This is a genomic window from Kitasatospora sp. NPDC085895, assembly GCF_040702125.1.
Classification (GTDB): domain Bacteria; phylum Actinomycetota; class Actinomycetes; order Streptomycetales; family Streptomycetaceae; genus Kitasatospora; species Kitasatospora arboriphila.
This window is the reverse complement of record NZ_JBFBJY010000052.1, coordinates 1-54,754: the sequence shown is the minus strand read 5'-3', so window position 1 is coordinate 54,754 and position 54,754 is coordinate 1. Positions and strand designations below refer to the sequence as shown.

Annotated in this window: 59 protein-coding genes, 1 tRNA gene and 6 pseudogenes; 33 read left to right on the top strand and 33 right to left on the bottom strand. The window is 72.4% G+C overall.

Annotated features, from left to right (window positions below; translation table 11 throughout):
* Window positions 1–328: 328 nt before the first annotated feature.
* From AB0442_RS27575 to AB0442_RS27550, 6 genes are all read left to right on the top strand, one after another.
* Window positions 329–736 carry a hypothetical protein gene (locus AB0442_RS27575; protein ID WP_366166125.1) on the top strand — a complete coding sequence of 136 codons (408 nt, stop codon included), beginning with the start codon at window positions 329–331 and terminating at the stop codon, window positions 734–736.
* Window positions 736–2,109 (top strand): lanthionine synthetase C family protein, encoded by a 1,374-nt coding sequence (locus AB0442_RS27570; protein ID WP_366166124.1) that lies wholly within the window; start codon window positions 736–738, stop codon window positions 2,107–2,109. The genes AB0442_RS27575 and AB0442_RS27570 overlap by 1 nt, the downstream gene beginning before the upstream one ends.
* A gap of 36 nt (window positions 2,110–2,145) precedes the next feature.
* On the top strand, window positions 2,146–5,298 hold the full coding sequence (locus AB0442_RS27565; RefSeq protein WP_366166122.1) for a lantibiotic dehydratase: 3,153 nt from the start codon (window positions 2,146–2,148) through the stop codon (window positions 5,296–5,298).
* Between the two features lie 89 nt (window positions 5,299–5,387).
* A complete protein-coding gene (locus AB0442_RS27560; protein WP_366166120.1) occupies window positions 5,388–5,744 on the top strand; it encodes a hypothetical protein in 357 nt (118 codons plus the stop codon).
* 373 nt (window positions 5,745–6,117) lie between these two features.
* A complete protein-coding gene (locus AB0442_RS27555) occupies window positions 6,118–8,586 on the top strand; it encodes a hypothetical protein (RefSeq protein WP_366166118.1) in 2,469 nt (822 codons plus the stop codon).
* 392 nt (window positions 8,587–8,978) lie between these two features.
* Complete coding sequence (locus AB0442_RS27550; protein WP_366166117.1) at window positions 8,979–9,266, top strand: hypothetical protein; 288 nt, start codon at window positions 8,979–8,981, stop codon at window positions 9,264–9,266.
* 1,251 nt (window positions 9,267–10,517) lie between these two features.
* Here AB0442_RS27550 and AB0442_RS27545 read toward each other — a convergent pair.
* Both AB0442_RS27545 and AB0442_RS27540 read right to left on the bottom strand, forming a co-directional pair.
* Window positions 10,518–11,417 (bottom strand): SDR family oxidoreductase, encoded by a 900-nt coding sequence (locus tag AB0442_RS27545; protein ID WP_366166115.1) that lies wholly within the window; start codon window positions 11,415–11,417, stop codon window positions 10,518–10,520.
* On the bottom strand, window positions 11,417–11,812 hold the full coding sequence (locus tag AB0442_RS27540) for a hypothetical protein (RefSeq protein ID WP_366166113.1): 396 nt from the start codon (window positions 11,810–11,812) through the stop codon (window positions 11,417–11,419). Before AB0442_RS27540 ends, AB0442_RS27545 begins: the two co-directional genes overlap by 1 nt.
* 490 nt (window positions 11,813–12,302) lie before the next feature.
* Here AB0442_RS27540 and AB0442_RS27535 point away from each other — a divergent pair, with 490 nt between their 5' ends.
* From AB0442_RS27535 to AB0442_RS27525, 3 genes and pseudogenes are all read left to right on the top strand, one after another.
* The gene (locus tag AB0442_RS27535) at window positions 12,303–13,487 is read left to right on the top strand and encodes a zinc-dependent alcohol dehydrogenase (RefSeq protein WP_366166112.1); all 1,185 of its coding nucleotides are present in this window, start codon (window positions 12,303–12,305) and stop codon (window positions 13,485–13,487) included.
* Between the two features lie 83 nt (window positions 13,488–13,570).
* Window positions 13,571–13,777 carry an SDR family NAD(P)-dependent oxidoreductase gene (locus tag AB0442_RS27530; protein WP_366166137.1) on the top strand — a complete coding sequence of 69 codons (207 nt, stop codon included), beginning with the start codon at window positions 13,571–13,573 and terminating at the stop codon, window positions 13,775–13,777.
* Window positions 13,778–14,171: 394 nt separating this feature from the next.
* Window positions 14,172–14,228, top strand: a pseudogene (locus AB0442_RS27525) (hypothetical protein); the annotation flags it as partial.
* 29 nt (window positions 14,229–14,257) lie between these two features.
* On the opposite strand, the gene AB0442_RS27520 reads toward AB0442_RS27525, so the two are convergent.
* A complete protein-coding gene (locus tag AB0442_RS27520; protein WP_366166110.1) occupies window positions 14,258–14,605 on the bottom strand; it encodes a hypothetical protein in 348 nt (115 codons plus the stop codon).
* A gap of 131 nt (window positions 14,606–14,736) precedes the next feature.
* Entirely contained in the window at window positions 14,737–15,129 is a 393-nt protein-coding gene (locus AB0442_RS27515) for a hypothetical protein (protein ID WP_366166109.1), read from the bottom strand.
* A gap of 283 nt (window positions 15,130–15,412) precedes the next feature.
* Here AB0442_RS27515 and AB0442_RS27510 point away from each other — a divergent pair, with 283 nt between their 5' ends.
* Window positions 15,413–15,736, top strand: a complete 324-nt coding sequence (locus AB0442_RS27510) for a plasmid stabilization protein (RefSeq protein WP_366166107.1) — start codon at window positions 15,413–15,415, stop codon at window positions 15,734–15,736.
* A gap of 210 nt (window positions 15,737–15,946) precedes the next feature.
* Here the strand turns inward: AB0442_RS27510 and AB0442_RS27505 are convergent, their stop codons facing one another.
* Both AB0442_RS27505 and AB0442_RS27500 read right to left on the bottom strand, forming a co-directional pair.
* Window positions 15,947–16,972 (bottom strand): PHP domain-containing protein, encoded by a 1,026-nt coding sequence (locus tag AB0442_RS27505; RefSeq protein ID WP_366166106.1) that lies wholly within the window; start codon window positions 16,970–16,972, stop codon window positions 15,947–15,949.
* Between the two features lie 242 nt (window positions 16,973–17,214).
* Entirely contained in the window at window positions 17,215–17,364 is a 150-nt protein-coding gene (locus AB0442_RS27500; RefSeq protein ID WP_366166104.1) for a hypothetical protein, read from the bottom strand.
* Window positions 17,365–17,475: 111 nt separating this feature from the next.
* Here AB0442_RS27500 and AB0442_RS27495 point away from each other — a divergent pair, with 111 nt between their 5' ends.
* The 4 genes from AB0442_RS27495 to AB0442_RS27480 all read left to right on the top strand — a co-directional run bounded on the left by AB0442_RS27495 (window position 17,476) and on the right by AB0442_RS27480 (window position 23,205).
* Entirely contained in the window at window positions 17,476–17,961 is a 486-nt protein-coding gene (locus AB0442_RS27495) for a DUF6328 family protein (RefSeq protein ID WP_366166103.1), read from the top strand.
* A 208-nt stretch (window positions 17,962–18,169) separates the two neighbouring features.
* Window positions 18,170–18,730, top strand: a complete 561-nt coding sequence (locus AB0442_RS27490; RefSeq protein WP_366166101.1) for a hemerythrin domain-containing protein — start codon at window positions 18,170–18,172, stop codon at window positions 18,728–18,730.
* Window positions 18,731–19,928: 1,198 nt separating this feature from the next.
* Window positions 19,929–21,452, top strand: a complete 1,524-nt coding sequence (locus AB0442_RS27485; RefSeq protein ID WP_366166135.1) for an amino acid permease — start codon at window positions 19,929–19,931, stop codon at window positions 21,450–21,452.
* Window positions 21,453–21,585: 133 nt separating this feature from the next.
* Entirely contained in the window at window positions 21,586–23,205 is a 1,620-nt protein-coding gene (locus AB0442_RS27480; protein WP_366166100.1) for a phospholipase D family protein, read from the top strand.
* A 255-nt stretch (window positions 23,206–23,460) separates the two neighbouring features.
* Here AB0442_RS27480 and AB0442_RS27475 read toward each other — a convergent pair.
* Window positions 23,461–23,909: pseudogene (locus AB0442_RS27475) on the bottom strand (YhjD/YihY/BrkB family envelope integrity protein); the annotation flags it as partial.
* A 334-nt stretch (window positions 23,910–24,243) separates the two neighbouring features.
* Window positions 24,244–25,194, bottom strand: a complete 951-nt coding sequence (locus AB0442_RS27470; RefSeq protein ID WP_366166099.1) for a PRC and DUF2382 domain-containing protein — start codon at window positions 25,192–25,194, stop codon at window positions 24,244–24,246.
* 285 nt (window positions 25,195–25,479) lie between these two features.
* On the opposite strand from AB0442_RS27470, the gene AB0442_RS27465 reads away from it, so the two are divergent.
* Complete coding sequence (locus AB0442_RS27465) at window positions 25,480–25,635, top strand: DUF6131 family protein (protein WP_363546473.1); 156 nt, start codon at window positions 25,480–25,482, stop codon at window positions 25,633–25,635.
* Window positions 25,636–25,904: 269 nt separating this feature from the next.
* Here the strand turns inward: AB0442_RS27465 and AB0442_RS27460 are convergent, their stop codons facing one another.
* Window positions 25,905–26,282 carry a hypothetical protein gene (locus AB0442_RS27460; RefSeq protein WP_366166097.1) on the bottom strand — a complete coding sequence of 126 codons (378 nt, stop codon included), beginning with the start codon at window positions 26,280–26,282 and terminating at the stop codon, window positions 25,905–25,907.
* Window positions 26,283–26,714: 432 nt separating this feature from the next.
* On the opposite strand from AB0442_RS27460, the gene AB0442_RS27455 reads away from it, so the two are divergent.
* Window positions 26,715–26,879: a hydrophobic protein gene (locus AB0442_RS27455; RefSeq protein WP_366166133.1), complete on the top strand. Its 165-nt coding sequence runs from the start codon at window positions 26,715–26,717 to the stop codon at window positions 26,877–26,879.
* Between the two features lie 295 nt (window positions 26,880–27,174).
* Here the strand turns inward: AB0442_RS27455 and AB0442_RS27450 are convergent.
* Window positions 27,175–27,563 (bottom strand): annotated as a pseudogene (locus tag AB0442_RS27450) (translationally-controlled tumor protein).
* Window positions 27,564–27,697: 134 nt separating this feature from the next.
* Window positions 27,698–28,012 carry a hypothetical protein gene (locus tag AB0442_RS27445; protein WP_366166095.1) on the bottom strand — a complete coding sequence of 105 codons (315 nt, stop codon included), beginning with the start codon at window positions 28,010–28,012 and terminating at the stop codon, window positions 27,698–27,700.
* A 1,602-nt stretch (window positions 28,013–29,614) separates the two neighbouring features.
* Here AB0442_RS27445 and AB0442_RS27440 point away from each other — a divergent pair.
* A complete protein-coding gene (locus AB0442_RS27440; RefSeq protein ID WP_366166093.1) occupies window positions 29,615–29,770 on the top strand; it encodes a DUF6131 family protein in 156 nt (51 codons plus the stop codon).
* Window positions 29,771–30,543: 773 nt separating this feature from the next.
* On the opposite strand, the gene AB0442_RS27435 is transcribed toward AB0442_RS27440, so the two are convergent.
* The 5 genes from AB0442_RS27435 to AB0442_RS27415 form a co-directional block, all read right to left on the bottom strand.
* The gene (locus AB0442_RS27435) at window positions 30,544–30,903 is read right to left on the bottom strand and encodes a hypothetical protein (RefSeq protein WP_366166091.1); all 360 of its coding nucleotides are present in this window, start codon (window positions 30,901–30,903) and stop codon (window positions 30,544–30,546) included.
* A gap of 105 nt (window positions 30,904–31,008) precedes the next feature.
* Window positions 31,009–31,383 (bottom strand): avidin/streptavidin family protein, encoded by a 375-nt coding sequence (locus AB0442_RS27430; protein ID WP_366166089.1) that lies wholly within the window; start codon window positions 31,381–31,383, stop codon window positions 31,009–31,011.
* 115 nt (window positions 31,384–31,498) lie between these two features.
* Complete coding sequence (locus AB0442_RS27425; protein WP_366166088.1) at window positions 31,499–31,864, bottom strand: hypothetical protein; 366 nt, start codon at window positions 31,862–31,864, stop codon at window positions 31,499–31,501.
* On the bottom strand, window positions 31,864–32,061 hold the full coding sequence (locus AB0442_RS27420; protein ID WP_366166086.1) for a hypothetical protein: 198 nt from the start codon (window positions 32,059–32,061) through the stop codon (window positions 31,864–31,866). Before AB0442_RS27420 ends, AB0442_RS27425 begins: the two co-directional genes overlap by 1 nt.
* A 28-nt stretch (window positions 32,062–32,089) precedes the next feature.
* Window positions 32,090–32,260, bottom strand: a complete 171-nt coding sequence (locus AB0442_RS27415) for a hypothetical protein (RefSeq protein ID WP_366166084.1) — start codon at window positions 32,258–32,260, stop codon at window positions 32,090–32,092.
* 711 nt (window positions 32,261–32,971) lie between these two features.
* On the opposite strand from AB0442_RS27415, the gene AB0442_RS27410 reads away from it, so the two are divergent.
* The 3 genes from AB0442_RS27410 to AB0442_RS27400 all read left to right on the top strand — a co-directional run bounded on the left by AB0442_RS27410 (window position 32,972) and on the right by AB0442_RS27400 (window position 34,349).
* Window positions 32,972–33,100 (top strand): hypothetical protein, encoded by a 129-nt coding sequence (locus AB0442_RS27410; RefSeq protein WP_366166082.1) that lies wholly within the window; start codon window positions 32,972–32,974, stop codon window positions 33,098–33,100.
* A 91-nt stretch (window positions 33,101–33,191) separates the two neighbouring features.
* Window positions 33,192–33,674 carry an ATP-binding protein gene (locus AB0442_RS27405; RefSeq protein WP_366166081.1) on the top strand — a complete coding sequence of 161 codons (483 nt, stop codon included), beginning with the start codon at window positions 33,192–33,194 and terminating at the stop codon, window positions 33,672–33,674.
* A gap of 225 nt (window positions 33,675–33,899) precedes the next feature.
* Window positions 33,900–34,349, top strand: coding sequence for a hypothetical protein (locus AB0442_RS27400; RefSeq protein WP_366166079.1), 450 nt, complete (start codon window positions 33,900–33,902; stop codon window positions 34,347–34,349).
* Between the two features lie 78 nt (window positions 34,350–34,427).
* Here the strand turns inward: AB0442_RS27400 and AB0442_RS27395 are convergent, their stop codons facing one another.
* The 5 genes from AB0442_RS27395 to AB0442_RS27375 form a co-directional block, all read right to left on the bottom strand.
* On the bottom strand, window positions 34,428–34,772 hold the full coding sequence (locus AB0442_RS27395; RefSeq protein ID WP_366166077.1) for an ATP-binding protein: 345 nt from the start codon (window positions 34,770–34,772) through the stop codon (window positions 34,428–34,430).
* A 135-nt stretch (window positions 34,773–34,907) separates the two neighbouring features.
* The gene (locus AB0442_RS27390; RefSeq protein ID WP_366166075.1) at window positions 34,908–35,090 is read right to left on the bottom strand and encodes a hypothetical protein; all 183 of its coding nucleotides are present in this window, start codon (window positions 35,088–35,090) and stop codon (window positions 34,908–34,910) included.
* 2 nt (window positions 35,091–35,092) lie between these two features.
* Complete coding sequence (locus AB0442_RS27385; RefSeq protein ID WP_366166073.1) at window positions 35,093–35,314, bottom strand: hypothetical protein; 222 nt, start codon at window positions 35,312–35,314, stop codon at window positions 35,093–35,095.
* Window positions 35,315–35,556: 242 nt separating this feature from the next.
* Window positions 35,557–35,922: an STAS domain-containing protein gene (locus tag AB0442_RS27380; RefSeq protein ID WP_366166072.1), complete on the bottom strand. Its 366-nt coding sequence runs from the start codon at window positions 35,920–35,922 to the stop codon at window positions 35,557–35,559.
* Between the two features lie 597 nt (window positions 35,923–36,519).
* Entirely contained in the window at window positions 36,520–36,900 is a 381-nt protein-coding gene (locus AB0442_RS27375; RefSeq protein WP_366166070.1) for a TipAS antibiotic-recognition domain-containing protein, read from the bottom strand.
* A 443-nt stretch (window positions 36,901–37,343) separates the two neighbouring features.
* On the opposite strand from AB0442_RS27375, the gene AB0442_RS27370 reads away from it, so the two are divergent.
* Window positions 37,344–37,832, top strand: coding sequence for an STAS domain-containing protein (locus AB0442_RS27370; RefSeq protein ID WP_366166068.1), 489 nt, complete (start codon window positions 37,344–37,346; stop codon window positions 37,830–37,832).
* Between the two features lie 543 nt (window positions 37,833–38,375).
* On the opposite strand, the gene AB0442_RS27365 is transcribed toward AB0442_RS27370, so the two are convergent.
* The gene (locus tag AB0442_RS27365) at window positions 38,376–38,825 is read right to left on the bottom strand and encodes an SRPBCC family protein (protein ID WP_363550500.1); all 450 of its coding nucleotides are present in this window, start codon (window positions 38,823–38,825) and stop codon (window positions 38,376–38,378) included.
* A 334-nt stretch (window positions 38,826–39,159) separates the two neighbouring features.
* Here AB0442_RS27365 and AB0442_RS27360 point away from each other — a divergent pair, with 334 nt between their 5' ends.
* The 4 genes from AB0442_RS27360 (at window position 39,160) to AB0442_RS27345 (ending at window position 41,112) form a co-directional block, all read left to right on the top strand.
* Window positions 39,160–39,390 (top strand): DUF6296 family protein, encoded by a 231-nt coding sequence (locus AB0442_RS27360; RefSeq protein ID WP_363550498.1) that lies wholly within the window; start codon window positions 39,160–39,162, stop codon window positions 39,388–39,390.
* Between the two features lie 217 nt (window positions 39,391–39,607).
* Window positions 39,608–39,817, top strand: a complete 210-nt coding sequence (locus tag AB0442_RS27355) for a hypothetical protein (protein ID WP_366166067.1) — start codon at window positions 39,608–39,610, stop codon at window positions 39,815–39,817.
* 483 nt (window positions 39,818–40,300) lie between these two features.
* Window positions 40,301–40,591 carry a LysM peptidoglycan-binding domain-containing protein gene (locus AB0442_RS27350; RefSeq protein WP_366166065.1) on the top strand — a complete coding sequence of 97 codons (291 nt, stop codon included), beginning with the start codon at window positions 40,301–40,303 and terminating at the stop codon, window positions 40,589–40,591.
* 338 nt (window positions 40,592–40,929) lie between these two features.
* Entirely contained in the window at window positions 40,930–41,112 is a 183-nt protein-coding gene (locus AB0442_RS27345) for a hypothetical protein (protein ID WP_366166064.1), read from the top strand.
* A 497-nt stretch (window positions 41,113–41,609) separates the two neighbouring features.
* Here the strand turns inward: AB0442_RS27345 and AB0442_RS27340 are convergent.
* Both AB0442_RS27340 and AB0442_RS27335 read right to left on the bottom strand, forming a co-directional pair.
* Window positions 41,610–41,686 (bottom strand) — tRNA-Met (locus AB0442_RS27340).
* A 731-nt stretch (window positions 41,687–42,417) separates the two neighbouring features.
* Complete coding sequence (locus AB0442_RS27335; protein ID WP_366166063.1) at window positions 42,418–42,876, bottom strand: ester cyclase; 459 nt, start codon at window positions 42,874–42,876, stop codon at window positions 42,418–42,420.
* A gap of 368 nt (window positions 42,877–43,244) precedes the next feature.
* On the opposite strand from AB0442_RS27335, the gene AB0442_RS27330 reads away from it, so the two are divergent.
* Genes AB0442_RS27330 through ugpC form a run of 4 tightly spaced genes read left to right on the top strand, consistent with a single transcriptional unit; the run spans window position 43,245 to window position 47,377 of the window.
* On the top strand, window positions 43,245–44,414 hold the full coding sequence (locus AB0442_RS27330) for an ABC transporter substrate-binding protein (RefSeq protein WP_366166061.1): 1,170 nt from the start codon (window positions 43,245–43,247) through the stop codon (window positions 44,412–44,414).
* Complete coding sequence (locus AB0442_RS27325; RefSeq protein WP_363547021.1) at window positions 44,411–45,340, top strand: sugar ABC transporter permease; 930 nt, start codon at window positions 44,411–44,413, stop codon at window positions 45,338–45,340. The genes AB0442_RS27330 and AB0442_RS27325 overlap by 4 nt, the downstream gene beginning before the upstream one ends.
* Window positions 45,337–46,167 (top strand): carbohydrate ABC transporter permease, encoded by an 831-nt coding sequence (locus AB0442_RS27320; protein ID WP_363547023.1) that lies wholly within the window; start codon window positions 45,337–45,339, stop codon window positions 46,165–46,167. The genes AB0442_RS27325 and AB0442_RS27320 overlap by 4 nt, the downstream gene beginning before the upstream one ends.
* Window positions 46,168–46,201: 34 nt before the next feature.
* Window positions 46,202–47,377, top strand: a complete 1,176-nt coding sequence (gene ugpC, locus AB0442_RS27315) for a sn-glycerol-3-phosphate ABC transporter ATP-binding protein UgpC (protein WP_366166059.1) — start codon at window positions 46,202–46,204, stop codon at window positions 47,375–47,377.
* A 628-nt stretch (window positions 47,378–48,005) separates the two neighbouring features.
* Here the strand turns inward: ugpC and AB0442_RS27310 are convergent.
* Window positions 48,006–48,513 (bottom strand): annotated as a pseudogene (locus AB0442_RS27310) (HAD family hydrolase); the annotation flags it as partial.
* A 33-nt stretch (window positions 48,514–48,546) separates the two neighbouring features.
* On the opposite strand from AB0442_RS27310, the gene AB0442_RS27305 reads away from it, so the two are divergent.
* Window positions 48,547–48,765 (top strand): hypothetical protein, encoded by a 219-nt coding sequence (locus AB0442_RS27305; protein ID WP_366166139.1) that lies wholly within the window; start codon window positions 48,547–48,549, stop codon window positions 48,763–48,765.
* Here AB0442_RS27305 and AB0442_RS27300 read toward each other — a convergent pair.
* The 7 genes and pseudogenes from AB0442_RS27300 to AB0442_RS27270 form a co-directional block, all read right to left on the bottom strand.
* Window positions 48,729–48,851: pseudogene (locus AB0442_RS27300) on the bottom strand (hypothetical protein); the annotation flags it as partial. The gene AB0442_RS27305 and the pseudogene AB0442_RS27300 overlap by 37 nt on opposite strands.
* A 57-nt stretch (window positions 48,852–48,908) precedes the next feature.
* On the bottom strand, window positions 48,909–49,223 hold the full coding sequence (locus AB0442_RS27295; protein ID WP_366166057.1) for a hypothetical protein: 315 nt from the start codon (window positions 49,221–49,223) through the stop codon (window positions 48,909–48,911).
* A gap of 445 nt (window positions 49,224–49,668) precedes the next feature.
* Complete coding sequence (locus tag AB0442_RS27290) at window positions 49,669–50,274, bottom strand: alkaline shock response membrane anchor protein AmaP (protein ID WP_366166056.1); 606 nt, start codon at window positions 50,272–50,274, stop codon at window positions 49,669–49,671.
* Window positions 50,275–50,311: 37 nt separating this feature from the next.
* Window positions 50,312–50,986 carry a DUF6286 domain-containing protein gene (locus tag AB0442_RS27285; RefSeq protein ID WP_366166054.1) on the bottom strand — a complete coding sequence of 225 codons (675 nt, stop codon included), beginning with the start codon at window positions 50,984–50,986 and terminating at the stop codon, window positions 50,312–50,314.
* A 38-nt stretch (window positions 50,987–51,024) separates the two neighbouring features.
* Entirely contained in the window at window positions 51,025–51,408 is a 384-nt protein-coding gene (locus tag AB0442_RS27280) for an Asp23/Gls24 family envelope stress response protein (RefSeq protein WP_366166053.1), read from the bottom strand.
* Window positions 51,405–51,581: a hypothetical protein gene (locus tag AB0442_RS27275; RefSeq protein ID WP_363547044.1), complete on the bottom strand. Its 177-nt coding sequence runs from the start codon at window positions 51,579–51,581 to the stop codon at window positions 51,405–51,407. The genes AB0442_RS27280 and AB0442_RS27275 overlap by 4 nt, the downstream gene beginning before the upstream one ends.
* Before the next feature lie 34 nt (window positions 51,582–51,615).
* Window positions 51,616–52,092, bottom strand: coding sequence for an Asp23/Gls24 family envelope stress response protein (locus AB0442_RS27270; RefSeq protein WP_366166051.1), 477 nt, complete (start codon window positions 52,090–52,092; stop codon window positions 51,616–51,618).
* Window positions 52,093–52,273: 181 nt separating this feature from the next.
* On the opposite strand from AB0442_RS27270, the gene AB0442_RS27265 reads away from it, so the two are divergent.
* The 3 genes and pseudogenes from AB0442_RS27265 to AB0442_RS27255 form a co-directional block, all read left to right on the top strand.
* Window positions 52,274–52,927, top strand: coding sequence for an RNA polymerase sigma factor (locus tag AB0442_RS27265; RefSeq protein ID WP_366166049.1), 654 nt, complete (start codon window positions 52,274–52,276; stop codon window positions 52,925–52,927).
* Window positions 52,918–53,496, top strand: coding sequence for a hypothetical protein (locus AB0442_RS27260; protein WP_366166047.1), 579 nt, complete (start codon window positions 52,918–52,920; stop codon window positions 53,494–53,496). The genes AB0442_RS27265 and AB0442_RS27260 overlap by 10 nt, the downstream gene beginning before the upstream one ends.
* Window positions 53,497–53,755: 259 nt before the next feature.
* Window positions 53,756–53,946, top strand: a pseudogene (locus tag AB0442_RS27255) (DUF2945 domain-containing protein); the annotation flags it as partial.
* A gap of 132 nt (window positions 53,947–54,078) precedes the next feature.
* Here the strand turns inward: AB0442_RS27255 and AB0442_RS27250 are convergent.
* Window positions 54,079–54,357: a GlsB/YeaQ/YmgE family stress response membrane protein gene (locus AB0442_RS27250; RefSeq protein ID WP_366166045.1), complete on the bottom strand. Its 279-nt coding sequence runs from the start codon at window positions 54,355–54,357 to the stop codon at window positions 54,079–54,081.
* Window positions 54,358–54,754: the final 397 nt, after the last annotated feature.

Here is a 54,754-nt window from a genome sequence, read left to right as displayed (position 1 = left end):
GGTGAGGAAGAGCGGAGGCATGCCGCGCGTCACCGCCGGACGGACGGGGTGTCCGACGAAGCCATCCCGTGCCGGCCCCATGATCCAAAGCTCCACTCCCACGGTGCACCTCGCGTTTCGCCCCCGTTTCCTGGCGCCTCTCCTCCCTCCTGCCGGAAGTGGGAGTCGACCCACCGGTGGCGGAGGATGACGGCAACCGGAAACGGAGCGTCACAATGTCACGGAGAGTTGCATGCTGCGGTGCCGTCACCCGCTTGCAGCCACCCGTCGCGGTGCCATAGTGGAAACGAGTGAACATGCTCGGCAACCACCCCCAGAAGGTTGCGCCATGAACGACAGGCAAGTAAACGCCAGGATCGGCGACGACCAGTTCGACTTGGACATCCGGGTCAGGGTGGTCACCACGGCCGTCGACCAGTTCCCCCCCGAGGCGGGCGAGACAGCGAGTTGCGCCAGTACCTGCGGGGACGAGTGCACCAACAGCTGCGCCAGCACCTGCGGTGAGGAGTGCACCGTCGTCAGCCTGCCCGCGGCCGACGCCGCCGGCGAGACGGAGACCTGCTCGACCTGCGGCTCGTGCACCTCGGAGTGCGACACGGTCCCGGTCCAGTTCTTCGAGGACCACTACGTCCTGGAGGTCAGTCAGGTCCGCGCCGACGGCATCACCCGCAGGGTCGCCGGAGAACACGTCATCCGCCGCGTCGAGCGGGAGTCCCGATCGTCCCGGGAAGGCTGATGGCCGTAGCAGCGCAGCAGGCGGCCGCCTGGGAGCCGGCGGTCCGTGACGCGCGGACCGTGGCGCGGGTCCGTGACGCGGCCGTGGACGTCCTCTCCCGGCTGCGCGATCCCGGCACGGCGGAGGCCGCGGGCCGGGCCGGTGCGCGCCGGGGGCGGCCGCGGTGGACGCCGTACAGCACTGCGCAGGGCGCCGGCGGCCTCGCCCTGGCCTTCGGGCACCTCGACCGCTGCCTGCCCGGCCAGGGCTGGGACCTGGTGGCCCACCGTCACCTCGCCCGCGCCGTGGAGGGCACCGCGCGGGACCCCGTCAAGGCCCTGGGGCTCTTCTCCGGGCTCGCCGGAGTGGCGTTCACCACCGCCTACCTGGCCGACGGCCGGGGGCGGTACCGCGCGCTGCTCGGCGACCTCGACAACAGCCTGTACACGCGGATCCCCCGCAGGCTGCCCGCGGTCGACGGGCGGGGACTGGCGGTCGGGACCTTCGACGTCGTCTCCGGCTGGACCGGTGTGGCCGCCTGCCTGCGCGTCCGGCCGCCCGGCCCGGACCGGGACCGCGCGTCGACCACCCTGCTCGGTTGGCTGGTCGACCTGTGCCGGGGTTGCCCGGACCCCGACGGGCTCCCCGCCTGGCACACCCCGCACGCCCTGATCGCCGACGAGGCCATGCGCGCGAAGTACCCGGGCGCGGTCGCCAACTGCGGTCTGGCGCACGGCATCACCGGTCCCCTCGCCCTGCTCGCCCTCGTCCACGCCGACGCCCGTGGGCCGGCGGTGCCGGGCCACACCGAGGCGATCCGCCGGGCCGCGTCCTGGCTGGCCGCACAGCACGTCGCGGACGCCCGGGGCGGCGGCTACCCGTCGGTCGCCGCGTACCCACCGGCGGTCGAGGAGCCCTCGGCCGCCGTGCCCGGTGCACGGGCCCCCGCTCCGACACCGGCCCGCGACGCCTGGTGCTACGGCAGCCCGGGTGTCGCCCGCGCGCTGTGGCTGGCCGGCACCGCCCTGGGTGACTCCGGCCTCACCGCCGCGGCCACCGCCGCCCTGCGCACCGCGCTGGCGCGCCCGATCGCCTGGCGCCGCGTCGACTCGCCCGGATTCTGCCACGGCGTCGCGGGTCTGCTGCAGATCACCCTCCGTTTCGCCGCCGACACCGGGGACGAGGCGATCGGCGCCGCAGCGCACCGCCTGGTCGACCAACTGCTCGGCGAGTACCGGCCCCGATCACCCTTCGGCTACCGCAGCGTCGAACCCGACGGCACCCGTGCAGACCGGGTCGGCCTCCTGGAGGGCACCCCCGGGATCGCCCTCGCCCTCCTGGCCGCCGCCACCCCCGAACCTCCCGCCTGGGACCGGTTCTTCCTGCTGTCGTGACCCGCCGCCCACCGCCATGACCACCCACCCACCGCGATGACCACCGACGCCTCCCGCACTCCGGGCGCCCGGCAAGGGCCGTCCCCGGGGGCGCGGAGCCGCTACCGCGCCCTCGACTTCGTCATGATCCGCACGTCGATCCTGCCCGTCACCCGCTACCCCGCGGCCGACACCCCCGGGCCGGAGCCCGCCACCGCGTACGTACGGGCCGACGCGCTGGCGCGGTGCGCCGTCGCCGTCTCCTCGCTGCCGCTGGCGGCCGCGCTGCGGCGCCCGACGGCCACCGAACGCGATCGACGACGGCTCGAGGCGAGCCTGTTGCGCTACCTCGTCCGGCTCAGCACCCGTCCCACCCCGTTCGGGCTCAACGCGGGCGCCGCCGTGGGGCAGTGGGGGCCGGCCACCGACGTCCGACTCGCCGACGACCGGCCACCCGAGGTCCACGCCCGGCTCGACATGCACGCCCTGCTGCACTACGTCACCGCCCTCGAATCGGCCCCGCGGATCCGCCGGGCGACCCGGGTCATCACCAACCCGGCCGTGCTGCACCGGGCCGGCCGGGTCACCCTCAGCGGCGTCGAGGCGCCACGGACGGCAACCGGCGGTGAGAACGTCACCCTCCGCGCCACCGGCGCCGTCCTGCTCGCCCTCGCCCTCGCCCGCACCCCGATCAGCCACGCCGACCTCGCCGCCGAGCTGCTGCGCACCGTCCCCGGAGCGACCCCCGGCAAGGTCGACGACCTGCTCCACCGGCTGTGGCGGCACGCCTTCCTCCTCACGGACCTCCACCCGCCGCTGACCCACCTCGACCCTGCCGGGCACGTCCTCGACCACCTCGGCCGGATTCCGGCGGCCGCCGCCGCCCACGCCGACCTGGCCGCGCTGCTCGCCGCCATCCAGGACTGGCGAAAGCAGCCCCCGGACGCCGGCGCCGACACCTTTCCGGCGCTGGCCGACCACGCCCGCCACGTCACCGGTCTCGACACCGGCACCCCCGTCCAGGTCGACACGGCACTGCCCCTCGCGGCCGGGACGGTGTCCCACCGGGTCGCCGACGCCGCCGTCCAGGCCGCCGACCTGCTGCTGCGTCTCACCCCCTTCCCGGACGGGCTGCCGCACATCACCGCGTACCGGCGCGCGTTCGAGGCCCGGTACGGAACCGCCCGCGACGTGCCCGTCCTCGAACTCCTCGACCCCGTCACCGGCCTCGGCACCCCGTCCCCGACCACCACGGTGGCCGCCCTCGACACCGACCGGGCCGACACCCTGCTGCGCCTCGCCACCGAGGCGCTCCACGACCACCTGGCCGCCGTCGACCTCGACCAGGACACCCTCGACCGACTCACCCTCCGGGACGTCGCCCCCGCCCGGCTGCCCCTGTCGCTCGACCTCTACGCCATGGTCGCCGCCCCATCGGCCGCCGCCGTCGACGCGGGAGACTTCCGGCTCGTGGTGGGCCCCAACATCGGCGCGGGAGCCGCGGGACGCAACCTCGGCCGCTTCGCCGGCATGCTCCCGGGAGCCGCCCCCGCCCTCGCCGACGTCGCCGCCGCGGAACGCACCCTGGACCCCGGCCGCGTCCTCGCCGAACTGGTCTACCTCCCCGAGAAGACCCGCTCCGCCAACGTCGTCGTGCGCCCCACCGTCCGCGACCACGAGATCGGCATCCGGACCAGCGCCGAGGACGGCCCGGCCCGCTACGTCCCCCTCGACGAACTCGCGGTCCGGATCAGCGACGGCAGGCTCGCCCTGATCTGGGACGACGGCGCGCCAGGACCGGACCCGAGGGCGGACGGCACCGAAGAGCGCGTCCCACGAGCCGCCCGGGAGGTCACCGTCTGCTCCGGGCACATGCTCAACCACAGCCGGGCCCCCGCCGTCTGTCGCTTCCTCGCCGACCTGAGCCTCGACGGCACCGCGCAACTCGCCGGATTCGACTGGGGCCCCGCCCGCCACTTCCCCTACCTCCCCCGGGTCACCTACGGCCGGATCGTCCTGCGCCCGGCCCAGTGGCGCGTCGACCACCTCCAGGCCCGGCAGCTCACCGGGAGCCCGGACGGCTTCTCGGCCGCCTTCGACGCCTGGCGCCGCCGCTGGCGCGTGCCCCGCCACACCTACCTGACCAGCAGCGACGAAGCGGCGGACCACCGCCTCCTCCTCGACACCACCGGACGCTCCCACACCGAGGAGATCCGCCGGGCCCTGACCCACCTGCCGCCCGGCGGCGCCGTGATCCTCCAGGAAGCCCTCCCCGGCCTCGACGACGCCTGGGCCACAGGGCCGGACGGGCCCCGCATCGTGGAACTCGTCGTCTCCATGACACGCCGCACCGCCACCCCGCCCACACCACCGCCCCGCCCACACCACGCCCCCGTCGCACGGGCCGACCGCCTCCGCCCCCCGGGCAGCGACTGGACCTACCTCAAGCTGTACGGCGACCGGCAGGAGGAGGACACCCTGCTCGCCGGCGCCGTCCGCGACATCGTCGCCTCCCTGGCGCACCACACCGACCGCCGCTTCTTCCTGCGCTACGCCGACCCCGAACCCCACCTGCGGCTGCGCCTGCGCGGTGACCCCGCCCTGCTCGTCCCGGCCCTCGGCGACTGGGCCGGAGCCACCCTCGCCGACGGGTACCTGACCCGGTTCGGCTTCGACGTCTACGACCGCGAGGTCGAACGCTACGGCGGCCTCCCCGCCATGGACGCCACCGAGGCGCTCTACACGGCCGACAGCCACGCCGTACTCGACCTGCTGGCCCTGCGCCGCACCGGCCGGCTGCCGCTCGACGACACGGCGCTCGCCCTGCTCAGCATCGACGACCTGCTGGCGGGCATCGGCCTGGACGCACAGGCCCGGCTGCGCCTCTACCGCCGCCGGGCCCACCACGAACGCCTCGCCGGCGCCGAATTCCGCGCGCGCAAGGCCGAGTTCTGCGAACTGCTGAGCACCCCGCCGCCACCTCCCGTCGCCGACGTCCTCGCCGAACGCCGCCGCCTCCTGGCCCCCGCCGCCGCCCGGCTCACCGACCTGCACCGGCGCGCACTGCTCGGCCGCCCGCTCCTCGATCTCTGCGACAGCTACGTCCACCTGCACTGCAACCGCCTGCTGGGCCCGAGCCCCGCCGCCGAACGCACGGCGGTCGAGCTGCTCCACCGCACACGCCAGAGCCTGACCCTGCGCACCGGGTGACCGGCAGCAGCGCGAGGCCCACGTGCGCCGCGCGTGGGCTCAGCGAACCCTCATAGTCGAGGTTGTCCGCCGGTGTGTGGAGAATCAGATTGCCAGTCACCACGATATGCCGCTCCCCCTCGCAGGTATGCGTCTCCTGCCATGCCTCTCAGCCGCTGCCGCCGCGGGACGGCTCCACCCCGCCCCGCAACCGCCGCGGCAAGTACCTCGAGCAGGTCCAGTGGCTCATGGCCCACCACGAACGGGCCCGTTTCGAACACTCCTCACGCCGCATGCCGGTCGAACACGGCATCGCCTGCCTGAAGAACTGGCGCACCCTCGCCCGACACCACGGCCGCCGCGGCCACCTGCCCGACACCATCCGAGCCGCAGCCGGACTCCTCTCTGACCAACAAGCCGTGCACACGCACCAGTTGGCGGCACTCCTGGCAGGCCGAGCCGCGTGATCAGCAAACCCAGCCCTCTGCCGAACACGGGCCGCGGCTGATCACGCACGAGGTCGTCAGCGTCGAGGCTCACCGAGGAGGACGGGCGCGGACCGACCGCGCTGTTCTGGTCGAACATCAACCCGTAAGGGACCTTCCGTCTCGACATGGACAAGCGGATCGATCTCCCGTTCACGGGGCCTGTGCCCGGACCGCGCCGCCCGGCTGACGACTCCGCCCGCAGGGCAGGCGCACGCCGAACTCCGCCGGGCCAGGGCGGTGAGGGGCCGACCGGGTTCGGGCCCGGTCCGTTCCGCCTGACCGTGTGCGGAGTGCGGCAGGCTCACGCGTGACCGCTGGGCCTGCCTTCCCAGGGAGCCGTTATTGTGCCCGGGTGATCGATTTACTTGCTGCCGCGCGGGCCTGCACCGACGCTGATCTCGCTGGTGGCCGTCCCGCGGTTTCGCTGGTCGAGGAGATCAGGCTCGGCCTGGCCGGCGTCAGTGTCCGTAGCCTTCCCGCCGTCCTGCCTGATCGTCTGGTCGAGCAGCTGCTGCTGGCGGGCGAGTGGTCGGCGGAGCAGGCCCTCGCCCAGGTCGGGCTCCTCGAACGGCGGCAACGCCCCGTGCTGGTGGAAGCGCTGTTGCCGCACTTGCAGCCGCCGCAGCGGGCCGCCGCTCTGGCGCTGCTCGACCCCGAAGCAGCGGCGTGGCTTGCCGCCGGACGGCCTCCGGCGCCGCCGGAGCGCCCGACCTCTCGTGCCGACCTGGATGCGGCGCTGGCTGCCGAAGACTACTTGCGGCAGTGGGAGCTCCTCGATGTGGTCCCGCGCCTTCCCGAGCCGCTTCGGGCTGATGGAGTCAGGCTCGCCCTGGCAGCCGCCGAGGCGTACGAGCCGGGCGATTTCGAGGACGACGCCGACCGGTGGCCGGCCGTGTACCGCGCGCTGGCCCCGTTTCTCGACGAAGCCCAGCTCGCCGAGGCGTTGGGGTCCGCCGAGCCGGAAGTCGTCGTCGCCCTCGCCTCCCGACTCGATCACGCACGGCTGGACCGGGCGCTCGCGGACGCCACCGCCTCCGCTGCCCTCCTGGCAGGTCTGGCCCCCTACCTTGATCACGCCCAACTGGACACTGCCCTTGTCGCCGCCTCGGCTCTCGCCGACGGGCACGAGCGGGCCCGGGCGCTGGCCGGCCTTGCTCCGTACCTTGAGGCGGTGCAGCTGGAGCGGGCCGTGGCTGCCGCGGCTGCGATCATGCACAGACACCATCGCGCCGCCGCGCTGACTGCCCTGGCCCCGCACCTCGGCGGCACTCGCCGCATCGAGGCCCTCCGCCTGGCCCTGGCCGCGACGACCGCGATCGGTGACAACGTTGCGCAGGTGCAGCTGCTGACCGCGCTGGCCAGCCGTTTGGAGGGCGCCGAGCGGGTTGCGGCACTGGACAGGGCGCTCGCTCTCGCAGCCGTCGAGACAGGGGTGGAGACCCCGGCCTCGCTGGTCGCCCACCTCGACGGTGCCCAGCTGGAGCGGGCGCTCACCGGCGCCCTGCGGGTTGAGGACGTCTGTGCCCGGCTGACGGCGATCACCGCGTTGGCGCCCCGCCTCGATCCCTCCCAGCTGGACCGGGCGCTGCTGGTCGTCGCCGCCGCAGAGCCATGGAGCGCACCGGTCGCCGACACCCTGGGCGGCCTCGCTCCGTATCTCGACGCCGCCCGGCTGGACGAGGCCCTCGCCATCGCCCTCGCCGATACCACCGACCTCTCGCATCGGGCGCTGATGGCCGTAGTCGCCCACCTCGGCCCGGCCCAGCAGGCCGGAGCAGTCTCGGCGGCCCTGGCCATGCCGGTGCCCGAGCGGGCCCTCGTGCTGACGCGCATGCTTCCGCACCTCGACGGTGCCGTGCGTGTCGGTGCGCTGGGGCATGCCCGGACCGCTGCTGAGGCCGTGGAGTACCCCTACCAGCAGGTGGAGGCGATGACCCGGCTCTGCCCGTACCTGCCCGAACCGTCCTGGCGGGCCAGGATCCTGGACGTGATCGCAGGCCTGGACGAGCACGCGCGGGCCCACCATCTCACCGAGCTGGTCCCGCACCTCGACGGCCCGCAGCTCGACGATGCTCTCGTCACCGCCCTGGTGATTCCCGATGTCGGCCTGCGTGCCCTGGCACTGTCGGGCATGGCCGCCCATCTGTCCGGCGGGGCGCTCGACCGCGCCTGCGAGGCCGTCTTCGGCATGCCGACCGGGCCTGAACGGATGCGGGTCCTCGTCGCTCTTGCTGCGGTCCTGTCCGGAGCCCGGAGAGCCCGGGCGGTGGCCGTGGCGCTGGCCGATGCCCTCGCCGTCACCGATGAGTGGCATCGTGCGTCGGCCCTGGCCGGCGTCGCGGCCTGCCTCGACTCCAACGGGTTGGACCAGGTGCTGGCCGCAGCAGCCGCCCTGGCCGACGGAGGGCGATGCGCCGATGCCCTGACCAATCTGGTCCGCTACCTCGATACCGCCCAGCTGGCCCGGGCCCTCGCCACGATCGAAACCATTACGCCTGTGCACCTGCGCGCCCGACCGCTGAGTGCCCTGGCACGTTACGCCCCGGCGGCACTGCTGCCCCGGACTGCCGCAATGGCCTGCGAAGACCCGGCCGACGGCACGTTCGTCGCCGTGGCCCGGCGGGCCGCAGCGCTCGCCGGCACGCCACAGGCCGGCGCGGCCGCACTCACCGTACTGCGCGCAGCCTTGGACGACGGGCACCGCGCTGCCGCACTGGCCGTCCTCGCAGAGATGGTCAGCCTCGTCGCAGACACCGCCGGTCCCGACGCGGTGAAGCACCTGTGGGCCGCCGTCACCGAGACACTCGATCGCTGGCCCTGACCTGCTCCGGCAGAACGAAACGCCTCTGCCAACGCGGCGACGGCGACCGCGGCTCGGACCAGCCGGCGGCCGATCCGTTTTCAGCGTCCTGCACACGCTCGACACCGATGATCGGATGTTGAGTGTCGAAAAACGAGGCGAGCTCAAGCGGTCCGCGCACCACCGCTGTTCAGGAAGTCGGCGTAGACCTCCACCGGAGTGCGATAACCATGGGTCCTGCGCAGCGATGGTCGAGCTCGTGGGCGATGACGTCCAGGTCCGCTTGGCTGAACGTGCGGAGGTCCGCGCCCTTGGGCAGGTACTGCCGAAGCAGCGAACGGCGGGTTACGGCCCCGGACGCAGCTCCCCGCCGGACAGCCCGGCTCGCGGCACTGGCCCCGGGCATTCCGATCGTGCTGGCCGCACCCAGCCCCGTCGCCCGGCGCGTCCTCGAAGTCACCCAGGCCGACCAGGTCCTCCCCCTCTACCCCGACCTGGAACAGGCCCTGCACCACCCCCGCACCGGCGAGCAGACCGCGCAGACGGTGCAGCGCGGCTCAGGCGGCGTACAGCCGGACAGACACACATCTTCCTCGGTGACGCTCCTTCGAGACACCGCGGGACCCGGTGTGTGCGCCTTCACCGGCTCCCGGCCGAAGGGGGCCGGCAAGACGGTGTGGGCCGACTTCCCCCTCCGGTGAGCGGCACCGCGGCAGGACCTTGCGCGCAGCTGTGGCCGTCCGCGGCTGCGCGCGGGAGTGGTTCACTCCCGGCGGCGGTGGGGGTACGGGAACGAAGCAGGGGCGGCAGGCTCGGTGCGGTAGCCGGGGCCGGCCCCACCGGCGTGGCCGCGCGTGGCCCCGGCCACCCCGCACAGCCCGGCATCGGCCGACCGAAGGACAGCACCCGTGATCATCAAGATGCTCCACGAGTCCGGTTATCCGCAGCGAGCATGCCCATGCCGCCGCCGTCGGCTCCATCGGCCTGACCGCCATCGCCTGGGCCACCTCCCTGAAGGCCGAGAAGAACGCCGACATCGAACGCGCCGACCGGTGGGGCATCTTCGTCGGCGAATGGGCCCCACTTTCTTCTGCCTCGGCCTGGCGCTCGCCAACTACGAGCAGGCCGAAGCAGCCGGCCTCGGCATCCCCCTGGGGCGCCACCACAGCTGAGCCGGGCACCGGGCCGGTGCAGTCCTCTGACTGCCCTTCGCCGTCGAACGGACGCAGGTGGTTCACAGGGTCGTGGGACGAGCGGCAGGGCGGACCTTTCCGGGCCTGTACTGCCGCTCATCGGGGATGATCCAGGATGACTGCCGTAGACATGACAAAACCTATCGGGGCTCTGGCAGAAGAAGCCGACTCCACTGCGGGCCCGCAGGTGGTGACACACCGCAGCCCGTGATGTGGGGCCGCCTGCACGGCGGCCGGACGCACGGATGCGGCTGCCGGAAAGACTGGTCCAAGGATCCGGCAGCCGCCCAGGCGTCAGGCACGTCCGCAGCAACGGCGCGGCCCTGTTCGGCTACACCAGGCTCTACGGTCAGGTCCCGGCGGGCAGGCCGAACTGCTGCTGGGTGCCGTTCGACGACACGCCGCCCGTCAAGACGCCCTCCAGGCCGCCGGACGACCGGTTCGCCTTCCCTGTCCGACGCCCTGCTGGCCGCCTGGCAGGCCGTCGAGTACGCCGCGGTGCCCGACGGCGACAGCCTCGCCGTCCTCGGCCTCGGCCCGACCGGCGACATGCGCACCCGCACCGACACCTTCGCGGGCCGGGCAGGTGATCGGCATCGACCTCGCCCCAGAACGCATTACCTCCGCTCGAGGCGCCCGGCGCGTACGGGACGTTCCAGCGCAGGGACGACGGCGCCGTCAAGATCCTCTTCCATTCCCGAGCCGCCCTTCCGGGCGAAGGGCGTGCCGAGGCGATCCGGCCGAGCGGAGTCCGTGACCTCAGGGCAGCGGGGTGCCGCCGGTGGCGTTGACGATCTCCCCCGTGATGTAGGAGGCCTCCGGGGAGGCGAGGAACACGTAGGCCGGGGCCATCTCGGCCGGCTGAGCAGGGCGGCCCATCGGGGACTGTTCGCCGAAGTGCGCGACCTTCTCCTCGTCCATGGTCGCCGGGATCAGCGGCGTCCACACGGGGCCGGGCGCCACCGCGTTCACCCGGATCCCGTCCGGGGCGAGCTGCTGGGCCAGACCCTGCGTGAACGCGACGATGCCGGCCTTCGTCATCGCGTAGTCCAACAGGTGTGGGCTCGGTTTGTAGGCCTGCACCGACGCGCTGTTGATGACCGATGAGCCCGGCCGCAGATGCGCCAGCGCCGCCTTGGTGAGCCAGAACATGCCGTACAGGTTGGTCCGCATCACCCGGTCGAACTGCTCGGTGCTGATCGAGGTGAGCCCGTCGGGCTGCGACATCTGGTAGGCCGCGTTGTTCACCAGGATGTCGAGTGCGCCGAGGCCGGCGACGCACCGGCCGGGCAGGGCGGAGCAGAATTCCTCGCTGCGCAGGTCCCCGGCGATCGGCAGCGCACGCTGTCCGGCTCCCTCGATCAGCCGGGCGGTGATGCCGGCGTCGTCCTGCTCCTCGGGCAGGTGACAGAACGCCACGTCGGCGCCCTCGCGGGCAAAGGCGAGCGCGACGGCGCGGCCGATCCCGGAGTCGCCTCCGGTGACGAGTGCCACCCGTCCGGCCAGCCGCCCCGACCCGCGGTAGGAGGTCTCGCCGTAGTCCGGCTCGGGCCGCATCCGCTCTCCGCTGCCGGGATGCGGCTGGCTCTGCTCGGGCTGCGGCGGCCGGGGATACTGCTCGGTCGGGTCCTGCGGTGTGTACTGGTCGCTCGCCGCCATCAGCCGTCCTCCTCACACGTCTCACACGTCTCACACGTCGTGCACCGCCCTTGCGGCCCCGCACCGCGGATGCGATCCGTGTGCAGCGAGCCGGGTGCGGCGGTCGGTCTACTCGGTCGCGCTGGGGACCTCCAGGGGGTCGCGTGTGGCGGCCTTCCTCGTCTCCTCCAGGCGTTCGCCGAGTTCGACGAGGCGGTTGCGGCCCATGGCTTGCGGACCTCGAGGAACCAGTCCTTCTCCTCCTCGATCACCGCGTGCACGGTCAGCTCCTCGATCACTTCATCGGCGATCCGCCGCTTCTCCGCGTGCTCGTCTTCTCCTGCCTTCTCGAACGCCTTGAACAGCTTCTCCACCGTCTTGTGGTCGTCCCTCAACAGCACGATCGCGTCCACCACGGCCCCCGTTCCGGGGCCACGACGACCCCTCGGCCGACGCGCCTACCCCCATGTACCCGCCTCATCCCGAGCTGACCCGTCACACCACCCGCGTGCCCGCACCGGAGCGTCCGCCCCAGGCGTGTCCGGAGGCGGGGCGCCGCACAGCACGCCGCCCGACGCCGATCCCCCTCGTCCGGCGGCCCGGTCACTCGAGTGTGCGCATGTCGGTGGCCTGCCGGAGCGCCACGGAGGCCGTACGCGATGCCCTGTGATGGCGTTGGTCATCGCGCCCACCGGGGCGCCGCTCGCGGACGGCCTCGCGGTGCAGCGGCTCGGACGCACCGGATGGGGAACGCTTCCCGGTGACGGCGCCCTGAGCCCGCAGGCCAGCCGCAGGCTTCCGCGCCGTCGGCCATGCAGGTCCCTGTCCGGTGTGTCCGTTTCGCGGACTGGGCCATGGAGAGACGCGGGGAAGGTGAACCTCGGTACGGCCCCCTGAGGAGTGACGATGAAAGCCTTGACCTGGCACGGCAGGCGAGATGTCCGCGTCGACACCGTCCCCGATCCGTCCATCAAGGACCCGGCCGATGTGATCATCAAGGTGACCACCAGCGGACTGTGCGGATCGGACCTCCATCTCTACGAGGTCCTCGGCCCCTTCCTCGACGTCGGCGACATCCTCGGACACGAACCCATGGGCATCGTCCAGGAGGTCGGACCCGACGTCACCGCCGTGCACGTCGGCGACCGGGTCGTGATCCCCTTCAACGTGTCCTGCGGGACCTGTCACACCTGTCGTCAGGGCCTGCACTCGCAGTGCGAGACCACCCAGGTGCGGAAGTACGGCAGCGGAGCCTCGCTGTTCGGCTACACCAAGCTCTACGGCCAGGTCCCCGGCGGCCAGGCCGAACTGCTGCGCGTCCCGTTCGGGAACAATCTGCCGATCAAGGTCCCGCACGGGCCCGAGGACGACCGCTTCGTCTTCCTCTCCGACGTGCTGCCCACCGCGTGGCAGGCCGTCGAGTACGCGGCCGTGCCCGAGGGCGGCAGCCTCGTCGTCCTGGGTCTGGGGCCGATCGGCGACATGAGCTGCCGGATCGCCCAGCACCGCGGCGCAGCCCAGGTGATCGGCGTCGACCTCGTCCCCGAACGCCTCGAACGCGCCAGGAACCGTGGCGTGCACGTCCTGGACCTGACCAAGTACGGCAAGGACCTTGCCGATGTCATCCGTGACCTCACCGACAGGCGCGGCCCGGACGCCGTCATCGACGCGGTCGGGATGGAAGCCCACGGCTCGCCCGGCGCGAAACTCGCCGCCCAGGCCACCAACCTCCTGCCTGGCACCCTCGCCGCCAAGATGATGGAACACGTCGGCATCGACCGCCTCCACGCCCTCCACCTGGCCATCGACATCGTGCGACGCGGCGGCACCATCTCCCTCTCGGGCGTCTACGGCGGCCAGACCGACCCGCTGCCGCTGCTGACCATGTTCGACAAACAGATCCAACTCCGCATGGGCCAGGCCAACGTCCACCGCTGGGCCGGCGACATCCTCCCCCTGCTCACCGACGACGACCCGCTCGGCGTCGACACCTTCGCCACCCACCACGTCCCGCTCGACGAGGCGCCGGCTGCGTACGAGATGTTCCAGAAGAAGCAGGACGGTGCCGTGAAGGTGCTCTTCCAACCCTGAGCGTCCGTCACACCGCCCGCCATCGGCATGAGCCCCGCCCGCAGGGTCCACCATGACCGGACCGCTTCGCGGGCCGCACCGCCCTGGTCACCGGTTCCTACTTCGCGCCGCCGCGCCTCACCCCGGCCGTCCTTGCCGACCTGCGGGCCGGCAAGGACGGCGCGGTAGTGACCATCTCGTCGGTCGGCGGCCGGATCCCCGCCCCGCACCTGCTGCCCTACGTGGCCGCCGAGTTCGCCGCCGCGGGCTTCTTCCAGGGGCTGCGGGCGGAACTCGCGAGGACGGGGTGAACGCCACCACCGTCCTGCCGGAGCTGATGCGCACCGGATCGCGCACCGCCGCACGCTTCCACGGCCGCCCTCGGCCTGGTCGCGCGAGCGCTGCCCGCCGCCGGTGACTGGCCGCGCCACGACGTCCAGGGCGTCCTCGCAGCGGAGCAGTCCAACCTGCCTGCGTGGTCACCTCTCTCGGAGACCGGGCGGGCGCACGCTTCGCGGAACCCTGCCCGTACACCAGGCAGTGAGAGCCGCCCCGGAACGGGACCTCGGCCGACGTGTCTGAGAACCAGCGACCCGCACAGCCCGGGATACCGCGCCGACGGCACGGCCGCGGCTTTTACCACCAAACGTCCCACGGCACCCCGGTGGCCGGCGAGGAGCTGGACCGGGGCAAGGCACTGGCCGTCCCCCGGCCTGGACCGACGTGTGGATCTGTCCCCACCCGGACGGCCGCCTCCAGGCGCAGCTACACGCCGGTGGTCTGGTCGGTGATCATCGCCACGAGAGCGCCGCGGCGCGCAGCCGGCGCAGCTGCCGGGTGGCGCCGTTGCCGTCCCGCAGCAGGCGCTCCAGGACGGGGACGATGTGGCGCCGGTCCGCGCTCTTCTCGATCACCGGGTCGATGTGGTCCAGCAGGGCGGCCACCGCGTCGCAGGCTTTGGACAGCCGGCCGGAGAGCGGTTCGAACACCGTGCTCGTGCAGCCGTACCGGGCGCTGTGCCACACGGCGGCCGCGAGCACCTCCTGCTGAACGGGCGGGAAGCCGTGCCCGGCTTCCGCGCCGCCGAGGGCACTCACCACCGTACCGACGGGCTTGTGGACGATCCCGGAAAAACCCACGACCTACCTCCTCCTCGCGCCTTTCAGTTGGGGCCGGCCGCCAACGGCCGCCGGCCATGGCGGACAGGCGCGATCACATGCCGATGGGGCACCGCCCCGTCCGAACCGTGTTGCGACCGGCTGTCCGGTGCTCAGTGCCCGGAGGTGGGGCTGTCGGGCTCCTGAGGGTCGACGCCGGTGTGGGCACCCGCGTCACGGCCGCCGCTCGGCCTGCCGGCCGGCCCCCGTGCACCCCTGTCGTGCCGGTGCTTCGACGAGGCCGGGCTCTGGGCGGTGTCCTCCCCACGGCGGCCCTCACTCTCCACGGTGTCCCCGGGCACCGGCCGGTCCTCCTCCTCGGCGTGTTCCTGTCCCGGCCCGGCGCCGGGCGCGTAGGTGTCCGGATCGAAGGAGCGGTGCGCGCTGTCGTTCGGCTCCTGGCGTTCCTCGTCGATGTCGCCCGACCACCCGTGGTGGGCGCCCTCCATCCTGCTGGCCTGCCCCTCTTCCATGGACGGATGCGACTTCGCCTGCCGCTGAGTCATGATCATCACCTCGGTTCGCAGAGCCCGGCACGGCCGTCGGGCTCCCCCGGCGCCTGTCCACGCCGCAGGTCCTCAACCCTGGCTGCCCAGGCTCTCCGCTCGGTGCACACGAGTCAGCGCCGCCCGCGCGACCACGCGCACGGGCCGTGCCAGGTGCAGCGGGCACGAGCGAGGCCGACCTGCAAGGTCGCAGGCCGACCCGCGCACACCTCGGACTCGGCGCGTGCGGCCCTCCGAACCGGGTAGGCGCGAGAAGACCCGCCCTGCGAGAGAGGACACAGCCATGCCTGCAGGATCCAGCAAGAAGCGGGAGCGCCAGTACGAGCACATCAAGGACAGCGCACTCGACCGCGGCGAGAGCGAGAAGCGGGCCAAGGAGATCGCCTCCAGGACGGTCAACAAGGAACGCGCACGGCACGGCGAGTCGAAGACCGCCAGCCGGTCCTCCACCCACGACACGTCGTCGTCGCGGCGCGGGGGCCAGCGTTCCCACTCCGGGGCGCAGGGCCCGACGAAGGAGCAGCTGTACAACGAGGCCAAGCAGCGCAACATCCACGGCCGGTCGAAGATGAGCAAGAAGGAGCTGGCCAGCGCACTCGGCCGCTGACCGTTGACGCGCCCGGTCCGTGTCGCGTTCCCGACTGCCCGCGGTGGTCGGCGCAGACATGGCCGGACCGCCGGCAGGAGCGGGTGCCGGTGGTGGGCGTGGAGTGGCCCGCGGCGTTGGGGTGTGCCGTCGCCGGCGCGGATGAAGTGGCCGGGCGGGTCGTGGTGCTGCATGGCGACGAACAAGGCGAACCGGTGGGGCGGCTACAGGTCAGCGGGAGCGGATCGTCGACCGGCGGCCGGGATGCGCGGCCCACTCGAGCAGCCGGTCGGCGGGCCAGGTCGTCACCAGCCTGTCCGGGCCCAGTCCGGCGCGAGCCGCTCGGGCATAGCCGGAGGACTGCCAGTGGAGCTGCTCGGGGGCGTGGGCGTCGGTGTCCACGGCGAAGAGGCAGCCCGCTTCTGCTGCTTGAAGGAGCAGGTCGTCCGGCGGGTCGCGCCGCTCGGGTCGGCAGTTGATCTCCACCGCGGTGCCGTTCTCGGCGCATGCGGCGAACACGGCCTGCGCGTCGAAGCGGGACTGCGGGCGGCCGCGGCCGGTGACGATTCGGCCGGTGCAGTGACCGAGCACGTGCATCAGGGGATTGCGCACCGCCGCGACCATGCGGGCGGTCATCGGGCCGGCGTCCGATCGGAGCTTCGAGTGCACCGAGGCCACCACGACGTCGAGCCGGGCGAGGAGTTCGTCCTCCTGGTCGAGTGAGCCGTCGTCCAGGATGTCGCACTCGATTCCGGTGAGCAGCCGAAAGCCCGGGCCGAGCCGGGTATTGACATCTGCCACGACGTCGAGCTGCTGTCGCAGCCGGTCGGGGCTGAGGCCGTGGGCGATGGTGAGCCGCGGGGAGTGGTCGGTGAGGACGGCCCACCGGTGGCCGAGTGCGCGGGCGGCCTGTGCCATCTCCTCGATCGGGCTGCCACCGTCCGACCAGTCCGAGTGCACATGGCAGTCGCCCTCGCTCGCCTCCAGCAGTGCCAAGCCCGCGGTTGCGGCCGACCCGATCTCCGCTTCCAGGCGGGCGAGGTAGGCGGGCGTCCCACCGGTCGACGCCTGTTCGATCACCTCGGCGGTCACCGGGCCGACGCCGTGCAGGCGCCTGGCGTCCTGTGCGTCCACCGGTCCCGGCGGCAGGTCGCGGACGGCCTCGGCCGCCGTGTGGAAGGCCCGGACGCGATAGGGGGAGGCGCCGCGCCACTCCAGGAGGAACGCGATGCGGCGGAGCGCTTCGGCAGGATCCATGCCTCCAGTCTTCGCCATGCGGTCGAAGGCCACCGCCGGTCGCACCGGTAGCCGGTGGCCGGTGGCCGGGGCCGGGGCTACCGCCGGACTGCGCCCGGCTCGGAAGCGACGAGCCATGCGGCCGGGCGCCGTCCCTCTCGGGCTGCCTCGGCCGATGGCCGGTCCTGGCGGGGCTCCTGGCATCCAGGGCTGCGTGTTACACCATCCGGTCCCGGTCGGCCGGTTTGACTGGCCTGGTCCGCTCACCGGCCGAGCCAGGAGGGCCACGGGGTGCACCAGAGCAGCGTGCCGCGGCGCAGCCGGGCGCGGCGGCGGTCGTCGGCGACAGCGGCCCGCTCGGCGTCCTGCAGGCGCAGGACATCGGCGCAGCCGCCCACGACCTCGCCGCCCACCGCGCACGTGCCACTCCTCGCCCACGCTGCCCGCACCTCCCCGGGCGCTCCCGGCGCTCCCGGCGCCAGGCACACACACCACCCCGCACCAGCGACTGCAGGAGGCGCATCATGCCCGACAGCCAGCCCGACCGCGACGAGACACCGTCCGAGCGCGCCGACCGCCTGTGGAACGAGATGCTCCAGGAGGTGCGGGTCTGCCAGACCGGCGCACAGATCCTCTTCGGCTTCCTGCTGTCCGTCGTCTTCACACCCCGCTTCACCACGCTGCCGGACTTCGACCGGCGCCTGTACGTCGCCACCGTGGTTCTCGGCGCGGTCGCCACCGCGACCCTGATCGCCCCTGTCGCCTTCCACCGCTTCCTGATCGGGCACGGCGTGAAACCCGAACTCGTCCGCGTCGCCGGCCGCTTCATCACCACCGGCCTCGCCCTTCTCGCCCTCACCATCACCACCGCCCTGCTGCTCCTGCTGCGCACCGCACTCGACGCCACCGGCTGGGCCTGGTTCCTCACCGGCGCGGTCCTGCTGTGGTTCGCCCTGTGCTGGCTGCTGCTCCCGCAGGTCGTCCTGCGCCGCGCCGAGCGCCGAGGCTGAACCCCGCAGTCCGGGGCGCCGGCCGTGCGGACACCCGTCTCTCGTCCACGGCCACCGCGCCGTTCACCGCATCACAGGGACCCGTGCCAACCGGCTGCGGCGGGCCGTTCGAGTGGAACAGGCCCCGTCGACCGGGGGCGCAGGGCGTGGCGGGAACGTCTGTGGGCACGGCGGGACAGGCCCGCCCGGAAGCAGAAGGGACCGGCACATGGGACACGGCGGGAACGTCGTCATGGAGCTGAAGGCCGACCACCGCGAGGTCGAGGAGATGTTCGGCCGGATCAAGGCCATGAGCACCGGCGGCCAGGAGCTGCGGGACATGGTCGACGAGGTCACGATCGAGCTGGTGCGGCACTCGGTCGCCGAGGAGCAGTACCTCTACCCGGCAGTGCGCGAGCACCTCGAGGGCGGGGACCGGATCGCGGACAAGGAGATCGACGACCACAGCCGGGTCGAGAGAATCCTGAAGCAGCTCGAGGGCATGGACACCGGCGACGCCTCGTTCCGGCCGCTGCTGCAGCAGCTCATGGACGAGGTCACCGCCCACGTCCGCGACGAGGAGAACAACCTGTTCCCGATGATGGAGCGGGCCTGTACGCCCGACATGCTGGACGACCTCGGCGACAAGATCCGCCGTGCCAAGGCCATGGCTCCCACCCGGCCGCACCCCGCGGCGCCCAGCAGCCCCACCGCGAGCAAGCTCCTGGCTCCCGGCGCCGGCCTGGTGGACCGGGCCCGCGACTTCGTCACCGGCCGCGGCACATCCTGACCTCCAGGCGCCCCACGGACGGCTCCCCGGTGCGGAGTCGCGCGGACGGCGGGACCGGACGGGCGGACTCTCGCCCGTCCGGTCCTGCCGGGGTCGCCGGCGGCCCGCGGCGTCTGACCCTGCCGGCCCAGCGCGACACCGCCGCTGCACCCCTGCTCCGCCACCCCGACCTCCTCGAACACGTCGCGGCCCTTCACCGGCCCCGACTCCTTGCCCTCCTGGCTCCCGGGACGAGCCCGCTGTCCTGATGCGTCACAAGGCGGGCCGCGGCGGTGGCGCCGACGGCGGAAAGCTGCTGCAAGGGAACACTGCGGTGGGCTTGCCCGAGGCTCCGCGCTGCGGGTCAGAGCGACGACAGCGCACTTTGTCACCGGGCGTTCCGGGCGCCACCTGACACCGTCCGTGGCCTCGGCTTCAGCCTCCCGCTGTCTCGGCAGCACCGGGGAGTCGTCGTGCACACCCGCGTACGGACACCCGCCGTCCCAGGTCAGCACCAAGCCGGCTCGGAGTTCCAGGGGTGGCCGCCTTCACCCGGTGAGGTCCCCGCAGCGGTGCCCGCCTGCGCAGGTGGCGCATCGCGGCCACCATCCCCTCGGAGCGAACAAGTGCCCGGACAGCCGTGATCAGTGGATCGGGCTCGTCCGGCGGCCGGACGCCCTTGACCTGCTGGAGGTGGAGCTCCTCCCAGCGGTCATCCACAAATGCGGTGACCGGGACGTGGTGGATGCTCCCGTCCTGTCGGTCAACCAGATACGGTCCCCGGCCCATGAGCAGGTCCCCCGAGGTCGCGACTGCGGACGTACTCCACCCGCTGCCGGAAGACCAGCCACCCAAAGGCATGCTCGTGCAAGTCGATCACGACCCGCTCGGGCCACAGGTCCTGAGCATTGCTCAGCGGGAGGTCATCACCGATACGGCCACGATGCCCGCACGGGGCCGGGCGCTGCCGAGGTACACGTACTGGTCACACCCGACGTGCACTGCGAAGACGTCCCCGCCTCCGGCCCGGCACCAGGCGCCCTGGTCGCGGCCGAGCAAGCCCATGGGAGACGCCGGCAACAGCCCGCCTGCCTTCCTCGCGGATCCGAGCGGCGGGTTGCACGACGCAGAGCCGATGGGTGGAACACCGCCGCCGTCCCGTGACCGGACTGCGTGCCGCGGGTACGAATGGCCGACCGGTTGAACGGAGGAGACCGCCATAGCCACCGAACCCGAGGCACGACCCTTCTGGCGCGACATCGTCCGCACCAAGTCAGTCGAGCGCTCCATCGCTGACGCCGGGGAACCCGAGCACTCGCTGCGGCGATCGCTATCGGCCCTCGACCTCACCGTCTTCGGTGTCGGCGTCGTCATCGGCACCGGCATCTTCGTGCTCACCGGTACGGCCGCCAAGAACCACGCAGGCCCTGCCGTCGCGCTCTCCTTCGCCACAGCCGGTGTGGTCTGCGCGCTGGCCGCGCTCTGCTACGCCGAGTTCGCCTCCACCATCCCCGTGGCCGGCTCCGCCTACACCTTCGCGTACTCCACCATCGGCGAGCTACCCGCCTGGATCATCGGCTGGGACCTGGTCCTGGAACTGGCACTGGGCTCCGCAGTGGTCGCGGTCGGTTGGTCCGGCTACGTCCAGTCACTGCTGGCCAGCGGCGGAGTGACGCTCCCGCACGCCCTCAGCGGGGCGGAGACCGGAGGCTGGAGCTTCAACCTGCCGGCCGTCCTGATCGTGCTGCTCCTGACCGGGATCCTCGTCATCGGCGTCCACCTGTCCGCGGAGATCACCCGCGTCATCGTGGCGATCAAGGTCACAGTGGTGTTGATCGTCATCGTGGCGGGCCTCTTCTTCGTGAAAGCTGCCAACTACCACCCCTACCTGCCGCCCGCCGAAGAAGCGGCAGCCGGAACCGGTGGCAAGGCGCCGCTCGTACAGGTGCTGTTCGGTTACACACCGACCGACTTCGGCGTGATGGGCATCTTCACCGCGGCAGCCGTGGTGTTCTTCGCCTTCATCGGCTTCGACGTGGTGGCCACCGCCGCCGAGGAGACCCGTAACCCGCAGCGGGACATGCCGCGCGGCATCATCGCTTCGCTGCTCATCTGCACCCTGCTGTACATGCTCGTCGCCACCGTGGTCACCGGCATGCAGAAGTACACCCGGCTTTCCGACGACGCGCCCCTGTCCGACGCCTTCAAAGCGGTCGGCCAGCACGCCTTCGCCGACATCATCGACGTGGGCGCGGTCGCCGGCCTGACCTCCGTCACGATGATTCTGCTCCTCGGCCAGAGCCGGGTCTTCTTCGCGATGAGTCGCGACGGCCTGCTGCCCCGCACCTTCTCCACCGTCAACCCCCGCCTCGGAACTCCGTCACACGCGCTCACGATGCTGGGTCTGGTGGTGGCGGTGATGGCCGGCCTGATCCCGCTGGAGGAATTGTCGGAACTGGTGAACATTGGCACACTGTTCGCTTTCATCGTGGTCTCGGTCGGCGTGGTGGTACTCCGCCGCACCCGACCCGATCTGCCCAGGGCCTTCCGTTGCCCATGGGTGCCGACACTTCCTGTGCTATCGGTGCTGGCCAGTCTCTGGCTCATGCTCAACCTGCCGGTCGCCACCTGGTGGCGGTTCCTGGTCTGGCTGGTGATCGGCCTGGGTGTGTACTTCCTGTACGGCCGCAGGCACAGCCGCCTGCGCTTGCCCGCGGCACCCTTCCCGAGGAGAGAGGACTGACCGCTCGAGTGCGGATTCGGTGGTGAAGCGGACACGGGCCGCACGGAGGGCGGCCGGCCGGAACTCCGGGAGCGCGCGACACATTCCGGTGGCGTAGCGTCGGAGGGGTGGGGACGAGCAAGAGCGGCGGTGAGTGGCAGCCGTGCACCCCGGCGACTGGCTGTTGACCGTCGGCGAGCGCGGCAACCCGGCGACGGTGCTCGACGGCCGCCGTCCGGACGGCTCAGCCTGGTCCACCGGGAATCTCGTGCGGCCCTTGGTGCACGGTGCCGAGTACTTCCCCGAACTCCTGGCCGCCGCCGGCCGGCAGCGCGCCGGAGACCTCCTGCTGTTCACCGACTGGCGCGGCGACCCCGACGAGCGGCTGGCCGGCCCGGGCACGGAGATCGGGGACGTGCTGGCCGCGGCCGCCCGCCGCGGGGTCATCGTCAAGGGTCTGGTCTGGCGCTCCCACCTGGACCGCCTGCAGTTCAGCGAACGCGAGAACCGCCACCTCGGTGAGGAGATCGAACGAGCCGGCGGCGAGTGCCTGCTGGACATGCGGGTCCGCCCCGGCGGCGCGCACCACCAGAAACTCGTCGTCCTCCGCCACCCCGGCCGCATCGGCCTCGACACGGCATTCGTCGGCGGCATCGACCTGTGCCACAACCGCGGCGACGACGCCCGCCACCACGGCGACCCGAACGCGCAGCCGATCGCCGCCGCCTACGGCCCTCACCCGCCCTGGCACGACGTCCAACTCGCCGTCCACGGCCCCGCCGTGGGCGACCTGGAAACGTGCTTCCGGGAACGCTGGAACGACCCGGCACCGCTCAGCCGCAGCCCCCTCACCCGCCTGCGCAGCCTCCTCCACCACGAGGACGAGAGCGCCGGACGGCTACCGCAGCAACTGCCCGACCCGCCCGTCTGCGGCCCGCACACCGTCCAGGTGCTGCGCACCTACCCGAACCGACTGCTCCGCGGCTACCCCTTCGCACCGGACGGCGAGCGCAGCATCGCCCGCAGCTACCAGAAGGCCCTGCAGCGCGCCCGGACGCTCGTCCACCTGGAGGACCAGTACCTGTGGTCGCCGAGAGTCGTGGAGTGCTTTGCCCGCGCGCTGGCCGACAACCCCCGGCTACGCCTGGTCGCGGTGATCCCGTCGGTCCCCGATCAGGACGGCCGGCTGACCCTGCCGATGAACCTCGTCGGCAGGATCGGCGCCCTGCAGGAACTGCGCCGCGCCGGCGGCGACCGAGTCGCCGTGTACGGCGTCGAGAACCACGCGGGCACCCCGGTCTACGTGCACGCCAAGGTCTGCGTCGTCGACGACGTGTGGGCGTCGGTCGGCTCCGACAACATCAACCTGCGTTCCTGGACGCACGACTCGGAACTGAACTGCGCCGTCCTGGACGACACTCCCGACAGGCGCCCACCCACCGACCCGGGCGGGCTGGGCGACGGTGCCCGCCGGTTCGCCCGGGAACTCCGACTGCGGCTGGCCCGGGAACACCTGGACGTCGGTGACGACCCCGCCGCCACGGCCGAACTGTGCGACCCGCTCGCCGCCTTCGAAGCCTTCGCCCGGTCGGCGGCGGACCTCGACGCCTGGCACGACTCCGGCCGCCGCGGCCCACGGCCACCCGGACGGCTGCGCAGCTACCGGCCGCCGGTCCTCTCCCGCAGCGCCACCGCCCTCGCACGCCCGCTCAACCGGCTCCTGGTCGACCCCGACGGTCGACCACGCCGCCTGCGACACCACAACACGTACTGACCCCGACCCCGACCGCCGCCCGAAGAGCGCTGCACCACCCGCATCCGTCCCGGTGTTCCAACCCACTCCCCTCGCACGGCACCGGAGCACCTCCGGGGAGCCGGGAACCCGACCACACCCGCGGTAGGACGGCGCAGCAACCGTCCAGGTTGCGCAGAACGGCGCCCCGTCACGGGGCGCCACGCGGACGTCCTGGCGGACGTGAGGGACCGGTCGGGGCCTGGCGGCCCCTTCGCGGGGTGGCTGGGGTCGCCTGCGGCCCTCGCGGATGTCGTACACCGCGTTGGACGCGCGGATGAACGCCGCGATGTATCCGAACGCCGACCAGAGGGCGTCCAGCAGGCCCACCACGGCCAGCACACCGCCGGCGCCGCGGCTGCCCCGGAGCTGGGTGACCGCGGTCCGCAGGATGTCCCGGGCCGCGCCGGGGCGAGCTTCTGCAGGTTGTCCAGGACCTGGGTGGTGGCGGAGGTGCCGACCAGGCCGAGCACAGAGACCAGCAGCAGCGGGGCGGGGAGAATCGCCGGCACGCCGTAGTGGCTGAGTGCGGCCGCCCGGTCGGGCAGTTCGTCGTCCAGGAACTCCTTACCGGTGCGCTTGAGCACCGCCAGCCAGCGCCGACCGGGCACGTCGGTGGGCCCTCGGGTGCCGGGCCTCCACCTCCTCGCCCGGTCCGACCTGCTCGGGCTCCCCGCCCGGAGCATCCGGCGCGGGCACGGCGGCGGTCACCGACTTCGGATTCCTGCTGCTCCGTCATGCCCTGCAGAGCGCCCGGTCTTCCCGCCCCGCCGCGCGGCCGGCGTTCCTCCGATGGACGCAGCGCGGCCCGGCCGCGCCCGAGTAGGGGCGACCGGGCCGGGCATCCGAGGAGCGGGAGCGGCAGCACGTCGCCCCACGATCATGACGCTACGGCATGTACGGCTCGGGTGGGTGGGAAGGCGCGCGGCGGGCCGCTGTTGTCGGCCGCTTGCGCGTCCTGGGGCGCGACAGCCGTGGCGGCCGGGACCGGCGCGCGCTCGCGGGACACGGCGGGCGGGGTCAGATGCGCCGGCCGGTGCCGGGGCCTCCCTCGTCGTCCGGGCCGGCGTCCTCGACGCCCTCGTCCTTGATCCGCTCCTTGCGGACCTCGCCGCTGACGGTCTCCTCCTCGACGACCTCCTCGGTGTTCAGACGGACCCGCTCGACCGGGACGGTCTCGGTCGCCACGACCGGGCGCTCGGCGTGCAGGGTGACCTCGTGCTCGGACTCGGTGATGTCCTCACCGCTCATGGCAGCGTCCCGGTTGGCGTCCGTGATCGGCTCACGCTCGATGCGGACCTCCTCGTGGCGCACGGGCACGGTCTTCTGCACGTTCTCCGTCACCACGTACTTGCGCAGGCGCGCCCGGCCCGTCTCCACGCGTTCGGTGCCGACGTGCATCTCCTCCTCCGAGCGCGTCATCGCCTCGTCCATGTCGCCGCCGCCGCGCAGGCCGGCGCCGATGGCGGCCTCCTCAGCGCCCCTGCTCATGGCCTCCCCGCGCTCGCGCACGGAGGTCGCATCGGAGCGGTCGCCCATGCCGGTGCCGGCCGTGCCCCCGGTGCCGGCGATGCCTTCGGTGTCGGTACCGGTGTCGGTGTCGCGGGCCCAGCCGTGCTCGCCGGGCTCGTTCGCCCGCTGCCAGGCCTCGTCCCACGCCAGTTCGTAGTAGTCGTACAGCCGGTGCTCCTCGGCCGCCGACAGGTGGAGCCCGCTGTCGACGTCCACGTTCGGCGCGTCCTTCACCTTGTCCTTGGTGAAGGGCACCTCCAGGTGGTCCTCGACCAGGCGGGCGTCCTTGAGCGGCACGAACGACTCGCTCATCCCGAACAGGCCGGTCTTCACGCTCACCCACTCCGGCTGCCCGGTCGCGTCGTCCAGGAACACGTGCTTCGCGTCCCCGATCCTGTTGCCCTCGACGTCGTACACCGGGTGCTCCAGCACGGTCCCGATCTGCTCTTCACTGATCACGACGGCCTCCCCAGGCTCTCGGTTCGCGGGTTCGGTCACCCCCGTGACACCGCGCCTGTCCGCCCCGAAGGAGCGCAAAACCAAGGAGGGCAAACGGGAAACCGGGCGTTTCCTCCCGCAGCACGCGCCGGTTCTGTTTGCCGCACCCCTGCGGCGGTAGACGTACTAGTCCGCAGGCAGGCGGACCGGGTGGGAGCACCGGTTCCCACCCCGGCGGCGGCCCGGTTCTGGTCATCTCCCCGGACCGCCGCCCCTCCACCGCACAACACATCCAAGAAGGCTCCTGTGATCATTCTCGGCGTCATCCTGCTCATCATCGGCTTCGCCACCGGGATCTCCATCCTGTGGACCATCGGCATCATCCTCGCCGTCATCGGCCTCATCCTCTGGGTTGCAGGCCTCCTCGGCCACGCCGTCGGCGGCCGCACCCATTACTACTGATCAACCGCTGCGCCGATGCCCGTTCCTTCTGGCCGACGCCAACGCCGACCCGGTGCCGCAGATCCTCCACCGGTCTGCCCGAGCTGGAGTCGAGCCGGCATCGATCACTTCGGTCAGGGCACAGGAAGGCCGTGCCGAAGGCCAGGGTCAGGCCGTTGTTCCGCAGGAAGCGGCCGGTGGCGCTCATCGCTGCAGCAGTCCGATCGTGGTGAAGTGCGCCAGGCCGCCGACCACGACGACCACGCACAGGGTGAACAGGACACGCACGGTCAGTCCCCCTTCACATCGCAGCGGTAGGGCATCTCGGGGCGGGGCTCGCAGCCCGCCGCGGTGATCTTCCAACCGTCGGGGAACGCGGACAGGAGGACCGTGTCTCCTTCCAGCACGGCGCGGGCCTGCTGCCCGAACACGTCGATCCGGCGCAGCTGACCGCCGGCCGGCAGGCCGAGACCGCCGACGGCCTGCTCGCAGCCCTCCTTCTCCTGGTCCTCCAGCTCGTCGCGGGTGCCCGGCGCCAGGGCGGCGCACATCGCCGCCGCGTCCCCGCGGGCGGCGTCCTGCTCGAAGGCGCGGGCCACCGCCGCCGCGGCGTTCTCCCGGTTCGACAACTGCCCGCACCCCGCCAGGGCCGCGGCAAGAACCGTCACGAGCACCCCGCGGCGGGCCACCTGCCGCCAGTGCCCCGCACGTCGTCCGGGCATCGGATCCACGCCGCACAGCGCAGCACACCGAAGGCGCGGACTCAACGAGGCGCGGCCGTGAGCCGGATCGGGCCGGGCTGCGGGTGTGGCCCGTGGCGGTGAGGGGGGTGCACCGCCACGGGCCTCTCTCCCACACTGCCCGGGACGGAATCTCACCCCGATCCGCAGGGTCAAACCACCTGTGTAGGCGATGTCGGCGACGAGTTCGTCGTACCGCGATCGGTGGGTGCTCGAACGCGGCGGAGAAGACCGGCGAAAGCCGGGGCAGTGAGCGCCCCGCGGGGCCGCGCTCCGTGGGCGGGGCATGCCTGGCATGCATTGCGCCGCGCGGGGCAGTCGGTGCCCGCAATCAGTCCGTCAACCGTGAAGGAGACCACTGTGCTTCCCCTGGTTCTGGTTCTGCTACTCGCTTTGCTCCTGTTCGGTGCCGGCTTCGCCGTCAAGGCTCTGTGGTGGGTCGCCGTCCTCGTTCTGGCTGTCTGGCTGATCGGTTTCGTCGCCCGTGGCACTACCTCCGGCCGCGGCCGCTGGTACCGCTGGTGACGCCCAACACCTGATGTCGTCATGCGCGGCCGGACCGGCTCGGCATGCGGCAGGTGTGGAACCGCAACCGGCGGCAAGGCGAAGTGCCGTAGGCCGCGGGTGGACACCCTGGCGCAGTATCGGGCGCGGACGGGCCGACCGTTCCGCGGCACCGTGACCACCCTGCGGGGCGGTTGGTGGACCGCCCGGGTGCAGGTACGGCGGGCGGGCGGCCCGTGGGGTGTCCGGGCAGGTCAGCGCGACGGTCCGCGGACGGGCCGACGGGGATGCTGCAGCACGTGCGCCTGCCGGGGTGTCACATCTTCTCCGCCCGGACTCCGTGCTTGATGACGGTGAGGTACGGGGTGGTGCCGTCGGCCCGGTGGTTCTGGAGAGCAGCCGGGCCGTCGGGATCCGTGCTCTCGCCCGTGTAGAACTCGTAGGCGCCGAAATCGGCCAGGACCTGCTTGACCAGTGCAGTGGCGCCGGTCTCGAACTCCCCCACGGAGTTCGGGTGGTCTCGTTCAGCCTCGCCTTCACGGACTTCGGACACTGCTTGATGTAGATCTTGTACGCCTTCTCGTCGAACGATGTGCGGATGAGCTGGTGGGCGTGCACCACGCCGATCAGCTCCTCGGTGTAGGCGTCCGGCTCACCGTCCGCCTCCGGATTTGCCCCGATGCCGGGATCGACGCTGCCGCCCACCGTGATCTCGTAGCCGCCCTCCCTCGCCGAGCACGGCGTGGAGTGGGCGTAGCGGGTGTCCGGAGAGTCACCGCTCTGCAGAAGTTGGGCCAGAACCAGCTCTCACCTGCGCAGCACCCAGGCGGCGACCTCGGTCACATCGTTGCCTCGGTTGCTCGTCGGAGGGCGGCCGCCGCGCCGTGGGCGAGGGGGTCGCCGTGTCCGAAGAGCGCCGTGTCGACGTCCAGTTCGGCCAGCCTGTGCAGCGATGCGACGGCACGGGTGCGGTCGGTGTTGAAGATGCCCGGCATGGTCCGGCCGACGTTGGGCCCGGCGGCCAGGAGGGGGAGCAGCAGAGCCGGGCCGACGTCGCAGGCGACGGCGCTGCCCGCACCACCGACGGTACGGCCCACCGGGGCGCGGATCCGGCACGCCACCTCGGCCGACGAGATGGCGGTGGGCGCAGACACTGCGCGGACCGCCCTCCGACCTACGGTCCAGTGTCCGCAGCCTCGCCGGGCAGCTCGCTCTCTCCTTCGGCCGGCAGCTGGGGCTCACGCATTCTCGCGGCGCGGCTGCGCACTGCGGCGATCGCCGCTCGCATCTCGCCGGGCAGCCGGTCTGCCGCGGCCTGTGCTTCGGCGCTCCCGGCGTCGTTCTTCTCCCCTTCGTCCATATCGGCGATGTGCCCGTGCCCCGGGTCGGCTACCCCCGCCCCACAGAGTGCATCGAAGATTGTCGGATCGGTGCGCGCTGGGGCAGTGCTCGGCTTGCCCCATGGTGCGGGTCGTCAGCCCGTCCTGCGGGACAGACCCGGCGGCTGGACCCACGACACACGCTCACCCGCCCGTCCCGGGATCGGCGTCCCATCGGCCCGGCCACCGGTCAGGCACGTGTTTCGGGAAGGTTGGTGTCGCTCACGGCCCGCGCCCCCGCGGTGCAGGGCGTTTGTCGTCCGGGCCGCACTGTTGACGCACACGGACGTCGCCCAGGTGCAGCGGCTGCCGGGGGAACCGGCCGCATGGCCTCCGGCAGCCGCCGAACCCGAGGGCGCCGACTACTGACCGATCGTTCCGACGCCGGCGGTGCTACAGCTCGTCGCCTTGCCGGGTTCCGCCGCCGCCCGTGTGACGTCATCGGCCGGCGAGCCGAGCAGTGCGGCGCAGACCTGCTCACTGCGGGGGTGTCCCCAGTCCCAGCTCGTCCAACAGCAGCCGCAGGTCCTCGGCGTTGCGGGCGTGTGCAGCCACCACTGCGCGGGCCCGTGCCCGCGTCTCCTCGTCCACGTGTGTATCCGCCGGCTCGACGATCTCGGCCAGCGACGCAAGATCCCGGTTCCCTCGCGGCACGGCAACCACCTCCTTCGACTGAGCACCCGCTGCGCGCCGAACGTCTCCCCCGAAACGTCCTGGTCGAACGGCCGGCCCATACTCGGCGCCCCGACCGGGCACCGGCAGGACCCGATGGCATGTCATCCCGGCACGCGCATGATCGCCGCTGGACGAGGAACAGTCACGTCAATGCCAGACAGTGGTCTCGGCCGCCATCCCTCCCGTCCCCGCGTCCTCGGGCTCCCTGAACCGGCCCACCCCGCGGCACTGCTGCGCACGCGCGGCGCCCTCTGATCCTGAGTCGGCCTACCGTCCGTACGGCGCCAGGGCCGGTGTCGGCTGTGGTCCGCTGTATCGGCCTTGAACGAGTCGGTGGCCTGTCGGCCGCTGTCTGCGGTGGTCCGGGCCGCGTCCTGGGCGGTGGCCTTCACGGAGTCCAGGGCTTCCCGGGCCGGCTGCTGCAGGTCCTCCTTCACGTCGCGGGCGGTCTCGATCAGTCGTGGCATCCACGAACCATCACTCCTCGAATGGTCGGTCCGGCTCGAGACCGGATCCACGCGCCTACCCGAACCCCACCGCCCAACCCCGCCGGACCGACCCGATGCGCGTTTGCTCGCACAGTCGAGCGGTATACGCCGATCCGCAAGCGGTCGCCGGACCCTCGGTGCGGGCCGCCACTGACAACGGCCATGCCTCCACGGGCCGCTTCGCACCTGTCAGCCCTCAGCACCGGGAGAACTCATGATCGTCCTCGGCGTCATCCTGCTCATCATCGGCTTCGCCACCGGAATCTCGATCCTGTGGACCATCGGCATCGTCCTCGCCGTGATCGGTCTCGTCCTGCTGGTCGCCGGCGCCCTCGGCCACGCCGTCGGCGGCCGCCGCCACTACTACTGACGGCCCAGCACGACGCAGGCAGGCACCACAGCCCCCCGATCGGCGCACCGGCGCCGACGCCGGTCCGCGCCGTGTCCCCCACGGCACCGGGCTGCTGTCCGGAACCGTCCGGTCGGGGACAAGCACGGCGGGAACACGCGGACGCATGGCAGACGATCACCGTGACAGGCGTCCCCAGCTGGCAGGCAGGGGCTGGACAGCTCCGTGTTCCGCCGGCCTGGTCGGCGGCTCACGAGGGTGACGGCGATCCTTGCGGCCTCGGCGACGTCCCGGGCAGACATGCGGCGGCGAACCAGGACAGGGACCCGCAGCGCGGCAGGGCAGGGTCGACGCAGGCGGCCCGGCCCTGCGCGCGGTCGCTGGCGCGGGCCGGCGGTCGCGCAGCGCCGCCTGGCGGCATGTGTTCCGGCGGCAGCCGTCGTCGGCGCACAGCGCCTGCCCGTGACGCACCAGGCTCCGGGCAGGCCGGCGCGGCGGCCGCACGCCCGCGGTCCGGCCCTGGCCCCCCTCACCACCCACTGCTGTCCTGTTCGCCAGGAGGGCAGTGCCGGGCCGTTGCTGGAGCACGGCACGTCGACGGTGGGCCCGGCACGGCCGCGCCGACACGGGGGATGACAGGGCGGCCGACGCCGGAGGGGTGCCGGGGCGCGGTGGGGGCACGCCCCGGCACCTGTGCGGGCGGGCGGGCACTGCTCGACCGGCCGCCGGCGCGGCGCCGAGCCACCCGGCCGGGCGGTTCGCGAATCCTCCGGCGGGGTGGGGCGGGCGGCCTGTCAGCGGGGCGGGCGCTGCGCCGGTCGGCGTGTGCGCCGGTCGGGGGCGGGCCAGGCGAGGTCGGGGATCGTGCTGCCGAGCAGCGGGCCGATGTCCTCGTCCGGAACGGGCTGCCAGGGAGCGGGGTCGTGGCAGACGTAGGGGCCGAGCGGTCGTCCCGCACCGTTCGGGCCGGGCACCAGGCGGCGCCACCCGAAAGCGGTCTCGCCCACCTCGCCCGTGTGGGGGTGGTCGTCGAAGCCGCCGGGTGCCCGGCCGACATGGGCGACGACGAAGACCTCCACCTCCGCCCCGTCCGGTGTTCCGCTGCTCCGGTACCGGTACACGCCGCCCGGTTCGAAGAAGGAGTCCTCGCCCACGGCTGCGCCTCCGATCCTTCCGCTCCCTGCGTGGGGGGGTGGGTCAAGGGTGTCCCGGCCGTGCCAATGCCCCCGCGCTGTGCCCGGGCGGCCTTGGTCGTCCGCTCAGCCCGCGTCTTGCGGGGGCGGCAGGCGGCGGAAGGTGTCCTGGCCGATGACCGTCGCCTTCCACGCCTCGCCGGGCCCGGTGGCGGTGGTGAACAGCCAGGAAGCGACGATCCGCTCGTCGTCCGGGAGGTACTGGCCGCTCCAGCTGGTCACCGATGCGGCGCTGCCGTGCTCGTCCCGCCAGGCCACCGTCCAGCCGAGCGCAACTCCCGGGATGGTCGGGCACACGTCGAACCGCCCCACCAGCTCGCGGCGCCCGGCAGGTCCTGCACCGGGCTCGAACGTGCCTGTCAGCAGCCCTGCCGGATCGGCTTGGAGCCTCAGACAGGAACCGAACTCGTTGTACCAGTCGCCCGCGACCGTCACTCCCACAACCGCTCCCCTTTCTACCTGCCTCGGCCCGACGTGGCCGCATCTCCCGCATCGTCACACCGGTCGACCGTGCCCGGCATGCCGAGCTGCTGCAAACCGGCACCCGGCGGGCCGACTACGGCCGGTCGGTGTGCGGGCTCGTCGGCCGGGGTGACCACCGCCCACCCGCGGCCCGGTCCTGGCCTGGTGCCGCCGCCCGGCCGGGCTTGCTTCGATGCCAGGACGAACGGCAGTACGCCGGGCGGACGCGCGCTCCCGGCTTCCGGATGCAGCTCACCCCCTCCGCCGGGGCCGTCGTCGGCAGCTCGCGCAGCTGCCGGTCGTAGCCGGCCGGCAGCTGCGCGAGCTGCTGCAGCGCCTCGGCGGGAACATCGTCGGGTGCGGTGTCGACCACGTAGCGGGCGGCGGCGACGAGCGCGGCCAGCTCGTAGGCGTGGAAGGTTGCGCGCAAGACGGTGGGCCGCAGCCGTTCGAGCTCCATCAGGTGGCCTTGGCGCGGACGTGGTCCGCGACCTGGGCGAGTTCGGCGGCGAACTGGTAGTCCTCCTGCACGCCGTTGATGTAGGCGCTCCAGCCGAGGCTGGCCTTGGCGTAGTGGACGGCCTCCTGGATCTCCTCGTCGGTGGCTCCGAAGAGCTTGGCGGCCTCGGTGTGGAACAGGGCGCCCAGTACTTGCACTTGGTCTCGGCGTGCAGCCCGACCCCGATCAGTTCCTTGTACTTGTTCGGGTCAGCGTCTCGCCGAGTTCGATCCGCTTGAAGATCTCCCACTCCGGGCCGAGCAGCTCGGTGGGGATCCGGGTGAAGAAGTGCGGGACCAGGCCGAGGGTTTCCTTGATGTCGGCCTCGATCTCGCCGCGGTTGACCGCAGCAGCCATGGCGGCCTCCTCCTCGCCGACCCGGATGCCCGGGCCCGGCCCCGTCCGCACCGGCCGCGGACTGCCGAGGACCGTGCACTCCCGCCACCCGCACGCAGGCATCCGGTCACCGTCGGCCGGGCCCTCGACCGCCCCGAACGGCCGGCAGGTGGTGGCGGCATCAGGCCGTACCACCAACCCAGACACCCCGGCCGCCGCGTTTCCAGACCTTCCGCCCGACCCCGGTGCAGCAGCCGGGGCGGCCCCGCCCTCGTGCCCGGAACCGGTCGGGGGCTCCGGGGCCGGACGTCCGGGGCAGCCCTGCCGCAAGCCGGGCCCCCGGGCGACGGCGGGCACGGGGGCCGCCCGTCTGCGCCGGGCCCAGGGTGGGGATACCGGCGCCGGTCGGCGGCGTGGCCGGCCGGGCTGGTCCCCGCACTGGTGGTGCGCCGGCGCCAGTGCGGCGGCCCCGAGCCGCGGGCCGCTTCCAGGAAAGGCACGCTGCTGTGACGACCGAGCTGAAGACCAGCACCGGACGGCTGGGCCGGACGGTCGTGTGCGTATTCGCCGGCGACCTCCACCAGGGCACCGCCGGGTAGGCCCGGCAGGCCCTCCAGGCGGCGCTGGGCGAACTCCCCGAGGTCCTCGCCGTCGATTGAGCGGGGTGGAACTGTTCGTATCCGGCGGGCTGAACGCCCTGCTGGCGGCACGGATCGAGGCACCGACCGGACGGTGCCGGTCGTCCTGGTCGCGCCGAGCGCCGGGGCGCGCCGGGTACTGGAGATCACCGAGACCGCCACCCTGTTCCCCGTCTACGCCACCGCCGAGGACGCCGCCCGGGGCGGGGACACGCCCGCCTGAGGGCGTGGCAGGCGCGGGGCCGGGGCAGACGCAGGATTCGCAGCACACCGGCCATCGACCTGGAACCGCCATGTGCCCTCCCACTCATCCTGTGGCATCCGACCGGCGCCGGCTGGACTTCCTGCCCGGCGACCAGGACGCCTGCGTGAGCGAAGGCCTGGCCTTCACCCGCGCCGCCCTCACCGACTGGCACCTGACCACCACAGCCGCCCAAGCCGCCGCCGACGCCGTCCTCGTCACCGCAGAACTCCTCGCCAACGCCGCCCAGCACGCCGGAGGACCCAGCACCCTCCACCTCCAGCGGTCGCCCGGACGGCTACGCATCGCCGTCACCGACCCCGACCCCGCCCCGCCGCAACCGGCCCGTCCGCACCGGCCGCAGGTCCCGCACGGCCACGGCCTGATCATCGTCGACCGGATCAGCACCGATTGGGGCCACACCCCCGACGACCACGGCAAGACCGTCTGGGCCGACCTCTCCGTCCCCGCGGACGCCGACACCACGGCCCGACCAGATCCAGGACACGCCCGCCGGGCCGCCCTGGCCGACCCCGACCCCCACCTCGACAACTGACCCTCCGGCGGGCCCACCCGCACCGCTCCCACGACCACGAGCCGGGCCATCACCCGGTTCAACGTGGCGGGGCCGTGGTGCAGCGGGGCAGGAATGGAGCGGGTCGAAGGTGAGGAAACAGGCGGTACCGCGGTCGGTGATCCCCATCCAGAGGCCGCCGACCACCCATCGCGGAGTGCACTCCCAGCGCCGCGACCCACACGGGCCGTCGCTAAGCTGCCGGGCATGAGCATGTGCACTGCCGTCGAGCAGACCGTCCTGGAAGCGCAGCGACAGTTACAGGACGGCAGTTGGGAGCCGTCGGCCGCGGACCGGGCCCTGGCCCGGCAAACCGCACAGAGCCTGGCGGAGGCCGTCGGCCCGGCCGACGTGCAAGAGGTGCTGCCACGGATCGAGCGCCTCGCCGCACTCCGCGAGGCCCTGGCCGCCCTCGCCATGGCCGTGGCGCGCATCCACGGCCACCTGGCCTGGTTCCTCGCGCAATGCACGAGCGACCTCGCCCCCGTCCTGCACTGGCGGGCCCTGCCCGCGCCCGACGACCATGCGTTCGGCGCGGTCCTGCCCACGGCCGACGAACTCGCCGACGCCGAACAGGCGGTACGCCTCCTGGCCGTCACGCTCGCCCGCACCGGCAACGACGAGACGCCCGAGCGTCGAGCGGCCCGTCGCACCTGACCGGCCCATCCTGGGCCCGGCCCGCAGCAGGTGGCCGAACGCGCCCCGAGGACACCACGGGGACGGGCCGCGGGGCGCTCACTCCAGGCGGAGCTCGGCCCAGACCGTCTTGCCCGTACCGCTGGGGCGGCAGCCCCAACCCACGGCAAGGCGGTCGACGATCCGCAGGCCCCGGTGGCGCGGCTCATCCGCCCGCACCGGCAGGATCCGCGGCTCGCCGCCGCCGGCATCCGTGACGTCGATCCGCAGCCGCTCACCCCCGGCTCCGAGCCACAGCTCCAAGGCCAGCGGGCCGCCGGCATGGTCGACCGCATTCGCGAGCAACTCGGCCGCCACCAGCATCACGTCGCCCACGACCGCCTCATCCGCCCCGGGCCGCCACTGCGCCAGCACCAGCTGGACGAAGTCGATGCCGCGGCGCACACCCGTGCCCCGCTCGCCCGGCCGGAAGACCAGGCGGCGGTGGGCCGAAACGGCAAGCGGAGGACACATGACCGGACCCGAACAGGTCGAAGGGGAGCGTTCGTCGACCGTCCCGTCTACCCGCCCGCGCCCGTGTCACGCCTCGTCCCTGAGTACCTCCGGGCTCCGGTGCTGCAGTGCCAGCCGCAGGCTCGGGCAGACGGGGAACAGCCCGCCGGTGCCGGTGATCGCCATGACACGCCGCACGCGCGCACTGGGGGCCGCCAGAACCAGCAGGACGCCGCAGGCGTGCGCGGCGCGGCGGGCGCCGAGCAGCAAGTTCAGGCCGCTGGAGTGAACATGCGCACTTCCGACAGGTCCACGACCAGGACGGCCGGGCGGCGGCCGAGGGCCACCTCGAGGGCCCGCCGCACCTGCTCCTCGTTCTCCGAGTGCAGGTTCCCGGCCGGTGTGCACACCACCGCCCGGCCCACCGTCGTGGTGCGGATGTGGATGTCGGGTGCCGGGCCGGCCCGTTGCGCGAGATCGTCGTAGGAAGCCATGACCGCCCTCCGAGCCCACCGCTGGCTCCACCTGAGGAGGTGGGCCGGGGCAACATTTCCGCGCGGGATCGGGAGACAGTGCGGCGACAACCGACGGGCATCCGGCGAACGCCGCGATGGCGGACACCGGTACTCCCCTCCTACCCCCGTTGTCCGACCTCACCGCTTTTCGGGCGGCCGATCCGGCAGACATCCAGGCAGCCGACCTGTTCCCTGTGATCACCGGCGCCAGGGCCCGCGGCTTACGCGTCCGGGCCGTGCGGCGGGGCGTGCCGGCCGGCCTCCTCGACGCCGGTGCACACCGGGAACAGGCCGGCCGCCTCCGTGACCTGCAGGACCCGCCGGACCACCCCGGACGGGGCGATCAGCACCACCGGCACCCCGCACTCCTGTGTGGCCAGGCGCGTCAGCAGCAGGACGTTCAGGCCGCTGGAGGTGAACATCTCCGCGCCGGCGAGGTCCACCGCCAGCACCCGCGGTGCCAGGGCCAGTCCCTCGTCAAGCGCGGCTCGGACCTGTTCCTCGGTGTCCAGGACCAGGTCGCCGGCGAGCGTGCACACCGCGACCGTCCCCACCAGCTCCACACCGGTCTTCAGCTCGCCCACCACATCCACGCACTCCCTCCGGCAGCACGCCCCCACGGCCGCGGACCCGCACCTCCGGCCCCCCTGCCGAATCCGCGGGGCCGGCCCGCATCACGCGAACCGGCTCACACTCCACGGTAGGACGAGCCCTGGGCGGCGGCAGCCCCGAACCCGGGCGCGTCCCGGCCCACCGCCGGGCCGCTGCCGCGGCACGCCGACAGGGCAGCGGGGGTGACTGGTCTCCGCGGCCGACCGCCCGGTCCAGCGCGTCTGCGACGAGGCGGGCCAGCAGTCGGCGCACGGCGGACTCGGAGGACGCCAGACGCCACGGCAGCAGCGGATCGGGCCGGACACCGAGCTGTTCCAGCAGCCCCGGAACCTCCTGGAGGCCGGTATCGGGCTACCGGCGGAGCTGGTCAAAGGCGGATGGGATCAGCGATGGTGCGTCGGCAGGCACGGTCTTCCAGTCGGATCGCGGGGCGTCGAGAACTCCATGGAAGCCGTGCCTGCGCTTCCGTTCCCGTAGCCGCCTGCCCGACAGGCCGTCATGAACCGGACGCCACACGGAACACCGAAGCCCTGCCCTGCCAACGGGCAGGATCACGATCTGGAGCTGGAGTGCTACGAAGTGAAGCCGATTCCCCGTTCGGCGAATATCCTCATCGCCTCACCCAGGAATTCCACCATCCTGGGATGGTAGGAGTTGTGAAACTCCCTCATGGCGTCGTCTTCCGCATAGAAGAGTGCCATCCCCACGTACGCTTGCCTGCTGGGGGCGTAGAATCGGCAGGCTACGCCGAAATGCCGGCCGACGAGCTCCTGGATCCGGGGATCCCCGGGCAGGGAGCCGTCCAGGCGGGCTGCGATCTCCCGGTACAGCACGTCCCAGTCCTGGTGGACCTGAGCCCTGTCCACGTGCTCCCAGTTGTTGGTCTCGGCAAGGCTCTTCGCCTGCTCTTCGGCCAACGACCGACGACACTCTTCCTCGTACTGATTCCCCATGGCGCCAATTCTCTTGTCCGGCTGTCGATCCAGGCGGAACAGTGACACAGGCCCACCGGGTCGGCAAGCTATTTGTTTGAGCGGCTCAGTCGATTCGTCAAGGGCGGCCGGAAGATCCTCCGCATGCAGCTCAAGTCGCCTCCCTGGCGAGACGTCCCGCTCCTGGGGCGCTGCGAGATCCGCCGGATCAAGGTCGCCGCCGTGAACAGACCGCTGTTCCCCGGCGCCCACCAGGCCGCCCCGGCCAGCTTGCGAAGCCGGGTCGGCCGCAGCGGGGCTGACCGTCCTACAGCAAAAGGCGTACGGTGAACACAGCGGTAGGTGTCATCGTGGCGCCCACCGTTGCCCGTCGGCTGTCGCCGCGCTGTCTCCCGCACCCGCGAGGAGCCGGATGCCCCGGCCCGCCGTGATGGTGGAGCCTCTGGTGGGCTGGGAGACGCATCATGGCCATTCCCGCTCAGTCCCTGCTGCTCGGCGGGTCCCCGCCCGATCCCGTACTGACCATCGTCCTGACCCGGGCAGGCGACAGCGTGGTGTGTTCCCTCGCCGGAGAACTCGACATGGACAATCGGGCCCAGGTCCAGCAGGCCCTCGACGAAGCACTCGCCCCACACCCGGCCCTGGTCGTCGTCGAACTGTCCGCCGTGCGGCTGTTCACCTCCAGCGCCCTCAACGCGCTGCTCACCGCCCGGCTCGCGGCACTGGCTCTGGGCATCCCGATCGTGCTGGCCGCACCCAGCCCCGTCGCCCGGCGCGTCCTCGAAGTCACCCAGGCCGACCAGGTCCTCCCCCTCTACCCCGACCTGGAACAGGCCCTGCACCACCCCCGCACCGGCGAGCAGACCGCGCAGACGGTGCAGCGCGGCTCAGGCGGTGTAGGGCGGCGCGGGCGGTGTAGGGCGGCGTACACAGACGAACATCTTTCTCGGTAAGATCCACGCCGGCGGACCCACGGCACTCGACCTGGCCCATGACCCGGACGCCAGCCCTGCTGCAGGCCGCTGCTACCGCCACCAGCCCCGCCACGCCACGACCCAGCCCGGCCGGCCGCAAGAACCGTCCGGCCGCGGCCTGCACATCATCGACCAGGTCGCCACCACCTGGGGCAGCCGGCCGAAGGGGCCGGCAGAACCGTCGGGGCCGACCTCCACCTGCCCTCAGCACGCCCCGGCGCGGGGCCGAGGGCAGCACGCCGCCGTCCGAGCCCACGCACGGGTGGTGTCACTCCCCGAACGCGACTGGGGTACGAGGCCGAACGCGTGCTCGCAGACTCGGTGCACCACAGGCGCCGGTGATCCCCTGACCGCCCTTCAACCACCCGGCGAAGGCTGCCTGCAGGCCGGTGCGCGGACGGGCAAGGACTCCAGGGCCGGTCCCGCCGCTGGCAGCCGCCGGCAGACCCTCGCCCCTGCGGCCTGCACAACGGTCCCCGGCCACCGGATGGTCATCCGGTGGCCGGGGCCCACCTGCTGTGGTCAGAGGCGCTCGCGGAAGCCGCCGGTTTCGGTGCCGCGCTTCTCGATGAAGTGCTTGAACCGCTTGAGGTCGCCCTTCACCTGCCGGTCCAGCATGTTCATCATGTCCGCGGCCTTCTCCGCCAGCCCCTCGGGCTGGTAGTCCATCGACATCACGATCCGCGTGTGGCCGGCGTCCAGCGCCTGGAACGACACCATGCCGGTCTGCTTCACCTCGCCGCTGGTCGTCCGCCAGCTGACGTGGTCGTCCGGGACCTGGTCGACGATCTCGGTGTCGAACTCCCGCGACACCCCGCCGATCCGCGTCTTCCAGTGGTTGTGCCGGTCGTCGATCTGCCGGATCTCCTCCACGCCGTCCATGAACAGCGGGAAGTCCTCGAACTGCGTCCACTGGTTGTACGCGGTGCTCACCGGCACATCCACGTCGATCGTCTCCTGCACCTTGCTCATACCGAACCCACTCCCTCGTGGTCTGGTTCACCGGACCCCGGACGCCTGCCCCCACGGCAGGCCCTCACACGGGGCCGTAACCCATCCCGCCCGCCCCGCGGAGCACCCGCAACCGCAGACGGCCACCACCCGGCCGCCCGAACCCGCGGCACGCGCCCTTCTTCCGCCGCTGCGGCACCAATCCCGGCAGCCGCACCGGTCGACCACCCGGGTGAACGCCCACCCGCAACTGCACCGGACCCCGGCACGGACCCACCGGCGGCCCGGGCGGGCGTAGTGTCTGGACACCGCCACCTCTGCGCGGCGCAGCAAGACCTGGAAAGGAGCGTCCGAGATGGCGCTCGTGCACCGCTACCTGATCGTCCTCCCCGGCCGGCCGGGCTGCCACGCCCCGCAGACCGGCACGGTCGTCACCGCCACCGGCCGCACCGGCCCCGGCGGCCACATGATCTACACCGACGAGACCGGCCGCCTGCATGTCGAAATCACCGACCACGGCACCGCCCGGCTCCTCACCCCCACCCCGCTCCACCACGGCCCCCTCCACGCCGAACCCCTCCCCTGACCGCCCCGAACCCGGTGCCGGTGCCGGTGCCGGGTGCCGAACGGACAGGACGCGCAGTCCCGGGCGGATGGGCCCGGGGCTTCGGAGGGGCCGCCTGCGCCGGTCAAGGGGACCGGGGCCGGCGTGGAGCAGCACGGCATGAAATGCCCTTTTTAGGGCATATGCCGGATTCTGGGTATGTTGGTTGAACGTTTATCGAACCTGCGTGGAGGCCGTCGTGCCGGATCCCGAACTGACACCCGAGGAGATCGCGATGGTCCACGAGTACGTGGAGATCCCGCCCGGAGTCGCGATCGACCGCCTGGACGTCCAGCGGGCCCGGCTCGCGAAAGCCGTCGGCGGCTGGTTCCGCAAGGCCGGACCAGGCCTGTACGAGATCGTCACAGAAACCCCTCGCCCCGGCACCCGGCCGCCCGACCTGCCCTAGCGCGAAACCACGCCGGGAGCGCACCCTCGCCCGGGCTGCGATCGTCCTGCTGCCGGGCTTCGTGCGGCACTGGTGTCCTCGATCTGTGTCCCCGACCGGAGGCACCACCATGGGGGCGGTCCGGCGCCCGCGAGACGCCGTGGCGGATGCCGGACCGGAACCGGCGGCTCGCCTCGCATAGACCGGTCGGCCGCCCACCGGGCACGGGTGCTTCTGCACACCGCCCGCGAGCCGCAAAACACCCGCCCGCACCACCACCCGCAGGAGTGACGGCCGCCCCGGCGGGTGGTGGTGCGGGCGGGTGCCGGGCACGGCCGGGCGGGTGACTTTCCGGGAATGCCGGCCGGGCACCGGCGGCGGGGTGCGGCAACGGCGGGAGGGCGGTGCCCCGGGGCGCCGGCCGCCCGATCGCCGATCTCTCGGGGAGTGTTCCGCCGTGGCCGGTCTGCGGCGCCCGCACCAGCCGACCCGGCACCCCCCACGGTGCCCGCGCCGCGACCCGCGCAGCACCCCGCCGCCCGGCAGCCGGCCACCCCGCCGTCTGCCGTCGGCCGGAGTGCAACGGCCGAGCCGGACACGGCGGCCGGGGCCGGCACCGGCTCGGTCCCGGCCGACTCGGCGACCGTCGTGGTCCAGGACGGCGACACCCTCGACGGCATCGCCCAGGCGCAGCAGGTGGCCGGCGGCTGGCCCGCCCTCCACGAGGCGAACCACGACACGATCGGCGACAACCCCGACCTCGTCCTCGCCGGGCAGACCCTCCGCATCCCCTGACAGCCCGCCAGGGCTCCCGCCCACAACCCGCACAGCGGGCCCGGCAGCTCCCTGCAAGGCAAGGCGACGGCCGGGCCCGACCGGATGCGACGGCTACACCGCCTGCGACACCGACACTAACCAACCCGATCACCTGCCGCAGCATCAAGAACGACGAAGGCCCTGGTGTCGATCGCGGACCGCGGCACGATCCGCGGACTGCCTCTTGCCGCTGTGCGAGACGCCGCGACCGCCTGGTGGCCGACCGGCGAGGTGCCGGGATCCATCGCGGGCCATAGCGTGTAGGCGGATCGACCAGCGGGTCAAACGAACCGTGACCGCCCCTTCGGGAGGATCACATGCTCGTGCTCATGCTGTTCATGCCCCCGGCGCTTCTCGGTGCCCTCCTACTGCTCTGCCAGCTCGAGGAACGCCTCACCGACCGCCTCACCGCACCACCGCCGGACGAGCCGGCACCTTCCCTCCCTGAGAGTCCGGACGCCGGCGAACCGGCGCCGGCCCAGGCCGACCCCGGCCACTGACCCGCCGGCAGTGCCGGCGGTCCGGCCGCACGCCGTCCTCGACGTCCGGCCGGACTTCGCCGAACCCACCGAGGCGGTCCCCTGAGCCCGGCCGGCGAGAAGGGCCGAGGCGGCTGACGACCACCGCGCCCCGGTCTCCGATCAGGTACGAAGGCCGCCGTCCTGCAGGTCGCAGGGCGGCGGCGGCCAGCGGGTGCGGGCCGCCGGTCGGGCGCGGCCGATGCGTACGGTCGCCCCCGGTGGGTGGTGCCCTGCCGGCCCGGCGCGGTCGGAGGTGTACGTGCCGGGCGGTCACCGGCCCGCCGATCGGGCTCGCCGGGGCGCCCTCAACGGGTTCGCCGCGGGGCCGGCACAGCGCGTCCGCCGGTGGGACGCGGCCTCACTTCGGTGCCGGACCCAGGGACACGCCCCATGCCGCAACCTCCGGATCACCGCCCGGTTCGCGGTGGGCGAAAGAGTCCGGGCCCGGCGCGCTGATGCGCACCGGGCCCGGACCTTGGTAGCGGGGACAGGATTTGAACCTGCGACCTCTGGGTTATGAGCCCAGCGAGCTACCGAGCTGCTCCACCCCGCGTCGATGAAAGTGACTCTACGACACCGCGAGCGTTCGGGGAAACGCATTCCGGCAGGGCTAAGCAATGCGGCGGACGGTGAAGCCGCTCGAATCGCCCCGCGGGAACGGGCCCGACGGTCAGGACCCGTGCGGAGGCGAGAAGATCGCCTCGACTCCCGGGGTCTCGATTGCCTACCTGGGAGCCACCTTGCGTCTGCGACCCCGACGCACCGTCAGCATGACTCCCCACGCAGCGCAGTGCGACTTCCGGCTGCTGCCGGGAGCGGACGCGCCGAGGGCCGCGCGAGAGCGTCCGGTCTCCGCAGCCGGCCGCCCTCGGGTTCGGCTCCGCGAACCCGCGGAGGTTCGGACGCCGGGTGCGGGGCCGGACGCCGAGCCGCGGGGCGCAGCCGGATGTTGCCCTTGCTGGGCGTCGCGGTCGCGATCAGACGCGCGTGGCGCCTGCTCCTGGACGGCCCCTCCGCCGATGCACCCACGACCGGCCCACCCTCCCCACTACAGTCTCCCCGGTGTGGCCGGGCAGACCACCGCACATCTGGCTACCAGTCAGCACCTTTCGCAGTGCAGCACTTCATCGATCCGGACGAACCGCCGGAACACGCCGGTGGGCCGACAGCACGCCAACGCCGCACAATCGGCCCCGGCGGCAGCAGAAGGTGCGGGCGGGACAGGCAGCGGTCGTGCATGCCGCGTCCCTGCCGGTGCTTCCGCCGCCGGCGCCGGAGCGTGATCTACGGGGGTGTCCGTCGGGCGGCTGCCGCAGCGCAGATCTGTTCCAGGGGGATCCGGGCCTGTTCGCAGAGGGTGGCCAGGTCGAAGTAGATCGTCTCGCCCGCCATCAGTCCCTCCCGGAACGGCACGACGTTGGCGAAAGGCACCTCGAAACTGCCGCCGCCGGGCGCGATGCCGACCCACTCGCCGAGGCTGGTCCCGCGCAACACACCCCACACGACGAGGACGTCGTCACCGAAGGCGATGCCCTGGTCCTGCGGGGCGAGGTCGGGGAAGGCGGTGAAGTACTGCTGCTCGTACGCGGCCCGCACCGCCGTCCGGCCCTGGCTGCGCAGCCCGAGGGCCGCGGTCTCCAGGAAGCAGTCGGGCACGAAAGTCGTGAGGACGGCATCGATGTCGCGTGACGCTTCCGCTTCGCGGTGGGCCTCGAACAGGCGGCGCATGTCGGTGACGTCCATGGTCGGGCTCCTGGTCACGGGCTCTCACGGCTCCTCCTTCGAGCGTAGGAAGTGCAGGAGGACACCGCCAGTAGGCCGAGCCCGCTGCACGGGCGCTGCCCGCGCGCGGGCATGCGAGAGCCGGCCCGTCCCGGGGCTCCTTGCGCGGAGCGAACTGCTCCGTCCGAAGGAACCTTCCGACACGGGGAGCACAGCACGCCTCGCCGGATCGGCTTGTGGTTAGTCTCGGGTCCTCCATGGGTCTCCGTGTCGGGGGTGCGATGACAAGCGTGTGCAGGCTCCGGTCGCGTTGGCTGTCGGCCGCCGCCGGTGTGTGCGCGGTCGCGTCCGTTCTCGGGGGCTGCGGGAGCAGCGGTGAGGGCGGACCGGTGGCCTTGAACTGGTACAACTTCCCCGACGACTCGGGCGCCCTCCAGCAGGCCGCGGACCGCTGCGGCCAGCAGTCGGGCGGCCGCTACACCATCAAGTACAACAAGCTGCCGCGCGGCGCCGACGGCCAGCGCCAACAACTGGTGCGGCGGATGGCCGCGCACGACACGGGCGTGGACATCATCGGCCTGGACGTCACCTGGCCCGCCGAGTTCGCCGAGGCAGGGTGGATCCGGGAGTGGACCGGGGCGAGGAAGGAGCAGGCCACCGCCGACACCCTCAAGGCGGCCGTGCAGACCGCGACCTGGCAGGGCCGGCTCTTCGCGGCGCCGTACAACTCCAACACGCAGCTGCTCTGGTACCGGGACGACCTGGTGCCGAACCCGCCGAAGACCTGGGCGGAGATGCTCGCCCAGGCGGACGCCCTGGCGAAGCAGGGCAAGCCGCACTACGTGGAGATCCAGGGTGCGCAGTACGAGGGCCTGACGGTGTGGTTCAACACCCTGGTGACCAGCGCGGGCGGCTCGATCCTCACCCCGGACGCGCAGGCCCCCTCGCTCGGCCCGCCCGCGGTCGTCGCGGCCGCAGTCATGCACGACACCGCCACCTCGTCAGCCGCCGACCCCTCGCTGCCCAACCAGATGGAGGACCAGAACCGGTTGGCGATGGAGTCCGGAACCGCGGCCTTCGAGCTCAACTACCCCTTCGTCTACCCGTCGATGAAGGCCAATCAGCCCGAGCTGTTCCAGCACTTCCGCTGGGCGCCCTACCCGTCCGTGCTGCCCGACCGGCCGGCCACCGTGACGATCGGCGGGATCGACCTGGCCGTCGGCGCGTACGGCAAGCACCCGGACCTCGCCTTCGAGGCGACCCTGTGCCTGCGGGACCGCGAGAACCAGCTCACCAACGCGCTGAAGGGCGGTCTGCCGCCGTCGCTGCGCAGTCTGTACCAGGCGGCCGAGCTCACCGACAGCTACCCGTTCGCGGCGGACGTGCTGGCCGCGTTGGACACCGCGAGTGTGCGGCCGCAGACACCGGCCTACCAGAACGTGTCGATCGCCATCTCGCACACCCTCTCCCCGCCTGCCGACATCCATCCGGAGAGCACCGTCGCCGATCTGCGCGGACAGATCGAGGACGCCCTCGGCTCCAAGGGGCTGATCCCGTGACGCCTGACACCGCACCCGGCCCTCGGACCGACAAGAGGACCACGGAGTCCGAGGGCGCCCGCCAGGAACGCCGGCTCGGCCTGCTGCTCTGCGCGCCCGCCGCGATCGTGATGCTGGCGGTCACCGCCTACCCGATCGCGTATGCGATCTACCTCTCGTTGCAACGCTACGACCTGCGGTTTCCGCAGCAGGCACACTGGGTCGGGTTCTCCAACTACGGCGCGGTGCTCACCTCGCCGTTCTGGTGGCAGGCCCTGTGGGTGACCGTGCTGATCACCGTGGTGTCGGTGGCGATCGAGCTGGTGCTCGGCATGGCCCTCGCCTTGGTCATGCATCGCGCCGTGTTCGGCCGCGGCACCGTCCGCACCGCGGTGCTGATCCCCTACGGCATCGTCACCGTGGTCGCCGCCTACTCCTGGCAGTACGCCTGGACGCCCGGCGTCGGCTACCTCGCCGCCCTCCTGCCGGAGGGCAGCGCCCCGCTCACCGACCAGTGGCAGGCGATCGGCCTGATCATCCTGGCCGAGGTGTGGAAGACCACGCCGTTCATGGCTCTGCTCCTGCTCGCGGGCCTCGCCCTGGTGCCGGACGAGACCGTCCGGGCGGCGATGGTGGACGGTGCGACGTTCTGGCAGCGGCTGCGGCTGGTGATCCTGCCGCTGATGAAGCCGGCGATCCTGGTCGCCCTGCTCTTCCGCACCCTGGACGCCTTCCGCATCTTCGACAACATCTACGTCCTGACGGGCGGCTCCAACGACACCGGCTCGGTGTCGATCCTCGGCTACGACAACCTGTTCACCGCCCTCAACCTCGGCATCGGGTCGGCGATCTCGGTGCTGATCTTCCTCTGCGTGGCGATCATCGCCTTCGTCTTCATCAAGGTCTTCGGCGCCGCTGCGCCGGGTGGCGAACCGGAGCGCCGATGAACAACCGCACCCGTACCCTGACGAGCTGGGGCGTCGCCAACCTGATCGTCGTCCTCTACGCGCTCTTCCCGGTCTGGTGGATCGTCGCGCTGTCCTTCAAGGACCCGAGCACCCTCACCGACGGCGACTTCATCCCGCGCGAGTGGACCTGGGAGAACTACAAGGGCATCTTCAAGACCTCCGAGTTCACCCGCGCCCTGGTCAACTCGATCGGCATCTCGGTGATCGCCACCACCATCGCCGTCGTACTGGGCACCATGGCCGCCTACGCGGTCGCCCGGCTCCGCTTCCCCGGCAAGCGGCTGTTGATCGGGGTCTCCCTGCTGATCGCCATGTTCCCGCCGATCTCGCTGGTGTCACCGCTGTTCAACATCGAGCGCGCGCTCGGGATCTTCGACACCTGGGCGGGCCTGATCATCCCCTACATGACCTTCTCGCTGCCGCTGGCCATCTACACCCTGTCGGCGTTCTTCCGCGAGATCCCCTGGGACTTGGAGAAGGCGGCCAAGGTGGACGGCGCCACGCCGTGGCAGGCCTTCCGCCTGGTCATCGCCCCGCTCGCCGCACCCGGGGTGTTCACCACCGGCATCCTCGTCTTCATCTTCTGCTGGAACGACTTCCTGTTCGCCATCTCGCTCACCTCGACCACCGCGGCGAGGACCGTGCCGGCCGCGATCGCCTTCTTCACCGGCAGCTCCCAGTTCCAGCAGCCGACCGGGTCCATCGCGGCCGCCGCGGTGGTCATCACCATTCCGATCGTGATCTTCGTTCTGCTGTTCCAGCGCCGCATCGTCGCCGGCCTGACCGCCGGCGCAGTCAAGGGATGAGACCGCCCCACCGGGCGGACCAGGAAGGCGAACCGTGGCCGAGATCGTCCTCGACGGCATCACCAAGCGCTACCCCGACGGCGCACTCGCCGTCAAAGACTTCAACCTCACCATCGCCGACGGCGAGTTCGTGATCCTCGTCGGCCCGTCCGGCTGCGGCAAGTCCACCACCCTCAACATGATCGCCGGGCTGGAGGACATCACCGAGGGCACGCTCAGCATCGGCGGGAAGATCGTCAACGACCGCGCCCCCAAGGACCGCGACATCGCCATGGTCTTCCAGAGCTACGCCCTCTACCCGCACATGACCGTCCGCGACAACATGGGCTTCGCCCTGCGCCTGGCCAAGGCCGACAAGGCCACCATCGCCGCCAAGGTCGAGGAGGCCGCCCGCATCCTCGACCTCACCCAGCACCTCGACCGCAGACCCGCCAACCTCTCCGGCGGACAGCGCCAGCGCGTCGCGATGGGCCGCGCCATCGTCCGCGACCCCAAGGCCTTCCTCATGGACGAGCCGCTGTCCAACCTCGACGCGAAACTCCGGGTCCAGATGCGCACCCAGATCGCCGCCCTCCAACGGCGCCTGGGCACCACCACCGTCTACGTCACCCACGACCAGGTCGAGGCCATGACCCTCGGCGACCGGGTGGTCGTCATGCGCGCCGGCGTCGTCCAGCAGGTCGGCTCACCCCAGCACCTCTACGACGCACCGGTCAACCTCTTCGTCGCCGGGTTCATCGGCTCGCCCGGCATGAACTTCCTCGGCGCAACCCTCGAACAGAACACGCTGCGCACCTCGCTGGGCGACCTTCCGCTGGACGACCGGATGCGGCGCGCCCTCGAGGGCGCGGACGCACCGCGCGAGGTCATCGTCGGCATCCGCCCCGAGGACTTCGAGGACGCCTCACTGATCGACGACCACACCGGCGGCATCACCTGCACCGCCACCGTGGAGATCCGCGAGTCCGTCGGATCCGACGTGTACGTGCACTTCACCGAGGAGGGCGGGCCTGCCCGCACCGAGGAGCTCGCCGAACTCGCCGCCGACTCGGGACGGGCCGACACCGGCATGACCGAACACACGGTCGTCGCCCGGCTGAACGCCCAGACACGTGCCGCCGAGGGTGAACAGCTGGAGCTGTGGCTCGACAGCCGACGGGTGCACGTCTTCGACCCCTCCACAGGAGCGAACCTGACCCGCGAACAGTGACTCGCCCGGCGCGGAAGCGTCGACCAGGGTGGGGCGACCGCTGCCGTCCACAAGGACGGCAGCGGCCCGGCGGAACACGTGACGCGGGGACCGGTGGGTCGGCCCCCGGGGACGGAACCCGGACCGGTACCGGCCCGTCCATCAGGACGACGGGACGCTGCCCCGGACCTCACCGGGTGACGCCGCACCAGAATCCTCTGCATAATGCAAAGGTCTTTCCGCAAGCGGCTTCCCCCGGGGTTCGACGTCGACAGGAGGCAGGGCACTGCCATCCCGGCGCAAGCGGCAGCGACGCCCCCGGGGGCGCCGGCCCATCCGCACGGCCGGCACCCCCGGCCACTCCACGCCGGAGCGGCACCCGCTGCGGCCTGCGACACCCGGGGCCCGCGGCCGCCAGCCGGCGGAGGCCGACTGCGGCTGGTCCTGCCCACCGAGGGGACACCGGTGCGTGACACGTTGACGATCTTCGGCATCAGCCGCCTCTTCGACACCTACGACACCCCGGCCGAAGCCGTGGCACCCGCGAGGCGGACGGCGCCGTCGGGTCGGACGACGAGCGGCGCGGAATGGCCGTGGTTGAGCAGGGTGACGGTGTGGTCGGTGTCGGCCTCGGCAAGGACGGCGGTGACTAATTCCTCGCCGGTGAGTCTGCGGTGAGCAACTGTCGAATCCTGTGGGTGTGCGGTGCCCGGTGGAGAGTCGGCAGCCGTTCGGCGATGAGGTTCGGCAGTTGGCGCATGTCGTGGAAGACGACGGTGTTGTGGCCCTCGAGGCGCTAGGCAGGGTGAGTCCGCCGGCGTAGCCGAAGGCTCGCATGCCGGCGGCGCGGGCGGCATGGACGCCGGGCCGGCTGTCCTCGACCACCACGCAGGCTTCGGGATCGACGCCCATCTGCTGGGCGGCGTGCAGGAACAGGTCGGGGGCGGGCTTGCCGCGGGAGACTTCAGTGGACTGTGGAGGCGGCCTGCGAAGCGTTCGTAGAGCCCGGTGCGCCCCAGGGTGTGCCGCATCTTGTCGTGGGAGCCGCTGGAGGCGACGCATGTCGGCAGAGTGAGCGCGTCGAGTGCTTCCGGCAAGCCGTCGACCGGGGCAAGCTCGGCGTCCACGGCCTCCCGGTGGAGTTGCTCGAACCTCTCCGACAGATCGCGGCCGTGTCCAGGACGCCGTCCTTGAACTCGACGCCGGAGCGGACCAGGGCGACGAGGGCTCCGGTGATCGCCCGCCGGCGTTCCTGGGCGGACTCGACCGGCCTGAACACCGTCGCCGACGCGGCCGCCGGGCTGCCGGATCCGCGGGTGACCTCGGTCCACAGCTTGACCGTGGAGAACGTCGACTCGATCGGGTTGGTGGTCCGCAGGTGGACCCAGCGCTCCGCCGGGAAGTCGTAGAACGCGAGCAGCTCCTTCCGGTCCCCGGTGATCCGCGCGACGGCCTCGGGCCACTTCGTGCCGTAGGTGCGAACGGACTCTTGGATTGCCTTCTCTGCGTGGGCGCGGTCCCGGTCGGTGTAGATCCCCGATGTGGAGGTCTGTCAGCCCACGTCGATCCCGGTGACAGCGGGAGTGCCCACGCTCACCCCGTCCGAGTCGTAGCCGGCGGCCGTGAAGGCCCTCCGGGTCAGCTCCACCGCTTCTTCGCCGGCGGCGGTCCGGTCGGCGGCCTCAACCTCCAGCCGCAGTACGAACGTGCCGCCGGGCTCGTCCAGGGTCAGCACATCCAGGTCGGGCACCTGGCCGCCGACCTCCTCCGGATCGGCCCCGTGGACGACAGCCAGCAGGGCCCGGCGCGCCGACAGGTCCATCGGCTTCCGAATGGTTCCGGGAACAGTGATCACGTAGCTACCCATGCCGCTGCGTCTCACCCCGTACGGGGTCGGGAAACCCCGGTTCCGGGGTTGTCATCCGTTGCGTGCTGCCGCCCCGCTCGGCTGAAGCGCAGCCCCCACCGACAGCGGTGTGGCCGCCGGCCGCACGCGGCTGCCTGGCCGGAGGCATGCCGTGCGTCGTCAAAGGCGTCCGGCTCGGAGTCGCGTTGGCGCAGCATCCATCCGCGAGCAGCTCGGCCTCGACCACGGCGGCCCCGTCGGCCGCGGGACGACCGGCCAGGCGCCAAGCGGCAGTGAGAAGTTTTCCGCCCGGCCCTCCGCCCCGGACAGCGAACCGTCCACGCACCGACACCCCGGCGCTCGGGCCGGTGATGAGGCCGATCACCGCGGCACGGACCACGGCGGTGAGAGGAGGGGCGCGTGGCCCGCGAGCGGCTCGATGCCGAGTGGCTCCGCGGCTGGTGGATCAGTCGATGTGCCGGGCGGGGTGGGGGGCGATGCGCAGACGGACGTGGACGGGGATGTCGTGCCATCCGGTGGAGGTCGCCAGGTTGGCGAGCGCTTCCTCGCGGACGGCGTTCAGGGCGGTCACGGGTTCCGCGCCGGGGACGAGGGTGAGGTGCAGGTGCAGTTCCGGACGTCCGGCGGTGCCGGTGATGGCGGCCCGGGCCCCGTCGACGGCGGGCAGGCGGGCCGTGTCGGCGGCAACGGCGTCGGCGAGGGCCTGGTTGCGGATGTCGACCGCGTGCTGGGGGCGGGATGCGCCGGCGGTGAGGGTGCGGGGCCGGTATCGGCGTACCTGGATGAGCAGCCATGCCAGGGCGAGGAGGGTGAGCACGGTGAGACCACCGATGACGGCGGGCCACCACCACTCTTCAGCGGTGTAGCGGGTCCGGTCGGCCGCGGGGAGCAGAACGTCGCCGGGGGAGGTGAGGGGCCAGCCTGCGGGCGGGTCGAGGTGCCAGCGGCGGTAGAGGTCGAGGCTGCCCATGACGACGAGCAGGCCGCCGATCAGCAGGGTCAGGCCGATGAGGGCCAGCAGGGTCCGGTTGATCGTGGAGCGCTTCCTCATCGCTCCTCCTCGGTTCGTTCAGCGGGCCGGGGGCGGTTCATCGGGAGCGGCGCACCCTGACCCTCAGGCGGGGCGGGCGGGTCAGTGCGAGGCCGTCGCAGGCGGCGCCGAGGACCTGGGTGAGGTCGTCGTGGACTTCCTGCAGGTCGCGGTAGCGGACGTCGGCGCGGGCGTCGATCCGGCGTCGGTGCGCGGCTATGCGGGCACGGGCGACACCCGGCACGTGCCAAGCCGCGTCCCTCAGGACGGTTTCCGCACCGCGCCGCTCCAGGTACGCCCGGATCCCGGGTCCGCCCTCGGGTGCCCGCATCGGCAGCAGTCCGGCCTTCCCCGGGGTGAGGGCGAGGACCAGGAGCAGCAGTCCCAGGGCCGCCGCCACGGTCGCGCCGACGAGGATCCACGTGTCGTCCACCGGCCGGGTGGCGAGCTCCTCGGCGAGGCGGGTGCGCCAGGTGAAGGCGCGTCGGCCGGCCCGGACGGCGCACACGTCGTACAGCAGCAGCCCCGCGCCGGCGGTGATCAGTGCTGCTGCGACGGCGGCCGGCCAGCGCCGCGCCGACCACATCCGGTGGCCGCGGCGGCTCTTCGTCCCGTCTTCGGGTACCGGGTCGGCGGAGTCGGTGCCCTTGGTGAGGACCGCTGCCGCGGGCCGGGGCGCACGGACCCGGTCGCCGGCCGGGCCGGAGCCCTCGTGCGGGTGGTCGTTTCCCATCTGGTCCGCCTCCTCGTCGCAGGGTCGGGGTTGCAGGGTCAGGCGACCCGGCCCGCCGCCTTGGCCAGGTACAGGTTCCGCACCGTCAGGTCGACTTCGTGGACGGACAGGCCGGTCAGCTCTTCCACCTGCTCGGCGACGTGTCGCTGTACCGCCTCGGCCGCGGAGGAGATGTCGATGGGGTAGGGAAGGTCCACCCTCACCTCCAGCCGCGCCGCACCCGCACGGACGGAGGCCTGCGCGCGGGCGGCGCCCGCGTCGGGTCGCAACGCCCCGGTTGCGAGGCGGGTGAGTGCCTCGCGCGCGGCGTGGGTGGCGAGCCGGGCCACCACCCGGTCGGGGATCACGGTGGCGCCCCGCTCGGCCGCGGCGGGCAGTGCCACGGCCCGGCCGCTGCGGGCGGCCGGCGCGCCGGTGCTCACCTACGGTCCCGGGAACGGAACATGTCTCCGACCGGCGTGCCGTCCACGAGCAGCCCGACGAACAGGCCGATCGCGCCCAGCACGGCCGCCAGCAGGAACGCCCAGAAGCCACCGAAGTAGCCGGCGAACCCCAGGGCGATGCCTGCCAGCAGGCCCGCGATTGCAGCACTCATCACTCACTCACCGTCCTTGCGCACAGGGTGCCCCCTACTGCACGCGGCTCTCGCTCTGCGCGTCCTCGTCGTCCTCGGGCAGGTGGACGTCGTCGACGGTCACGTTGACCTCGACGACCTCGAGTCCGGTCATCCGTTCCACCGCGTCGATCACGCTGGCGCGCACGTCGCCGGCCAGGTCGGCGATGGAGGGGCCGTACTCCACCACGAGGTCGAGGTCGATGGCGGCCTGCCGCTCGCCCACCTCCACCTTCACACCACGGCTGACACTGGGGCGCCCGCCGGGAACACGGTCGCGTACCGCGCCGAGCGTGCGGGCCATGCCGGCCCCCAGGTTGTAGATGCCGGGGACCTGTCGGGCCGCTATGCCGGCGATCTTCTCGACCACTCCGTCGGCGATGGTCGTCTTGCCGCGCAACTCGGCCGGCTGCCCGCTGTCGCGGGAGAGGGTCCCGAACGTCGGCGTCGTTCCCTGGTCGCGGCTGCCGGAAAGGTTGCTGGGATCCGTCATGGTCCTGGTCCTTGTCCTGGAAGAGCCCCGTCCGGGGCCGTCACATGGTTGGACACGCACAGAGGCGCGATCCTCACGGTCGCTCCTCCGAGGGATGAAATCTCCGAATCGGTAAAGGCGCGTTCTTGGTGGCACGCGAGGAGAAGTCCCGACCGCGTGCATCACGCGAAGGATCTCGGCGATGGCACACCAGACGAGCCCGCATCCCCCGGACAACGGCCTCACTCCCCCCGCACCGCACCGGGTGCCCGTCCCGGCAGCCTCCGCCTCGGCGGAGGCGGACGCCGGCTGCCGGCGATTGCCCGATGACGTCCTGGCCGTCCGGGCCGCGGAGGGCGACCAGGAAGCGTTCTCCGTCCTGGTCCGGCGTCACACGCCGGGGCTGCTGAAACTCGCCTACCACCTGCTCGGCAACCTGCCCGATGCCGAGGAGGCCGTTCAGGACGCGTTCACCAGCGCTTGGCGCCGCCTGGCGGCCTTCCACCACCGGGCGTCCTTCCACACCTGGATGCACCGGATCACCATCAACTGCTGCCTGAACGTGCGGCGTCGCCACCGCACCCTCCTGCCGCTGCACGAGGTGCCCGAACCAGCCGACTCCGACCCCGGCGGCGTGCCGAGCTCGGCGGCCGAAGCCGATGCCCTGGCCGGGGCCCTGCTGGCCGCCCTGGAGCGCCTGCCCGCGCACCAACGCATCTGCTGGGTCCTCTACGAACTGCAGGGCCTGTCCTACCGCGACATCTGCCAGATCACCGGTGTCGGCGAGCCGACCGTCCGTGGCCGGCTCTTCCGCGCCCGCCGAACCCTCCAGGAGGTGCTGGCCCCATGGCGATAGAACCCCGCACCCTCCCGTCGACCCCCTCCCGGCCGGGCCGGCTCGTCCCGCGGCCGGACGAACCGCTTCCCTGCGGGCGCACCATCGGCGAGTCCTGGGAGGAACCCCCGGACCGGCACACCGAACGCTGCCCTTACTGCCTCCGGGCGCGGGCCGCCCTGGCCGAAGTCCACCGCGCCGCCGAAGCGCTCACCGCCCGGCCGGTCGTCCTGCGACCGGAACTCACCCACCGCATCCTGGCCGCCGTCCGTCAGCAGATCCGCCGCGGCCGGCTCCTGCCGGTCCCCTCGCGCTCTCCCGCGTACATCTGGGAGGCGGCGGCCGCCGCCTCCCTGCGCCGCGCCGTCGACACCGCGACCGACGCGCTCGTCGCCAGCTGCCGCCTCGCACCGGGTCCCCGAGGAGACGTCACCATCGCCCTGACGCTCCGGGCCGCCTACGGACGCCCACTGGCCGAACAGGCCGAGAAGGTGCGCCACGTCGTCCTCGCCACCGCCACCCGCACCTTGGGCCTGACCGTCCACGCCGTCGACCTGTACATCACCGACGTCCTTCCCGTGCCCCCCTGAGTCGCCCCGTGGGGCCCGTTCGCCGGGCCCGCCCGGCGGTATGCGCATGGTCCGCAGGCAGGCGGCCCGGGTGGGAGCACCGGTTCCCACCCCGGAGGCGGTCCGTGCGGTCCGGCCGGTGGTGGAGCGGCCCGTGGGCCTCGTGCCCGGCGACGTCGATCCCGAGCCGGCGGACCACCAGGGCTCGGCGGCGAGGTCCACGACGAAGGGAAGCACCGACACGCAAGCCGACGACTCCGCGGGCAAGGACGACCCCGGCCAGGATGACGAGGTCACCCGGCGCAGCCACGGCAGTGAGACGTCGGGCAGCGTGGAGAAGAAGATCATCAAGCGGACGTGGGCCGCACCGTGACCGCCTCCCCGGGCGGTCCCCGGTCCCAGGTGCGCAGCGACGAGTCCGGGCGCGGGGCCGTGCACGAGCCGTCCGCGTGGAAGAAGGAGCGGAAGTGAGGAGCGCACGCCATGGCGGCCGAAACCGACCCGCAGGAAACCTGGACCACGTTCCACCGCCCGGCGGAGACGGGCAACGAAACGGCTCCGCCCTCCTGGGAGGGGGAGCCGTTTTCGTTCACGTCCGGGCGCTCAGGCGTGCCGGTGGTGGTGCTTGTTGCCCGTGACCAGTCGGTAGAGGGCAAGGAGTATGACCGAGCCGACGATGGCGGCGATCCAGGTGGAGAGGTCGAAGAAGCCGTCGATGGAGTCGACGCCGAAGATGACCTTTCCGAGCCAGCCGCCCAGCAGTCCGCCTCCGATCCCGATGAGGATCGTGACGATGATGCCCCCGGGGTCCTTGCCCGGCATCAGCGCCTTCGCGATGAGGCCGGCGAACAGTCCGATCAAGATCCAGGCAATGACGCCCATGTGCTCCTCCTGCTTCGAAGGGGGTAAAGCCGTTGTCAGCACCCGTCTTTACCGCGTCGTGAATCCCAAACGCCCGGATCTCCGCCCACTTGCTCCGGACGGCCGTCGAACCGTACCGGGCAGGTCCGCACCCGGCGCCCGCACGGTGGTGGTCGCCGTGCCGGATGGTGGAACGGACGTGCTTGCAGGCGGCGACGTACCGGGCTGCTTCGACGGGTTCGGCGGTGCTCCAGCACCGGCCTGCTGCGCCGCCGCGGCCCCGAGGCGGCCGAATCCCGGTTCACCGCGCCGGTGTACCTCGACCGAACGACACCCTCGGCGCCCGCATCCACACACCCGACGGCCCACGCCACCGCGGCCTTTGAGCAGTACCGGCCGGCAACGGTTCGGCTTCGAA

Coding starts and splice junctions, on each gene's coding strand:
- AB0442_RS27335 (WP_366166063.1), bottom strand. CDS start 42,876: ATGGACGTCACCGACATGCGCCGCCTGTTCGAGGCCCACCGCGAAGCG.
- AB0442_RS27295 (WP_366166057.1), bottom strand. CDS start 49,223: ATGGGTAGCTACGTGATCACTGTTCCCGGAACCATTCGGAAGCCGATG.
- AB0442_RS27260 (WP_366166047.1), top strand. CDS start 52,918: ATGGCGATAGAACCCCGCACCCTCCCGTCGACCCCCTCCCGGCCGGGC.
- AB0442_RS27565 (WP_366166122.1), top strand. CDS start 2,146: ATGACCACCGACGCCTCCCGCACTCCGGGCGCCCGGCAAGGGCCGTCC.
- AB0442_RS27415 (WP_366166084.1), bottom strand. CDS start 32,260: ATGGCTGCTGCGGTCAACCGCGGCGAGATCGAGGCCGACATCAAGGAA.
- AB0442_RS27365 (WP_363550500.1), bottom strand. CDS start 38,825: ATGAGCAAGGTGCAGGAGACGATCGACGTGGATGTGCCGGTGAGCACC.
- AB0442_RS27290 (WP_366166056.1), bottom strand. CDS start 50,274: ATGAGGAAGCGCTCCACGATCAACCGGACCCTGCTGGCCCTCATCGGC.
- AB0442_RS27270 (WP_366166051.1), bottom strand. CDS start 52,092: ATGACGGATCCCAGCAACCTTTCCGGCAGCCGCGACCAGGGAACGACG.
- AB0442_RS27320 (WP_363547023.1), top strand. CDS start 45,337: ATGAACAACCGCACCCGTACCCTGACGAGCTGGGGCGTCGCCAACCTG.
- AB0442_RS27570 (WP_366166124.1), top strand. CDS start 736: ATGGCCGTAGCAGCGCAGCAGGCGGCCGCCTGGGAGCCGGCGGTCCGT.
- AB0442_RS27400 (WP_366166079.1), top strand. CDS start 33,900: ATGAGCATGTGCACTGCCGTCGAGCAGACCGTCCTGGAAGCGCAGCGA.
- AB0442_RS27375 (WP_366166070.1), bottom strand. CDS start 36,900: ATGGGGAATCAGTACGAGGAAGAGTGTCGTCGGTCGTTGGCCGAAGAG.
- AB0442_RS27535 (WP_366166112.1), top strand. CDS start 12,303: ATGAAAGCCTTGACCTGGCACGGCAGGCGAGATGTCCGCGTCGACACC.
- AB0442_RS27440 (WP_366166093.1), top strand. CDS start 29,615: ATGATCGTCCTCGGCGTCATCCTGCTCATCATCGGCTTCGCCACCGGA.
- AB0442_RS27495 (WP_366166103.1), top strand. CDS start 17,476: ATGCCCGACAGCCAGCCCGACCGCGACGAGACACCGTCCGAGCGCGCC.
- AB0442_RS27385 (WP_366166073.1), bottom strand. CDS start 35,314: ATGGCTTCCTACGACGATCTCGCGCAACGGGCCGGCCCGGCACCCGAC.
- AB0442_RS27250 (WP_366166045.1), bottom strand. CDS start 54,357: ATGGGCGTCATTGCCTGGATCTTGATCGGACTGTTCGCCGGCCTCATC.
- AB0442_RS27345 (WP_366166064.1), top strand. CDS start 40,930: ATGCTCGTGCTCATGCTGTTCATGCCCCCGGCGCTTCTCGGTGCCCTC.
- AB0442_RS27360 (WP_363550498.1), top strand. CDS start 39,160: ATGGCGCTCGTGCACCGCTACCTGATCGTCCTCCCCGGCCGGCCGGGC.
- AB0442_RS27575 (WP_366166125.1), top strand. CDS start 329: ATGAACGACAGGCAAGTAAACGCCAGGATCGGCGACGACCAGTTCGAC.
- AB0442_RS27510 (WP_366166107.1), top strand. CDS start 15,413: ATGCCTGCAGGATCCAGCAAGAAGCGGGAGCGCCAGTACGAGCACATC.
- AB0442_RS27425 (WP_366166088.1), bottom strand. CDS start 31,864: ATGGAGCTCGAACGGCTGCGGCCCACCGTCTTGCGCGCAACCTTCCAC.
- AB0442_RS27370 (WP_366166068.1), top strand. CDS start 37,344: ATGGCCATTCCCGCTCAGTCCCTGCTGCTCGGCGGGTCCCCGCCCGAT.
- AB0442_RS27285 (WP_366166054.1), bottom strand. CDS start 50,986: ATGGGAAACGACCACCCGCACGAGGGCTCCGGCCCGGCCGGCGACCGG.
- AB0442_RS27505 (WP_366166106.1), bottom strand. CDS start 16,972: ATGGATCCTGCCGAAGCGCTCCGCCGCATCGCGTTCCTCCTGGAGTGG.
- AB0442_RS27545 (WP_366166115.1), bottom strand. CDS start 11,417: ATGGCGGCGAGCGACCAGTACACACCGCAGGACCCGACCGAGCAGTAT.
- AB0442_RS27265 (WP_366166049.1), top strand. CDS start 52,274: ATGGCACACCAGACGAGCCCGCATCCCCCGGACAACGGCCTCACTCCC.
- AB0442_RS27515 (WP_366166109.1), bottom strand. CDS start 15,129: ATGACTCAGCGGCAGGCGAAGTCGCATCCGTCCATGGAAGAGGGGCAG.
- AB0442_RS27490 (WP_366166101.1), top strand. CDS start 18,170: ATGGGACACGGCGGGAACGTCGTCATGGAGCTGAAGGCCGACCACCGC.
- AB0442_RS27275 (WP_363547044.1), bottom strand. CDS start 51,581: ATGAGTGCTGCAATCGCGGGCCTGCTGGCAGGCATCGCCCTGGGGTTC.